This is a genomic window from Rhizobium sp. WSM4643, assembly GCF_025152745.1.
Lineage (GTDB): Bacteria > Pseudomonadota > Alphaproteobacteria > Rhizobiales > Rhizobiaceae > Rhizobium > Rhizobium leguminosarum_I.
Window position 1 is genome coordinate 3,446,048 of record NZ_CP104040.1, and the last position, 57,671, is coordinate 3,503,718.

Here is a 57,671-nt window from a genome sequence, read left to right on the forward strand (position 1 = left end):
AAGCAGATCATACCGACCGTGAATGTCGCCGATCGCATAGGTTGGGATAGCGGCAATATCCAGCGTCAGACGCGGTCTCGGCTGGCGTGCCATTTTCGAAACCTCGCTGTTGCGAGCACGAGAGTCGCTCATCATATTTCTCGATAGCCCTGGTTCACCGTAAGTAGAGTGAAGGACAACGCAATCAAGCTGGTAAGAAAATTCAAAGCTTTCGGGTTTTGTAGAAAAACCGGCCTTATCATTCGAGGGGCAATCCCTCACTCCTATATCCGTCGAGAAAAGAGTGACCGATGGGAACGGTATCGCAATTTCATCAGAGCCTGAGAGCTCCCGCGCATCGCATCGAAAGCGAAGAGGAGGCGATATCCACGGCCCGCGACCTCGCCGCCGCATTCCGGCATCACGCGAGCGAGCGCGATATCAACCGCATCCTACCCTTTGCCGAGCTTGATGCGCTGTCGGTATCGGGGCTGACTGCAATCGCGGTGCCGCCCGACCACCAAGGGCTCGACGTGTCGAACGCCTTGCTCGCCGAAATCGTTGCAATCATCGCCGAGGGCGATCCTTCGATCGGCGAGGCGCTGGAAAATCATTTTTGCATGCTGGAAACCCTCCGCACCCAGGCTGCCGAAGATTTGAAGGCATCGCTGTTTGCCCGCGTGCTGCTCGGCGACCGCTTTTCGGGCGCCGCCTTCACCGACGGAGCTGCGCTTGCGGCCGAAGGCCCGGGCTACCGCCTGAGTGGGCGCACGCGACAGGCGCCCGGTATTCTATTCGCCGACTGGATCGCCGCTGCCGCCACCGCCCCGCCCAGCCGCCCGGTGACGCTCTACCTTGCACGGGCTGACGAAGGCGTGCAGGTGGTCGACGATTGGGACGGCTTCGGCCAGCGCACCAACGGATCAGCGACGGTGATCGTCGCCACACTTCATGTCAATGCCGATGCGATTGCCCCTGCCCCCTCGTCCGGATATTCGACCGGCATCTCGCTCGGCCTGCTGCTCAAGGCCGGCGTCAGCCTGGGCATCGCGCGGGCCGCATGGAGCGACCTGATGACCGCGATTGGCGATCGCAGCGCGACCGTCCTCCCGCGAATCGGCGGCCGCGCCATCCGTATCGAAGCGACAGCGGCAGCCTTGGAACGGGCTGGGCGCAAACTCGACATTGCCCAGGTCAATCCTGTTGAGGCAGCGATGGCGGACGCGCATTTTTCCGCCTCGGCCGCCGCAATCCTTGCCGGGGAAACGGCGCTCGACACCGCAAACGCGCTGTTTGAACTTGCAGGGGAAACATCGGCCGGCATCGGGCTCAATCTCGACCGCCATTGGCGCAATGCCCGCATTCACGCGCTATCGCTGCCGCACGATAAACTGGTGCATGCCGCAGGCGAATATATGTCGAAGGTTGGCGGCGCCTAATCAGCTGGCGGCGGAGATCGGGAATTCTTCCGCCGTACCGTCGACGCGGCCACCGCCGGCGACGAATTGCTCAAGGGTCATATTGTCGAGAATGGCGGCGATCGCGTCCCGAACGTCGGTCATCGAGCGCCGCACCTGACAGGTTTCCGGATCGGCACAGTCGTCGCAGGCCTCGTAAGCCGTTCGGCTGGCGCAACGGATGGGCGCTAGGGGCCCGTCGAGCGTGCGGATGACATGGCCGATGCGGATTTCGGAGGCCGGCCGCGACAGGGAATAGCCGCCGCCCGGTCCCTTTTTCGAGCGCAGGATGCCGACATTGCGCAGTTCGAGCAGGATCGTATCGAGAAACTTCTTCGGGATATTGTTGCGGGCCGCGATGTCGTTGATGAAGGCGGTCTCACCCGGCGCCAGCCGCGCCAGGTCGACCAGCGCCTTCAGCCCGTATTTTCCCTTTTTCGTCAGCATCGTCGTCGCCTTGTAGAAATCGCAGTATTATCCTGCCAATAGCAGGCAAATAGCGTCAAAAGCGTGAACATACAACAAAATAGCTATTATTTATAGCTTGTATCGGCAACATCCACAGGCCCGCACGGCAGCCTTGACAAAGACCGGCCGCCGCGCGCTTTCCGCTCACCTCGGTCAGATCGTCTTCAGCATGCCGCCGTCGACGAAATAGGTCGAGCCGATGCAATAGCTCGCACGCTCCGAACTGAGGAAGACAAAGACGTTGGCCAGCTCCTCCGGCGTGCCGAACCGTTTGGAGGCGGCGTGCTCGTTGGCGACGCTCTGCAGATAGCCCTCCCAGTTGCCGCCGGTTTCGGCGGTCAATTGCTTGGCGGTCTTGATCCAGTCGGGCGTCAGGATCAGGCCGGCATTGACACAGTTGACACGGATATTGTCCTTGATGAGTTCGGTCGAGAGCGTCTTCGAAAACATCATCAGCGCCGACTTGCTGACGTTGTAGATCGGCTCGTACCAGAGTGGCTGGACAGCGCAGATCGAGGCGTTGTGCAGGATCACTCCGCCGCCGCGTTCCTTCATCTGCGGCGCGATGCCGCGCGCCAGCCGCACGGCGGCCATCACATGCAGGTCCCAATAGGTCTGCCACTTCTCGTCGGGCGCCTCCATCACCGTCTCGTTCGATCCGGTGCCGGCATTGTTGATGAGGATGTCGGCGCCGCCTTTTGCGGCCGCCGCCGCGATGATCGCCTCGGTTCCCGCAACCGTCGCCACATCGGCCGCGACAGCGGCGGCGCTGACGCCGTACGTCTCGGCGATACGGGCGGCTTCCGCCTCGAGCCGTTCGCCGCCGCGTGCTGCCAGCACGAGGTCGGCGCCCTCGGCCGCCAATCCCTCGGCGATCGCCAGTCCGATGCCGACCGACGCACCTGTTATGACGGCAGTCTTTCCCTTCAATCCGAGATCCATGTCTTCCTCCGCAAAACGGCCGGAGATCCCGGCCTGATGTGCTGAGTGTTCCGCCAATGAATACCGGGCGTCAAGCGCCTGCACTCCTCTTGCGGCAGACGCCGATCTGTCGCATGCCTGCATCAACGGATGGGAGGAGTTTTGATGCGACGTTATTCAGCCTGCATAGAGTGGCTGTTTGCCGAAGAGGGCGACAGCTTTCCCGATCGCATCCGCCGCGCCCATGCAGCCGGCCTGACGGCGATCGAATTCTGGCGCTGGACCGACAAGGATCTGAATGCGATCGAGGCGGCGCTGAAGGAAACCGGCCTTGCCGTCTCCAGCCTCGTCGCCGAACCGATGATCGCACTGACCGACGCCGCCAACCGGCAGGTCTGGCTCAAAGGCCTTGCCGAATCCGTGACTGCCGCGAAGCGTCTCGGCGCGCCGGTGCTAATTGCCCAGGCGGGCGACGATCTCCCGGGCTTGAGCCGCGAAGAACAGCGCCGGGCGCTCACCGAAACGCTGAGAGCCGGCGCCGATATCCTCAAAGGCAGCGGTGTGCGCCTCGGCGTCGAGCCGCTCAATATCCGCATCGACCATATCGGCTATTTCCTCGATTCGACCCGCGAAGGCCTCGACATCATCGACGACGTCGCTCGCCCCGAGATCGGCATCGTCTACGACATCTACCATTCCGCCGTGATGGACGAGCGCAGCGAAGACGTGCTGAACGGCCGTCTCGACCGTATCATCCACGTCCATGTCGCCGATCACCCCGGCCGCAACGAGCCGGGCTCCGGCAGCATCGACCTTGCTCTACGCCTCGGCTGGATCTTCGCCAACGGTTACGACGGCGCCGTCGGTCTGGAGTACCGGCCGACCAGGCCCGGCGCGGACGCAGTCAAGGCCGCGATTGCTTCGCTCGGCGGTTAAACCTCGGCGGCATCGACGCTTGCCACCGCCTTGCAGGGTCCGGCAGAGCGGCGCTCGATAATGCGCGAGGCAATCATGATGCGCCGCGCCGGCATGCCGGGGAGGCGTGGATTCTCGATGCGCTCGAGCAAGAGCCGCAGCCCGACGGCCCCGCACTCCTGCCCCTCCATCCTCACCGTCGTCAGCGCCGGTGAGATCTGCGTTGCCGGCGAGTAGTCGCCGAAACCGACGACCGAAATATCGTCGGGAATGCGGTATCCCTGACCAAGCAGCTCGGAAACCACGGTCAGTGCCAGCCCGTCATGGGCGCAGAAAAAAGCCGTTGGCCGGATGCCCCTTTGCTTCAGTGCCTGGTAGGCCGTCGCGAAGCCGTTCTGCTCGTCGAACTGCATAACATGAAGCGCAACGTCAGGATAACGTTCGGCGACTTCGCGGGCGCCGTAATGCCGCTCTTGGCGTCCCCGCAGGCCCGGCATGCCATAGACGTAAACAATGGACCGATGGCCGAGCCCAACCAGATACTCTACCACCGCCTGCCCTGCCTCATGGTCGGTGCCGCCGACATGGTCTATCTGCTCAAGCGCATCGACCCAGCCGAAACGCACGATCGGAACGCCGGTGGCACTCACCGCCGCCACAGCCTCACGAGCGTGCGGACCGACGAGCATCAGCCCGTCGCAAGTGCGCGCCAGCTCTTCCAACTGGCCGGAATCATGGGTCCAGCGTACGCGTAGCGTCATGCCGAGCCGATGAGCCTCGCGCTGCACACCGTTCTGCACCTGCATATAGAGCTCACTGTTGACGGCATCGAGATCGTGAAAGACGACCGCGACCTCGCCGGCAGTACCCTGCCCGGCAGGCTTGATATAGCCGAGGCGCTGCGCCGTCTCGCGGATCAGCGCGCGCGTTTCTTCGCTGACGCCGCTCTTGCCGGCAAGTGAGCGCGACACCGCGTATTTCGACAGGCCGACCTCCCGCGCGATCGTCTGCAATGTAACCCGGCCCCTGCTTCCCACGTGGCACCTCAGCGTTCGATTGATGCGCGCTGGCTATAGCAATCGCGCCGGTAAAGCAAATTTATACACTAACGTAAACATAACGCTTTACCTAACAATATCCAAATGTAATCTTTTCTCCATCCAAGCCCACAGCAAAAATAATGATAAGGGCACGGATTTTTGGAGGAGATCCCTATGATCAAGCTGAAACGACGTGCGTTTCTGGCCGGGACGTCGGCCGCCCTGATATTACCGGCCCTGCCGGTTTTCGCCGCTGACTTCAAGGAAGCGGATATCCTGAAAACGAAGGTGTCGAGCGGCGCCCTGCCGGGTCTGAAGGACCGGCTTCCTGAAAATCCGCTCGTCATCAAACCGGTCGAAAGCGTCGGCAAATACGGCGGCGACTGGAACATGGCGCTGGTTGGCGGCGGGTCGCTGTCGATGCTGTTTCGCTACCAGGCCTACGAACCGCTGCTGCGCTACACCCCCGACTGGTCAGGCGTGACGCTGAACGTTGCCGAGTCTTTTGAGGGTGACGCCGATTCCAGAGTCTATACGATCCGCCTGCGCAAGGGAATGAAATGGTCGGACGGTCATCCCTACACCACTGCCGACATCAAGTTCTGGTACGACACCGTCTTTACCGACAAGCGCGTCGCCTTCGTCGGCCAGGATCATTGGAAGTCCGGCGGCAAGCCGGCCAAGCTGGAGATCGTCGACGAGCAGACCTTCAAGGTCACCTTCGACAAGCCGAACGGTCTTTTCCCGCTGCAGGTCGCCTGGGCAAACAACGACCAGACGACGCGCACGCCAAAGCATTATCTCGAGCAGTTCCACATGGACTTCAATCCGAAGGCCGATGAACTCGCCAAGCAACGCGGCTTCGAAAGCTGGATCGCCTCCTTCCAGGCGGCCGCCGGTTTCCAGGACGACAACGCCTTCTTCTTGAACTCCTCGAAGAAGCCCTGCGTGCATGCCTGGATGTTCACCATAGCACCCGGCGAAAACACCGAACGCGCCGTTGCCGAGCGCAATCCCTACTATTGGAAGGTCGATACCGAGGGCAACCAGCTGCCCTATATGGACCGCATCGTCTACCAGATGGTCGCCGACCCGCAGGTTCTGCTGCTGAAGGCCATGCAGGGCGAAGTCGACCTGATGGACCAGTATATCGCCACGCCGAACAACAAATCGGTTCTCTACGATGCGCGTGAGCAGGGCGGCTATGATTTCTACACGCTGACTTCGACCGAAGCCAATGTGATGAATTTCATCTTCAACCTGAACCACAACGACGAGACCAAGCGGACGCTCTTCCGGAACAAGGATTTCCGCGCGGCACTCTCGACCGCGCTCGACCGGCAGTCGCTGATCGATGCCGTGCTCGTTGGCCAGGGCGCGCCTGCCCAGCCGTCGATCAAGAAGGAAGACCCGCTTTACAATGAGCAGCTCGCCACCCAGTTCACCGCCTATGACGTCGACAAGGCAAATGCCATGCTCGACCAGCTCGTGCCGAAGCGCGACGACCAGAACTTCCGCCTCGACGAAAAGGGCCGCCGCCTGACGATCATCTTCGAGATCGACCAGGCGCGCGCCGTCTTCCTCGATCTCTTCCAGCTGGTCATTCCGATGTTCCAGGCGGTCGGGATCGATGCGCAGATGCGCTCGATGGACCGTTCGCTCTGGGAGACGCGCGTCCGCCAGGGCCGTGATTTCGATGCGACCGCCCACCAGTTCGGCGCCAATGGCGGCGTCGCCGCCATGCTGGACCCGCGCTATTACGTGCCGACCGATGCCAACGCCATGTATGCCCCGGCCTGGCAACTCTGGTATCGCGACCGCGCCAATGCCAATGCCGAGGAACCGCCGGAAAGCACGAAGAGCCAGCTTGCGCTCTACGACAAGCTGAAGGCGACGTCCGACTCATCAGGCCAGCGCGAAGTCATGAAGCAGATCCTGCAAGGCGCCGCCGACAATTTTTATGTCTTCGGCATCTCGCTGCCGCCCGACGGCTACGGCATCGTCAAGAACAACATGAAGAACATTACCAAGATCATGCCGAACTCCTTCGGCTGGCCGACGCCCGCTCCGACGATGCCGGAGCAGTTCTATAAGGCCTGATGGCCCATTCCCCATGATGCATGCTAGGCGCCGGCCCTTCCGGTTGGCGCCGAGGTTTTTCTTTTGCCAATGATTGGATGAAGACGATGCTCGATGCCAGGAAACGGAACACCCACGCGCTGAGGACGCCGGACTGGTTCAAGACCGCGACCCGCTGGACCCAGCTGACTTTCGTGGAAGACGACCCGGAGAAATACGATCCGGCCTTCTGGATCGACGTGTTCAAGCGTACGAAGTCGAACGCGGTCTGCCTCAGCGCCGGCGGTTACATCGCCTATTATCCCAGCGACGTGCCCTACCACTATGTCAGCAAATATCTCGGCGACAAGGATATCTTCGGCTCGCTCGTCGATGCCGCCCGCAAGCTCGACATGCATGTCATGGCCCGCGTTGACCCGCATGCGATCCATGACGATGCCGCCAAAGCCCATCCGGAATGGGTGATGATCAATGCCGACGGAACCCCGCGCCGCCACTGGGCCTATCCCGATGTCTGGGTGACCAATGCCTATGGCGACTACAACAGCGTCTTCATGCCTGAGGTGGTCAAGGAGATCGTCCGCAAATACGATGTCGATGCGGTCTTCGCCAATCGCTGGCAGGGCCACGGCGTCGATTATAGCGAAGACAGCGGCCGCCGCTTCAAGGACATGTCCGGCCATGCTCTGCCGAAGAAGCCCGATGCCGAGGATCCGGCCTGGCAGGCCTGGGTGCAATGGCGCCGCCGCGTGCTGACAGACATGATCGCGCGATGGGACGATGCCGTCAAAGCGATCCGCCCGCATGCGAGCTTCATTCCGAACATGGGTGGCGCTTCGCTGATGGAATTCGATCTCTCGGTCATCGCCAGGCACTGCCCCTTCCTCGTCGTCGACCATCAGGGCCGAAAGGGCCTGGAGCTCGGCTGGTCGGCAGGCCGCAACGGCAAGCGCATCCGCGCCACCTTCCCCGACCGCCCGGTCGTGCTGATCACCTCGATCGGCCCGGAGGAGGAATATCGCTGGAAGGACGCCGTCACCTCGGGTGAGGAGATGCAGCTCTGGATCAACGACGGCACTGCCCACGGCCTCTACGCCTGGTTCACCAAATTCAACGGTGTCGTGCCCGACAAACGCTGGGTCGAGCCGGTGGCCGACGCATTCGGCCTGCAGGCAGCCGTCGAGCCCGTGCTGGAAAGCATGAAGCCGACCGCCGAAATCGCTGTCGTCGATCCCTCGACGACGCTGCGCCATTGGGCGCCGGAAGAGCGGCATTCCGCCGAAAAACACGATCTCGGTCTCTATCATGCCCTCGTCGAAGCCCGCCTGCCCTTCGAGTTGCTCTCGGACCAGGTGCTGACCGAAGAGAGCCTCGACCGCTTCAAGCTAATCATTCTCGCCAACGCCTCCTGCCTTTCGGATGCCCAGAACGCCGCAATCCGCGCCTATGTCGCTCGCGGCGGCAGCGTCATTGCCTCCTATGAGACATCGCTGCGCGACGAATTCGGCAAGAAGCGCCCCGAATTCGGCCTTGCCGACGTCCTCGGCGCCAGATACGTCTCCGGCCCGCGCGGCATCGTCAAGAACACCTATGTCGCCCTTTCTGGCGATCACCCGATCAATCGGGGTTTCGACGGCGCCGAGCGGATCATGGGCGGCACCCGCCTGATCCACGCCGAACCGTCGGTCGATGCGAAGACACCCTTCCTCTACATCCCCGACTTTCCCGATCTGCCGATGGAAGAGGTCTATCCGCGTGAGGCCCCGAAAGGTGCTGCCGTCATCGCCCGCGAGACTGGCAAGGGTGGCCGCACGGTCTACATCCCCTGGAACATCGGCGAGATCTTCTGGGAGGTCTTTGCCGTCGATCATGCGCGGCTCATCGCCAACGCCGTTCATTGGGCACTCGGCAAGACGCCGCGTGTCACCGTCAAGGGCAAGGGGGTCGTCGATCTGGCGCTGCGCGAAAACGATGGGGGCCTGGCAGTCAGCCTCTTCAACCTCACCAACCCGATGATGATGAAAGGCCCGATCCGCGACAATTACCCTCTGGCAGCGCAGACCGTTTCGGTGGAGATTCCGGAGGGCCGATCGCTGGCAAAGGCTTGGCTCGTCGTTGCCGACCGCGCCGCAAACTTCAGCTTCGGGAATGGCCGCGCGCAGGTGGAGGTGCCTGGTATCGATCGGCTGGAGGTCCTGCATCTTACCTGGAAATGAGATGACACGCGACGAAGGAGCGCTTTCGGCCTGGAGGGCCGAAGGTGGGTAAAGATCCGGGGAAGCGCGTCACGGCGTTCCCGACCGGAGGAGAAACGTTTCGATGCTTGGCTATATCTTCAAGCGCGTGCTCTACATGATCCCGACCCTGTTCGGCATGTCGCTGATCTCGTTCCTGATCATCCAGTTGCCACCAGGTGACTATCTGACGTCGATGATCGCCACCATGAGCGACAGCGGCCAGACCGTCGATCCCGCGCAGATCGAGCGGCTGAAGGAAATCTACGGCTTCGACGACCCCTTCTATGTCCAATATCTGAAATGGATCTGGGGCATCGTCAGCCGCGGCGACTTCGGCTACTCCTTCGAGTGGGGCCAGCCCGTCTCCGGGCTGATCTGGGCTCGCATGGGCTCGACGCTGGTGATCTCGCTCCTGAGCCTGCTCTTCGTCTGGATCGTCGCTTTGCCGATCGGCATCTATTCCGCTGTCCGCCGCCACTCCGTTGGCGACCATGTCTTCACCTTCCTCGGCTTCATCGGCCTTGCTGTGCCGAACTTCATCCTGGCGCTGACGCTGATGTACATCGCCTATAGATATCTCGGCCAGAGCGTCGGCGGGCTGATTTCGCCGGAATATGCCGAGGCGCCCTGGAGCCTCGCCAAGGTTGGTGATTTCCTCGCCCATCTCTGGATCCCGATCATCATCATCGGCGCATCGGGAACGGCAGCAATGATCCGCATCCTGCGCGCCAACCTGACCGACGAACTGCACAAGCCCTATGTCGTCACCGCCCGCGCCAAGGGACTGCCGGAATACAAGGTCATCTTGAAATATCCGGTCAGAATCGCGCTCAATCCCTTCGTCTCGGCGATCGGCTGGGTGCTGCCGCATCTCGTCTCCGGCGTGACGATCACCGCCATCGTGCTGAACCTGCCGACCGCCGGGCCGCTGCTTTTCCGCGCACTGATCTCGCAGGACATGTACCTCGCCGGCAGTTTCATCCTGCTTTTGAGCGCGCTGACCCTCGTCGGCATGCTGCTGTCGGATCTGTTGCTGGCGCTGCTCGATCCGCGCATCCGGTTCAATTGAGGGGAATGCGATGAGCACGCACGAAACCTTCGGAAACCACGCTGGTCCGCTTCACACTGTTGCCGATGGCCCGTCGATCAGCCCGCTGAAACAGGGCAAGACCGTCTCGACCGCCGCGATCGGCCCCTGGCGGCTGGTCGCCGGCAAACTGATCCGCCAGAAGGTGGCGATGGTGGCCGGCGCCATCATCCTCTTCCTCTATCTGGTTGGCCTCTTCGCCGAATTCCTGGCGCCGGCTTTGCCGATGACCTCGCGGCCGCAATATACCTATGCCCCGCCGCAGGGCTTCAGCTTCTTCGTCGAAAAGCCGGACGGCAGCTCGGAGTTCAATTTCCATGTGAAGGGCTACAAGGTCGAGATCGACAAGGTGGCGCTGCGCCGCACCTTCGTCGTCGACGACACCAAGGTCGTCCCGATCGGCTTCTTCGTCAAAGGCGCGGCCTACGATCTCTGGGGCCTGATCCCGATGAACCGCCACCTGATCGGCCCCCTCAACCAGAACGACCCGATGTATCTGCTCGGTGCCGACCGGCTCGGCCGCGACGTCTTCTCGCGCCTCGTCTACGGCACACGCGTATCCATGTCGATCGGCCTCGTCGGCGTCGCCATGTCGCTGATCCTGGGCGTCGTGCTCGGATCCATCTCCGGCTTCTACGGCGGCTGGGTCGATACGCTGATCCAGCGCGTCATCGAGGTCGTCAGCGCCATGCCGACCATCCCGCTATGGCTCGGCCTGGCGGCGGCGATCCCGCTGACATGGTCGCCGGTCAATGTCTATTTCGTCATCACGATCATTGTCTCGCTGCTCGGCTGGACCAGCCTGGCGCGGGAGGTGCGCGGCCGGTTCCTGGCGCTGCGCAGCGAGGATTTCGTCGTCGCCGCCCGGCTCGACGGATCGAGCGAAGCACGGCTGATCTTCCGCCACATCCTGCCGTCGCTGACGAGCCACATCCTTGCGGTCGTGACACTGGCCGTGCCGACCATGATCGTCGCCGAGACCTCGCTTTCCTTCCTCGGCATCGGTCTCAAGCCGCCGGTCGTCAGCTGGGGCGTGCTGCTGCAGGACGCCCAGAACATCCGCACCGTCGCCACCGCGCCGTGGCTCCTGATCTGGCCGTCGCTCGCGGTCGTCGTCGCCGTCCTGTCCTTCAATTTCTTCGGCGACGGCCTGCGCGATGCCGCCGACCCCTACGACAATTGAGGAGGAAACCATGACCGATCTTTCAGACGACGTCGTTCTCTCCATCGAAAACCTCTCGATCGATTTCCGGCTGCGCACCCACATCCTGCACGCCGTCGAAAATGTCAGCTTCGAGCTGAAGCGCGGTGAGACGCTCTGTCTCGTCGGCGAGAGCGGATCCGGTAAAAGCGTCACCGCCCGCTCGCTGCTGCAGATCGTCGACAGCCCCGGCAGCATCGTTTCCGGCCGCATCCTGCTCAATAACGGCGACGGGATCGCCGACATCGCCGCGCTGAAACCGTCGGATCGGGCGATGCGCGCCATCCGCGGCCGCCGCATCGGCCTGATCTTCCAGGAGCCGATGAGCTCGCTGTCACCGGTCCATACCATCGGTTCGCAGATCATCGAGGCCGTGCGCCTGCACAGCAATCTTGATCAGCATGCAGCCCGCGAAAGGACCATCGAGCTGCTGCGCCAGGTCGAAATTCCGAACCCGGACAAGATGGCCGACCGCTACACCTTCGAGTTCTCCGGCGGAATGCGCCAGCGCGCCATGATCGCCATGGCGCTTGCCGGCAATCCCGACATTCTCATCGCCGACGAACCGACGACGGCGCTCGACGTCACCACCCAGGCAGAAATCCTTGACCTGATCAAGCGGTTGCAGGTCGAACGCGGGATGGCCATGCTGCTCATCACCCATGACATGGGGATCGTCGCCGAAGTGGCCGATGATGTCGCCGTCATGCGTTTCGGCCGCATCGTCGAGCACGGCCCGGTGGATGCGATCTATCACGCCGCCGAGCATCCCTATACCCGCCAACTGCTGGCCTCGACGGTCAAGCTCACCCACCATGTCGAAGGGCGGCTGCCCGCCGTGGCGCTGTCGCCGCAGGTACCGCAGCCGATCCTGTCCGTCCGCAACCTCGGCAAGATCTACGGTTGGCACGGCAAGGCCAATACGCTGCGCGCCGTCGACGACGCCAGCTTCGATCTTTATCCGGGCGAAAACCTCGGCATTGTCGGTGAAAGCGGCTCCGGCAAGACGACGCTCGGCCGGCTCATCCTGCGCACCGTCGAGCCGACATCGGGCAGCATCAGCTATCGCGGCAGGGACGGTAGCGAGATCGACGTCACCAAGCTGACGAAACGCGAGCTTCGCACCTTCCACCGCGAGGTCCGCCTGGTTTTCCAGGATCCCTTCGCCTCACTCAATCCGCGCATGACCGTCAAGGAGGTGATCGGTGATCCGCTTGTTGTCAACGGGCTGGCCAAGGGCAAGGCGCTGGAGGACCGCGTCGCCGAACTGATGCGCCTCGTCGGCCTCGACCCGATGGGCATGGAGCGTTATCCCCATGCCTTCTCCGGCGGCCAGCGCCAGCGCATCGGCATCGCCCGCGCCCTTGCTCTCGACCCCCGCATCATCATCGCCGACGAGGCAACGTCGGCACTCGACGTCTCGATCCGCAGCCAGATCCTCGACCTGCTACTCGATATCCGTCAGCGGCTGAACCTGAGCTTCATCTTCATTTCGCACGATATTTCGGTGGTGCGTTATTTCTGCGATCGCGTCGCCGTCATGCATCGCGGCAAAATCGTCGAACTTGGCGAGGCCGAACAGATCTGCACCGCTCCCGAGGAGGCCTATACCAAGAGCCTCATATCCGCCGTTCCCAATCCCGACCCCCGCGACAAGCGCATGCTGCACCGGCATCGTTTCGTCGCGCCCGCCAATATCTAAGGACGATCCCGTGCCGAAATTTTCCGCCAACCTTTCCTTCCTCTACCAGGACCTGCCCTTTCTCGACCGCTTCACGGCAGCCGCAAAGGACGGCTTCGGCGCCCTCGAATATCTCGGCCCCTATGCCGAGCCGAAGGAGAAGGTCGCCGATGCGCTGATGGCGAGCGGCCTGAAACAGGCGCTCTTCAACGTGCCATCAGGCGACTGGGCCGGCGGCGAGCGCGGCATCGCCTGCTTACCGAAGCGCGTAGACGAGTTCCGCAACGGAGTGGCACTGGCGCTCGATTATGCCGCAGCGCTCGATTGCCGGCAGGTGAATGTCATCTCCGGTCTGGTGCCTAGGGGTGCGGACCTTCAAACGCTGGAAACGGTGCTGGTCGACAATCTGAAATATGCTGCAAAGCGTTGTGCCGACGCCGGCGTCCGGCTGCTGATCGAGCCGATCAACCTGCGCGATATTCCAGGCTTCCTCCTGTCGACGACCGCCCATGCCGAACGCATCCTCGACCGGGTCGGCTCCGACAACCTCTATATCCAGTATGATTTCTACCACATGCAGATTATGCAGGGCGACCTGATCCCGACCTTCACAAGGCTGAAGGAGAAGATCGCCCATGTGCAGATCGCCGACAATCCCGGCCGGGGCGAACCCGGGACCGGCGAGATCAATTACGGCTTCATCCTCTCCGAACTCGACCGCCTCCGCTACGACGGCTGGGTGGGCTGCGAGTACAAGCCGAAATCCGGCACCAGCGAAGGCCTCGGCTGGATGAAACCCTATCTGAAGTCAGCGAGGACAGCATGAACATCGGATTTATCGGACTGGGCGTCATGGGCCGCCCGATGGCGGAACACCTGATCGACGCCGGCCACTCGCTGCATCTGAGCCGGGTGAAGGAAATCTCGCAGCATCTTGTCGACAAGGGCGGCAAAGCCGCCGCAAGCGCCGGGGCGGTGGCGCACGCTTCCGACATCGTCATCCTGATGCTGCCGGATACACCAGATGTCGAGGCGGTTCTGTTCGGCGAAGACGGCGTCGCCGCCGGCCTTTCCCAGGGCAAGCAGGTTATCGACATGAGCTCGATCTCGCCGGTCGCCACCAAGACTTTCGGCAAACGCATCGAGGCGCTCGGCTGCGATTACCTCGATGCCCCGGTTTCCGGCGGGGAGGTCGGCGCCAAGGCCGCCTCGCTGACGATCATGGTCGGCGGCAAGGAGCAAGCTTTCGAACGCGCCAGGTCGCTTTTCGAAAATATGGGCAAGAACATCACCTATGTCGGCGGTAGCGGCGACGGCCAGACGGCGAAGGTCGCCAACCAGATCATCGTCGGCCTGACGATCGAGGCGGTTGGCGAAGCGCTGCTGTTTGCCAGGAAGGCCGGTGCTGATCCGGAAAAGGTCCGCTCCGCGCTGATGGGCGGGTTTGCCGCTTCGCGCATCCTCGAAGTGCATGGAGAGCGCATGGTCAAGGAGACCTTCGAGCCCGGATTCCGCATCCGCCTGCACCGCAAGGACATGACGCTTGCCGTCGATGCCGCCCGCGCACTTGATCTGTCGCTGCCGAACACGGCCGCCACGCAGCAGTTGATGAATGCCGCGATCGCCAATGGCGACGGCGAACGCGACCATTCCGCCCTCATCCGCACCCTGGAACTCCTCGCCGGAGGGCCGCGCTAGATCCACTCTTTTTAGAACAATCGCACGACATCTTCGATTGCCGATTGCCGGAACCTCCTCTCCGGGCGGCGGAGCCATGTCCGGACATTGATAGAAAAGGACCAGAAATGCTCAACAAAGATATCCAGCTGCCCTACGGCGCCGTCTATTTCCGCAAGTCGAATCCGCCCCGCGTGGATTGGGAACGCGACTACGCCACCGCTGGGCAAGACGGCCTCAACATCTTCCGCCACTGGTTCATGTGGAGCGCGATCGAAACCGCCCCCGGCGTCTACGACTGGGAAGAATACGACCGCCAGATGGACCTTGCCGCCGCAAACGGCATCAAGACCGTTATCGCCGAGTTGATTCATGCCGTGCCGGACTGGGCAGTGCGCAAATATGCTCATGCTTTGCAGGTCAATGCCGACGGCACCAAACTCGGTTCCTACATGGGCGTCTCGTCGGCAACCGGTGGCTTCTCCAACAATGGCGGCGGTGCCGGCGCCCTGACGCTGAACTGCGCCGAAGTGAAGGAAGCCGCCGGCAAATTCCTGACCGCACTCGCTACCCGCTACAAGGATCATCCGGCGATCTATGGCTATGACGTCTGGAACGAGTGCAACTATTCCGCCTATGTCGATTACAGCCCCTTTGCCAAATCAGCCTTTCGCAAATGGCTGGAGAAGAAGTACGGCAGCCTGAAGGTCCTGGCGAAAGCCTGGTACCGCTACAGCTATGCCGAATGGGAGGATATCGAGCCGCCGGTGCACATGGCGCCCTATCCGGAATGCATCGACTGGCTGCAGTTCAAGCGCGACAATTTCTACGACCAGATGCAGTGGCGCATCGATACGATCCGCGCCGTCGACCAGAAGAATACCATCGCTGCTCATGGCATATCCGGCGCAATTCCCAACATGGCGGCCAACGGCTGCGACGACTGGCTCGCCGCCTCCAAGGTCGAGGTTTACGGCTTCACCTGGATCCAGGCGCGCAAGGGCTCGGAAGCCTGGAAGAACTGGTATGGCGTCGATATCAACCGCGCCGCCGCCCGCGGCAAGCCCTTCTGGCATGCCGAGCGCCAGGGCGGGCCGCTCTGGCTGCAGCCGCAGGTGATCGGCCGCGACAAGGAGGATGGCCGCGTCGCCGAGCCCGAGGATATCCGCCTCTGGAGCATGACCTCGCTTGCCGGCGGCGCCCGCGGCGTGATCAATCTGCGCTGGCGCCCGCTGCTCGATGGCCCGCTCTTCGGCGCGTTCGGCTCCTACGGCATGGACGGCTCGCGCACGCCGCGCTCCGATATGGCAAGCGCCATGGCGAAATGGGCAAACGACCGGGCGCAGGCTCCCCTCTGGGAGGCAAAGCCCGTTCGCGGCGAGGTCGGCATCCTTGTCGTTCGCGAAACGCAAGAGTTTGATTACCTCCTGAACCATGACCGCAAGGAGAAACCCTATCCCGAGGCCATGTGGGGCGCCTATCGCGCCTTCCTTGAAAATGGCGTGCAGCCGGACTGGGTGCATATCGACGATATCGCGGCCTATGATTTCCTCTATTTCCCCTATCCGATCATGTTCACATCAGAACAGGCGAACCGCCTGAAAGCCTGGGTCGAAAACGGCGGCACGCTGATTGCCGAAGCATGCCCCGGCTATTTCGGCGATCGCGGCCATGTCGGCACCGTTCAGCCGAATATGGGCCTCGACGAGGTATTCGGCGCGCGAGAGGAAGAGGTCGAGTTCATGCCCGATATCGGCGACCGCATCCATTTCGATCTGGACGGCGCAGCCGTCGACGGCGGCGGCTTCCTACAGTCTTATCGGCTGACCGGCGGAACAGGACGCGGCCACTTCACCGACGGCCGTCTTGCCGTCGTCGAAAACGCCTATGGCAAGGGCCGCACGCTGTTGATCGGCACCAATCCTTCCGTGGCCTATTACCGCACGCAGGGGAAGGCGAACGGCGCTTTCTTCGCTGAGCTATTGAGATGGAGCGGGACGAAGCGCCATGTGACGCTGTCGAATGCCGCACTCTTCGCCCGTATCCACGAGGGAGAAAAGGGCAGCTTCCTCTGGCTAGTCAATCCGACGCGAACGGCGCAGAAGACTGAGGTAACGCTCGCCCAAGGGACGCTTGCCCAAAGTCAGGCCGTCTGGCCGATCGGCCATATCGGCAATAGTGGCATCGAGGTGCCGCCGCGCGACGTGCTGATCCTGCCGCTCAATAGCTGAAATTTCAGGATGCGGATGAACTGGCGCCTTCGGCAAAGCCTTCAAGCTCGGGATCGAAATCAACCTCGACGACATTGTTGAAGACGGCGGTGGCCAGCATGATGCCGGCGAAAGCGACGAGGTCGACGAGCACCTTGGTCTCATAGCGCTGTTTCAGCTTTGCCCAGTGTTCGACGGGAACGGCGTTGGAATCGGCGACGATCGCCTTGCCGAAAGCGTCGAGCAGCGCTTCCTCGTCGGAAAGCTCCAGCGCGTCGGGATCGAAACCCTTGTTCATCAGCGCCCGGCGGAAGAAGGTGATAGCGATCTTCGATCTGGCTGCCTTCGAGATCGCATGCGAGAATATCCAGATCGCCCGGTCGTTGATCGCGGGATCGAGTTCGGCGCGCAGCGTGAACCATTCGGCATAAATGCGGTGGGCGGCCGGCGAATGCAGCAGCGTACGCTTCATATTGGTCATCCGGCCGCGCCGCCTGACTTCCTCGTCATGCGCCGCACGAACCTCTTCCGAAGCGGTGTCGTAGTCGATTTGCGGGAGGTGGCTCATCGGGTCCGTTCTTTCGTTTGTGCGCAGAAGCTATCGCGGCGCCGAGATATTGTGGGCTGTACAGCGGCAAATCTGCTTGGCCGCTGCCTGCCTCACGCCTAGACTGACCAAATCGAAGCTGGAGGCAAGGCATGAGCGACGACCACGAGCAGCATCATGTCGATTGGCGTGAACATGGCGTCAAGGTCATTCCCGGCAATTCGCTCGATCCGAACACCGCGCAGACGCCGGGCATGAACCGCGCGACTGCGATCAACAACGCGCGCGCCGGGGCCGAGAAAATCTGGGCCGGCACGGTGACGATCCATGCCAACGCCAAGACCGGCGCTCATCACCATGGCGATCTCGAAAGCATCATCTACGTGGTCAGGGGCAAGGCCCGCATGCGCTGGGGCGAGCATCTGGAATATACCGCCGAGGCCGGCCCCGGCGACTTCATCTACGTTCCGCCCTATGTGCCGCATCAGGAGATCAACGCCAGCCGCGACGAGACGCTGGAATGCGTTCTCGTCCGCTCAGGCCAGGAACCGGTCGTCGTTAACCTCGACATCGAACCGGTCGAAAAGCCGGAAGACGTTGCGTGGATCGATCCGATCCACCGTTAGAGTAATTTCCGCAATGTGCGCAGACCCTTACGCCGCCAAACGCTCTGCAAGAATCATCGCAGACGCCTTCAAGCGTTGACGGCGTCTGCGCCGTTCATAACAGGGTTCTCGATAATCCGGCCGGTATCGGCGGCATAGAGGTGGATCTGGTTGTAATCGATCGCGATGCCGATCGGATCGCCCGACTTCACCTTCACGGCCTCAGTCAGCGCCACGGCAAAGGGCAGCCCGTCGAAATCGGCGTGGACGACGCGGCTTGCGCCGAGCTCCTCGATGAAATCGGCGGTAGCGATCAGGGCGCCGGGAGCATCCGGGGCGACCAGCCGGGCGGCCTCGGCGCGCATGCCGAGCACGACGCGTTTGCCTTTCAGCGGTGCGGCGCGCTCGCGCGGCAGCACGACCTTGCGGCTTTGATCGTAGACGAAGACGCCATCGTCATTGATCGTGCCCTCGAGCAGGTTCATCGCCGGCGTGCCGACGAAACCCGCGACGAAGCGCGAGACCGGATGATGATAGACCTCTTCCGGCGTGCCAACCTGCTCCACCCTGCCGCCATTCATCACCACCAGCCGGTCGGCCAGCGTCATCGCCTCGGTCTGGTCATGCGTGACGAAGATCGACGTGGCGCCAAGGCGGCGGTGCAGGCGGCGGATTTCGGCGCGCATGGCGATACGCAGCTTGGCGTCGAGGTTCGACAACGGCTCGTCGAAGAGGAATACCTTCGGTTCGCGGATCATCGCCCGCCCCATGGCGACGCGCTGGCGCTGGCCGCCGGAAAGAGCGGCGGGCCGGCGTCCGAGGAAGGGTTCGAGGCTGAGCGCCTTGGCGACCTCGCCGATGCGCCGCTGACGCTCCGCCTTCGAGACACCGGCCACCTTCAATGCGTAGCCGATATTCTCGGCAACGCTCATATGCGGATAAAGCGCATAGTTCTGGAACACCATGGCGCAGCCGCGCTCGCGCGGCTCCAGCTGGTTGACGACGCGGCCGTCAATGGCGATTTCACCGCCGCTGATTTCCTCGAGGCCGGCGATCATGCGCAGCAGCGTGGACTTGCCGCAGCCGGACGGGCCGAGGATGACGATGAACTCGCCCGACTGGATGTCGAGATCGACGCCGTGAACGACGGGGGTCTTGCCGTAGTTTTTCTTCACGCCACGAATGGAGATCGGTGCCAAGGGAATACTCCTTCACTTCTCGGTGGAGATAAGGCCGCGTACGAACCAGCGCTGCATCAGAATGACGAGGATCAATGGCGGCGACATGATGATCAGGGTTCCGGCCATGGCCACGTTCCAGTCGGGCAGGCCGAATTCGGACGGGATGAGGGTCTTGAGCTGCGTCACAGCGATACCGAATTTCGGATCGGTGGTGATCAGCAGCGGCCAGAGATACTGGTTCCAGGCCCAGACGAACATGATCGTGAACAGCGCGATCATATTTGGCCGCGAAAGCGGCAGCAGAATATCCCAGAAGAACCGGACCGGGCCCGATCCGTCCATCTTCGAAGCCTCGGCCAACTCGTCGGGAACCGTCAGGTAGAACTGCCGGTAGAGGAAGGTGCCGGTCGCGGTTGCGACCAGCGGCAGAACGAGACCGGGATAGGAATTCAGCAGGCCCCATTCGAGCTTGATCTGGAAGCCGGTGATCTGCGCAACGAGCCAGCTTATGCCGGTGACGTCGAGGATCGTCTGGAAAGGCTGCAGCGCGTTGGCCGCAATCGAATAGGTCGGCACGATGCGGACTTCCAGCGGCAGCATCAGCGTGATGAAGATGATCCAGAAAATCACATACCGGCCGCGGAAGCGGAAGTAGACGATCGAGAAGGCTGCCATGGAAGACAGCATGACCTTGCCGGCGCCGACGGTTGCGGCGAAGATGATACTGTGGAACAGCTTGTTGCCGAGATCGGCGCGAACCCAGGCGGTCTCAGCGTTTTCCCAGAAATGCGAGCCCGGCATCAGCGGCAGCGGCACGCGATTGACCGTCTCCAGATCAAGCGTCGAGGCGATGATGACGATGGCGAAAGGCAGAAGCGCGATCACCATGCCGAGCGCGAGAAGGCTATAGCAGATGAAGTTGAATATCGGCGTGCGTTCGATCATGTCCGCGACCTCACTTGTAGTGCACGCGCCGCTCGATGAAGCGGAACTGGAAGATGGTGAGAAGAACAACGAGCACCATCAGGATGATGGACTGCGCTGCGGCGCCCGAATAGTCGAGACCTCTGAAGCCGTCGAAATAGATCTTGTAGACCATGAGCTCGGTGGCGCGCGCCGGGCCACCCTGCGTCATCACGTCGACGATACCGAAGGAATCCTGGAAGCTCTCGGTGATGTTGATGACGAGCAGGAAGAACAGCGTCGGCGTCAGCAGGGGCAGCTGGATATCCCAGATCCGGCGCATCGGCCCCGAACCATCCATCGCGGCGGCCTCGATCAGCGAGCGCGGAATGCCTTGCAAAGCCGAGAGGAAGAAGATGAAGTTGTAGCCGATATACTTCCAGGAGAAGGCGACGATGACGGCGATCATAGCATCCTTGCCGTCGAGCGCGGGATTCCAGAGGCCGGGCCAGACGTGGTTGATGACTGACAGAAGGCCGGCCTCCGGCGCCAGGATGAACCGGAAGGCGAGGCCGAGAGCGGGAGCGGCAATCGCGTAAGGCCAGATGAAGACCGACCGGTAGACTTTGTGGCCGCGCAGTTCACGATCCGTCAAAAGCGCCAGGATCAGCGCCAGTCCCATGGCAATGGCCGTCGAGCTGAAGCCGAAAATCATGCTGCGAGTGATCGAGTCCCAATAGATCGGGTCGGTGAGCAGCTGTTTGAAATTGTCGAAACCGACCCAGGCATTACCGCCGCCCCATGGCTGCTCGAGCGTGAACGCCCAATAGAGCGCCTGCGCGCTCGGCCAATAGAAGAAGACGAAGATCAGCAACAGCATCGGAAATGCGAAGAGCAGCCCGATCGTCGTTGAGGAGAAAGTGACGCGCTTTTCCATGAGTGGTCGTTTTCGTCCTGGTTCGATTTAAAACATGTCGCGCAAAACTGTGCAGCGGTTTTGCGGTAACGACATGCGTCAAAATAAAGGTCTAAAGCGCGAGGAGCGAATCTGAAAGATTGCGGCGCGCTTCAGGCGCGGGCGGCGAGTTCGCATCCGCGGCCGAGTACGCACCCGGCGCGCGAAACGCGGACCGGGTGCGGCTCATATTAAACGATCAGGGGAGCTGAACGTTCTTGTAGGTCTGCTGGAAGCGACGCAGCAGCGTGTTGCCGCGTTCGGCAGCGCTATCGAGCGAAGCCTGGACATCGGCATTGTTGACGAAGATTGCCTGCAGACCATTGGCGATTTCGGTGCGGACCTGCAGCAGGCCACCGAGGCGGATGCCGTGCGGAGCCGCGTCACCAGCCGGCGAGGCGGTCAGGCTCTGAATGGCGAGTTCGCGGCCGGCATAAGGAGCCTTGTCGTAGAAGCCCTGCTTCTTCAGATATTCGAAGCCGGAGTTACGAACCGGGATGTAGCCGGTAACGGTCGACCAGGTAAGAGCTTCTTCCGGCTTTGCGATGAAGTTGAAGAAGGCAGCGGCAGCCTTGTATTCGGCGTCCGAGTGACCCTTCAGAACCCAGAGCGAAGCGCCGCCGACGAAAGAGCTGTGGCGGGTTGCGTCGCCGTAGGTCGGGAGCATGGCAACGCCCCAGTTCATGCCCTGTTTGGCGGTGCGGCCGACATTGCCGTGGTCGCCGACCGAGGTCAGGATGACCTGGCAATCGCCAGCGGCAAAGGCTTCGACGAAGGTCTGGCCGACAGCCTTGTTCTTGATGACGGCAAGCTTGTTGTCGTACCAGGACTTGAGGTCCTTGACGTAGCTGACGAGAAGCGGGTTCTTGTTGAACGCCAGCTCGGCGTCGAGACCTTCAAAACCGTTCTTCTTCGTGGCGATCGCTTCGCCGTTGACCGCTTCGAACTGCTCGATGTACTGCCAGACTTCGTTGTTGGAGATGTCAAAGCCGAGCGGGCAAGCATAGCCTGCATCCTTCAGAGCCTTGAGGTCCTCGCCTGCTTCCTTCCAGGTCGCCGGAGCATGATCCTTGCCGATCTTGGCGAAGGCGTCCTTGTTCCAGTAGAGAAGAGCGGTCGAGGAGTTGAAGGGGAAGGAGTACATCTCGCCCTTCGATGTCGCGTAGTAGCCGGAGATACCGGAGAAGTAGTCCTTCCAGTCGACGGTATAGCCCATGTCGGTCATCAGCTTGTTGGCCGGGTAGTAGGCGCCGGAGAGCATGATGTCGAGGGTGCCGGCGTCGGAGACCTGGGCGATGGTCGGCTGCTTGCCGGCGCGGAACGCAGCAATGGTGTTCTGCAGGGACGCGTCGTAGCTGCCCTGGCTGGTGCAGACGACTTCGTAGTCGGCCTGCGACTGGTTGAAGCGATCGCACTGCTCCTGGACACGCTTTGCGATGTCACCGGAATTGCCGAACCAGAAGTCAATCTTGGTCTTATCGGCGGCGGCAGCGGGACCAGCAAGAAACGCTGTAGCGAGAAGGGCGCCAACGGCGCCGAGAAGCTTGGCTTGCATGAGAACCTCGAACGTAAAAGGGACGCGCACTTTCAGCGCACGCCCTATTAGCTGGTTCAAATTGCCGCGGCCAATGAATATTACATGACATGAAATTATCTAAATACAGTTGTCATAAAACCTTCATACAACCATTATTCGCAAATCCTAGGGAAATATTTAGAGAAATTTCAAAGCTTGCTTCAGCATATTGCCAATAATTTACAGCTATATTCAAAACAATGGAATTTTAGGGGATATTTAATATTTATTTATACTGAAAGAGTGCCTTTATTCGGCTACTCCGCCGCAACGAAACTTGCAAAAACGCTGGCATTTTCGCCATTGCACTGGTGTGCAACCTCAGGATTTAGGCCTCAGGATTGAAGGGAATCCTTCAGGATCGCCGCAAAACGCGGATCGAATGCACGGCTGATCGGTCCGGCGGCAGCGCCAAGCGCCACCGACCAGGGATCGGCCATGCCGGGCTGCAGGCGCGGCAGCGTCCGGCCGCGACGTTCGGCGATCGACGGCAGCAACGGGCCGATTGCCGCAATCAACCTGTTCACCAGCGCTTCCGGCGCGCTGCCGCAGAGGATCACCGTCTGCGGATCGAACAGCGTCTCGATGAGATGGATGCTCCAGCGCAGGTCCACTGCCGCTGCTTCGACCCAGGTGTGGATGCTTTGATCGCCTCTCAAGGCAAGATCGTTGATACGTGCGTGCAGATGAGGATCGGCGGGATCGACCGATAGATGCTGATAGAGCGAGGCGAGCGAGGCGCGATGTTCGAGCGGCGTCGATTTGCCGTCGGCAAACAGCAGCGCCATGCCGATCTCGCCGGCATTGCCGTTGGTGCCGCGGTAGAGTTCGCCGTTCAGAATGAGGCCGGCGCCGATGCCATAGCCGACAAAGAGGCAGACGGCGTGGTCGAGGCCATGGGCAGCTCCCACCATGCGTTCGGCAGTCGCCGCCGCCGCCGCATCGTTTTGCAGGCCGACATCGAGCCCGGTGCCGGCGGTCAGCGTTTCCAACAACGGAAATTTCTGCCAGGCCTCCATCATCCAAGGATCATCGCCGCTGCCAGCAACCCCGAAAGGCCCGGGCATGGCGGCGCCGAGACCAACCAGCCGCTTTTCCGACTGCTGGACGATCCCGGCAAGCTTTGACCGTATGCCGGCGACGAGGTCGAGGATGACCTTCGTCCCGTTCGACGGACCTCCAGGTGGGAGGCCGGCCTCGTCCCGCACGAGAACGCTGCCGACGAGATCGACCGCGACCGCCCGCGTCACATGCCGGTCGATCTGCAGGCCGATCGCAAAGGCGCCCTCGGGAACCAGGCCGTAGGGTGTTGACGGCTGGCCTCTGCCCCTCCTCACCGTCTCCTGCGAACTGACGAGACCGTCGCGCTCAAGTTCCTCGATGATATTCGACACCGTCTGCTTGGTCAGCCGCGTCGCCCGCGCCAGATCGGCGCGTGAAAGCGCACCATTGATCCGGAGGGCATCGATCATCACGCGCCGGTTATGCGCGCTGGTGCCTTCGTGATTGGTGCCGCTCTTGGCCCGGATCGGGCGGCTGTCATTCATGTGCAATTCCCTCTTGACTCCAATAGAATGTTGAAGAAGTAATAAGTCAAGACACTTGACTTAATAAGGGACCGGAGAGTTCCAGGGAACGCAGGAGGCCGGCAAGGGCTCCGACGACGCTCCGAGACGACGAACCGGCACGCATTCCGCGCGTGCCTTCTCGAACACCGATGGCGGAGGACCGCCCTCGGTAATGCGTAAATGTCAAAAACTGGAGGCTGCAATGCTGAAATCCTTTAACAAGACGCTTCTGGGTGCGGCCTTGATCGGCGCATCCCTTGCGCCGCATGCTTTCGCCGAAACGACGCTGAACGCGCTCTTCATGGCGCAGGCCGCCTATAGCGAGGCCGATGTACGCGCCATGACCGACGCCTTCGCCAAGGCGAACCCCGATATCAAGGTAAATCTCGAATTCGTTCCCTATGAAGGCCTGCACGACAAGACGGTGCTGGCGCAGGGTTCCGGCGGTGGTTATGACGTCGTCCTCTTCGACGTCATCTGGCCGGCTGAATATGCCACCAACAAGGTGCTGGTCGACGTCTCCTCTCGCGTCACCGACGAGATGAGGAAAGGCGTGCTGCCGGGTGCCTGGACTACTGTGCAATATGATAGCAAATATTACGGCATGCCGTGGATCCTCGACACCAAATACCTGTTCTACAACAAGGAAATCCTCGAAAAGGCCGGCATCAAGACCCCGCCCAAGACCTGGGACGAACTGACCGAACAGGCGAAGACGATCAAGGACAAGGGCTTGCTTGCCACGCCGATCGCCTGGAGCTGGTCGCAGGCCGAAGCCGCGATCTGCGACTACACCACGCTCGTCAGCGCCTATGGCGGCGACTTCCTCAAGGACGGCAAGCCGGCCTTCCAGACCGGCGGCGGCCTCGATGCCCTGAAGTACATGGTCTCCAGCTATTCCTCCGGCCTGACCAATCCGAATTCCAAGGAATTCCTGGAAGAGGACGTCCGCAAGGTCTTCGAAAACGGCGATGCCGCCTTCGCGCTGAATTGGACCTACATGTACAACATGGCCAACGATCCGAAGGACAGCAAGGTCGCAGGCAAGGTCGGCGTCGTGCCGGCGCCCGGTGTTGCCGGCAAGAGCGAGGCTTCCGCCGTCAACGGCTCGATGGGCCTCGGCATCACCTCGGCCAGCAAGCATCCTGATGAAGCCTGGAAATACATCACCTTCATGACCTCGCAGGCGACGCAGAATGCCTATGCCAAGCTCAGCCTGCCGATCTGGGCGTCCTCCTATGAGGACCCAGCCGTCACCAAGGGCCAGGAAGAGCTGATTTCCGCCGCCAAGATCGGCCTGGCCGCGATGTATCCGCGTCCGACGACGCCGAAATATCAGGAACTCTCGACCGCGCTGCAGCAGGCGATCCAGGAATCGCTGCTCGGCCAGTCCTCTCCCGAGGACGCGCTGAAGTCGGCCGCAGACAATAGCGGCCTCTGATCAAGCCATGAAAACCCGGGCGGCGCCTGCCGTCGCCCGGTCTCCAAAACCTGTAATGAAGAAGGGTCGCCTTGATGTCGGGCACTTGGCTGACAACCCGCGCATGGCTTTTGATGCTGCCGCTTCTCGTGGTCATGATATCAGTCATTGGCTGGCCTCTGATCGATACCGTCGGCCTCTCCTTCACCGATGCCAAGCTCGTCGGCACGGAAGGAAACTTCGTCGGCATCGACAACTACGTGAAGATGATCTCCGGCTCGAATTTCCAGCGCACGCTCATCACCACAGCATGGTTCGCGATCGTTTCGGTCGCCGCCGAAATGGTAATCGGCGTTCTGGCAGCCTTGCTGCTGAACCAGCAGTTTCGCGGCCGCACCGCACTTCGCGCCCTGATGATCCTGCCTTGGGCGCTGCCGACCGTCGTCAACGCCACGCTCTGGCGGCTGATCTACAATCCGGAATACGGCGCACTGAACGCCGCGCTGACCCAACTCGGCCTGCTGGAGGCCTACCGCTCCTGGCTCGGCGAACCGGGCACGGCGCTGGCAGCCCTCATCGTCGCCGACTGCTGGAAGAATTTTCCGCTGGTGGCGCTGATCGCGCTGGCCGCACTCCAGGCCGTGCCGCGCGACATCACTGCCGCCTCGCTGGTCGACGGCGCCGGCGCTTTCGCCCGCTTCCGCTTCGTCGTTCTGCCCTATCTCGCCGGGCCCTTGATGGTGGCCCTGGTGCTGCGCACGATCGAGGCCTTCAAAGTGTTCGACATCATCTGGGTCATGACCCGCGGCGGCCCGGCCAACAGCACGCGCACGCTGTCGATCCTCGTCTATCAGGAAGCCTTCTCCTTCCAGCGGGCAGGCTCCGGCGCCTCGCTGGCATTGATCGTCACGCTGCTGGTGACGCTGCTTGCTGCCGGCTACGCCGCTCTGGTGCGCAGGACGGCGGGGAGTGCGGCCTGATGGAACGCCAGAGCCCGCTCTTTTCCGCCTTCATTTACCTCTGTGCATTGCTGCTTGCCGCCGTCATTCTGGCGCCGATCCTGTGGTTGTTCATCATGAGCATCTCGCCGGCCGCCGACCTTGCAGCAAAGCCGCTGCGCTGGTGGCCGCAGACAGCGGATTTCTCTCGCTACGGCGTGCTGCTCTCGACGCTCGAAAACAGCGCCGGCGCCGCCTTCACCTCGTCGCTGCGAAACAGCATCGAAGTGGCGGGCATGGCGACGATCGCCGCCATCGCACTCGCCATTCCGGCCGGCTGGGCTGTGTCGCGTACGCCTTCGGTCGGCTGGTCGCTGTCGATGGTGATCGCCACCTATATGTTGCCGCCGGTGGCGCTCGCCGTGCCGCTCTATATGGGCCTGTCCCATCTCGGATTGCTGAACAACGTCTTCGGCCTCGCTCTCGTCTATCTCACCATCCTTGCGCCTTTCACCACCTGGCTGATGAAATCGGGTTTCGATTCCATCCCGCGCGAGATCGAATCCGCCGCGATGATCGACGGCGCCGGCCTGTTCCAGACGCTGCGGATCATCACGCTGCCGCTGGCGGCCCCCGTGGTCGCGACGTCAAGCCTCTTTGCCTTCCTGCTTGCCTGGGATGAATTCTTCTATGCGCTGCTCTTCACCTCGGACCAGCGCGCCAAGACGCTGACTGTCGCCATTGCCGATCTCGCCGGCGGCCGCGTTTCCGATTACGGACTGATTGCGACGGCAGGCGTGCTCGCCGCCCTGCCCCCGGTGCTGATCGGTCTTGTCATGCAACGCGCCCTGATTTCGGGGCTCACCAGCGGCGGCGTCAAGGGATGAACATGACAGCAGAAAGAACCCGGCCGGCCGGACTTGCCGCGATCGATCGCGAAATGGCGCGCCAGCATGCCGATGCGATCGCCTCCTATGAAGCCGCCCAGCCGATGGCGGCAAGGGCCGCCGCCTCGCTGAAAAAGACCGGCAGGCTGCTGCTCATCGGCATGGGCGGCTCACATGCCGTCAACCGCGCCGTCGAGCCGCTCTATCGGGCCTACGGCATCGATGCCGTGGCCCTGCCGCTGTCCGAGCAGCTTGGCCAGCCGCTGCCGATCGCCGGCAGGACGATCTTCGTCACCTCGCAATCCGGCGAAAGCGCCGAGGTCGTGCGCTGGTTCGACGAGACCGGCGGCACGGAAGAGACTTTCGGCCTGACACTCGAAGGCGGCTCCTTCCTCGCAAGAACCGCCCCGTCGCTGGTCGGCAGCGGCGGCACCGAGCTAGCCTTCGCTGCCACCCGCAGCCTGACGGTGACCTTCGCTCTGCATCTGGCTATCCTCGCCGCCCTCGGCGAAAATCCCGACGCCGCACTTGCCGTCCTCAAGGCGCCTGAAGACCATGACATCACCGCCGCCCTCTCGGCACTCGAAAACGTCGTGACGATCGTCACGTCGGGACGCCGGCTGCAGGGTGTCGCCGAGGCGCTGGCGCTCGGATTGACGGAGCTGTCACGCCGTCCCTGCTTTTCGCTCGAAGGCGGCCAGCTGCGCCACGGACCGATGGAGATGCTGGGATCGGACATCGGTGTCGTGCTCTTCCGCGGCATGGACGAAACGGCCGGCCTGGTCACCGCAATGGCGGCATCCGCTGTCGAGACCGGCGCCCCGATCATCTTGTTCGACGCCTCGGGCGAAGCGCCGGTCGCCGGCGCGGTGACGATCCGCTTTGCGCCTGCAACCGGTCTTGCCGCGATCTTCGCCATGCTGCCGGTCGCCCAGCGGCTGATGATCGCCTTTGCAGATGCCCGCCTGGAGAATGCCGGAACGCCAGTCCGCTCCACGAAGATCACCCGGAGCGAATGAATGCGGCCGCTTGCAGTCATCGGCAACGTCAACATCGACCTGATCCTTGGACCGGCCGCCCCCTGGCCGAAGGCCGGGACGGAAATCATCGTCGATCATGACGAATTGCGGGTCGGCGGAGCCGCCGGCAACAGCGCGCTCGCCTGGCAAGCGCTTGGCGTCGAATTCGGGATCGCCGCCAATATCGGCAGCGACCAGTTCGGCCGCTGGCTGAGCGAAGCCTTCGGCCACCGTTCCGACAAGTGGCAGGTCCGTCCTGAGAAAACGACGCTCTCCGTCGGCATTACCCATCCGGACGGCGAGCGCACCTTCTTCACGACGAGGGGCCATCTGCCGCGCTTCAGTCTGGCAGACGTCTTTGCGGCCCTCGACGGCACTCGCCTCAGCGGCGGTTACGCCCTTCTCTGCGGCTCGTTCCTGACCGACGACCTGACAGCGGATTATGACGCCCTCTTCGACTGGGCCGACAGCCATGGCATCACCGTCGCGCTCGATACCGGCTGGCCGCTCGACGGCTGGACAAACGAGAATTGCGCGGCGACACGTGCCTGGCTCTCCCGCAGCGGTATCGCGCTGCTGAATGAGGTCGAATCGACGACGCTTGCCGGCATCGCCGATCCGATCGAGGCGGCCCGTCACATCAGGTCGCATATGCCGGAGGGCGCGATCATCGTCGTCAAGCAGGGCCCGGACGGCGCTCTCGCGATCGGGCCGGACGGCCTGTTGGTTTCGGTGGCGGCACCCGCTGTCGAGGTCGTCGATACGATCGGCGCCGGCGATGTCTTCAACGCCGCCTTCCTCGCCGCGCTCGCAAGCGATGAGCCGCTGATGTCCTGCCTGGAGGCGGGAACCGCAGTCGCCTCGCGCGCCATCTCCACCCTTCCCCGCAATTATGGCGGCCCGTCATCTCCTGAGGAGCCCGTGCGATGAGCGCGCTCGAAATTCAGAACATCCGCAAGACCTACGGCGACGTCGAGACGCTGAAAGGCATCGACATCTCATTGGAAAGCGGCGAGTTCCTGGTGCTGCTCGGCTCCTCCGGCTGCGGCAAGTCCACGCTGCTGAACATCATCGCCGGCCTTGCCGAGGCGACGAGCGGCGATGTCAGGATCGGCGGCCGCTCGGTGCTTAGCGTACATCCGAAGGACCGCGATATTGCCATGGTCTTTCAATCCTACGCGCTCTATCCCAATCTGACGGTGCACCGGAACATCGGCTTCGGCCTGGAAATGCGCAAGGTGCCGACGCCGGAGCGCGACAGGGCCGTACACGATGCCGCAAAGCTCCTGCAAATCGAAAACCTCCTCGACCGCAAGCCGAGCCAGCTTTCCGGCGGCCAGCGCCAGCGCGTCGCGATCGGCCGCGCGCTGGTGCGCAAGCCGGAGGTATTCCTTTTCGACGAACCTCTCTCCAACCTCGACGCCAAGCTGCGCATGGAGATGCGCACCGAAATCAAGCGGCTGCATCAGATGCTGAAAACCACGGTCGTCTATGTCACCCATGACCAGATCGAGGCAATGACCCTTGCAAGCCGCATCGCCGTCATGCGCGACGGCCGCATCGAGCAGCTGGGCACGCCGGAGGAGATCTACAACCGTCCGGCGACGCTCTATGTCGCCACCTTCGTCGGCGCGCCGCCGATGAACCTGCTGAAGGCGACGGCGCGTGACGGTCGCCTGGCGCTTTCAGGCTCCGATGCGATCCTGCCCCTGCACGCCCGTTTCCGAGAAGCGGCCGGCAATGGCGGCGAGCTTATCCTCGGCATCCGTCCCGAGGCGCTTCGCACGGACGGCACCGGCCCATCGATCGAGGCAACCCTTGAGGTCGCAGAGCTGACCGGCCCGGAACTCGTCGTCACTGCCCTTGCCGGAAATCAGCGCCTGATGGCCTGCCTGCCGCCGCGAACGCCAATCCGCGACAACGAAAAGCTCACTCTCTCTTTCGACGAGGAGGCAATGCACCTCTTCGACCCGGAAACCGGTCTCAGTTGCGGCCGTTAGTACAGGATGATTTTAGGCCGGATCGGCCTAAAATCTGAATCCTGTTATACATTATATAGTTAGAGCATGATGTCGTCCGAAAAGTGTGAGCGGTTTTACGATAACGACATGCGTAAAAACTAGGACCTAAAGCGCGAGGAGCGACTCTGAAAGATCGCAACGCGCTTTAGCGACCGAACGGTTTTCCAGTCAGTTGTTCAATTCGCTGCGTCAGTCGGCTTCCGCTGGTAGACGTGAATATAGTCGACGAGCAGGATGGAAGGGTTCGGCGTTTCATCGATCGGCCAACCCGAGCCGAGCGCCAGGTTCACCAGCGGATAGAACGGCATGTGGAACTCCTTCGGCGTATCGAAGCTCCAGATGAACTGACGGTCAAAGTAGAAGCTCGTCTTGTCAGCTTGGATATCGACGCCGTAAGTGTGGTATTCGTTGTTTAAAATTCCGTCCTGAACGGTTTGCCAATGGCCGCCGGTCGTGTTCTGGCCGCCCTGGCTCTGACGCCAGATATGAAAGCCCATGCTGAATTCGTAGGGCGCGCGTCCATAATATTCCAGGACGTCGATCTCGGAGGTGTATTTCGACCGGTCAAGCCCGATGAGCCAGAAGGCCGGCCAGACACCCTTGCCCGGCGGCAGCTTCATCCGTGCTTCGAAATAACCAAATTGCTGCGAGAAGCCTTCGCCTTTCGGGTTCACCGACGACAACAGGCCCGAGCGCCAAGTTCCATCGGCCTCCTTGCGCGCTTCGATCTTCAGAATTCCCTGATCGGTGGTAAACGGAAAGCCCGGCGCCGGGTCTGTGAACCTGGCGTCACCGAAATCGCCGTTCCAGGGCGTATGGGCGATCCAGCGGGAGCTTCTCTCCCCCCAGGCCGAGACGTCCAGACTGTCGAAACTTTCCTCGAACGTTAGCTGGTACGCATTGATATTGAGTAGTTGCTGAGCCTCGCTGGGCTGCCCGGGCAACGCCCCCAGGCCGAGAACAATGAGCAAACCCAGAGCCTTAGAAGATATCCCGTAACGCATCCTGCTCCTCCGAAAACGCCAAACCAATCGTTGGACTACACTTGTCTCGATCAAAAGGTGAGAACCCCGTTTCGTCGCGGCATGAGCCTTTGGACGACGATGGTCTCGATGCCGTCTGGCCTTCCGACAACCTGCCACAGCAACAGCGCGAAGGCCCAGAAGATCGCGACTGCTGCCCCGCCGCAAAGCGCCAGGCCGACGACAAGGTTTAGGCCGACAGGCATGGCGGCGAGCATCGGCGCCATCCACAGCAGGAAAGCGATCATCGGCAAGCTCGCGGACAGAGGCCGCAAAAAAGCGTTCAACTGAGCGGCAAACGTCGCGCCGATCAGCCGCCGCGTGATGATAAGCGATGCGGCATAGGCGACAAGCACCGCCACGATCCGCGCGCCCAATGCTCCTGCCACCTGAAAATAGACGATGCCCAGGACGGTGACCGGAACCCTGACGGCGAACTCGGCAAACATCCGGAGAGCGAGATAACGGGTCTTATTCAGGACCATGGCCAATGGCGGCATCATATTCGTCGGAAGACCGAGCAGACTGACGATGCACAGCCATTGCAGAATCGGCGCGGCGGATGCCCATTTCTCGCCAACGATGATCCGTACGGCCGGCTCGGCAAGAAGCGCCAGCGTGATGAGGATGGGCGCGGCCACGAAGGTGATCGCGTTCGTCGCCTTCAGATAGGCAGTGATCAGATTACGACGGTCATCGACGGTCGAGAATGCCGCCATCAGCGGGCGCAACAATGGCCCAACAAAGGTCTGGTATGGAATACCGGCAATATTGTCGGCGACGCTGAAGGCGCCGAAGGTCGACAAGCCGGTAAAGCGTGGCAAAAGCAGCCGGTCCAGTTGCCAGTTGATCGAACTCAGCACCTGCGACACGGTGTTCCAGCTGATCATGTCCTGAAAGTGCTTCCACTCGGAAAGGCTGAACCTCGGTCGCATCGGCGCAAAGACATAGGAGGTGATCGCCGCGGCGGTCGGGCCTGCAACCGCGCCGATCGCCAGTCCCCAATAGCTGCCGGTCGCGACCGCCACCCCGACACCGAACAGCAGTGTCGAACCCTTGGTGATGAGATCGAGTGCGAACTCGCGTTTGAAATCGAACCGTTGCATGAACAGAACCATGCGTGGGCTGATCACACTGCGCATCGCAGGCGCGATGGAGAGCACGGCGACAAGCGAGAAAAGCCGGGAATCGTCGTAGATCAGAGCCATTGGCCAGGAAATGATCATCATCAGTATGCTGATGGCCACGCCTCGAAGCAGGCTGAGGGTAAGGGCCGTGGCAAACATATCGTCAGAAGGCGACGGCTGGCGCATCAGGGCCTGCGTCAGCGGCAGGTCCAGGATTGTCTCGACGATGACCAGAACCGAGGTCGCGATAGCGACAAGGCCAAAATCTGCTGGGCTCAAAAGCCTTGCGAGGACCAGGAGGCTGACGAAATCGAGCAGTCGCGCCAGGAATTTTCCGCCGATTGTCCAGATACTCGCCGTCGCCGTCTTCTGAGATACGCTTGACATGATCTATCTTCTATTCCTCGTCGACGGATTGAGACGGTTTCGGTGGCAGCGGCAAACAGGCAGCTCCGTCCTTTTCCGTCAGCCCGGCCGTCTTCTGAAGACCTCGGCGGATCGGTCGCCATGGGTGGACAGTTGTTGTTCGATCAGGTTGGACAGACGGTCGCGGAACACGGTGGAAGAGAATTTCAGCGAGTGCGCGCGGATGGCATGCGGATCGATATCGTCCTCCACCTCTTCGAACGCCGCCATCGTTTCCAACAGAGCTTCCGTGGTCTGCTGCGCAAAGCGAAAACCGACCTGCGGCGAGGAAACGGTTTCTCTGGCACCGCCGGCGTCGAAAGCCAGGACCGGCCGCCCGGATGCCATGGCTTCCACCGGAAGGATGCCGAAATCCTCCGTGCCCGGAAACAACAGCGCGCGGCATCGCGACAGGTGGTCGCGCAGAATGTTGAAGGGCTGGTGGCCGAGAAACTCAACGGTCGGTCCGGCGATCGACTTCAGATAAGCCAATTGTTCTCCCTCGCCGATCACGACCAGCTTCCGCCCGGCCTCGGTGCAGGCGCGAACGGCGATATCCGGCCGCTTATAGGTGGTCAGCTGACCCGCATAGAGATAGAATTCGCCTTTTCCCTTCCCCACCGCAAAATCGTCCGTCGCAACGGGCGGATGGATGACGATGGATTCCCGGTCGTAGAAGCGGCGGATGCGGCTTGCGACATAATCGGAATTGGCGACGAACACATCGACTCGCGAGGACGTCGTCACGTCCCAGGCGCGCAGCATGGGCGCGGTGATCGACATCAAAGCGCGCCCAACCCAGGGCAGGCCATGACGGTAGACATGGAACTGATCCCAAATGTAGCGCATCGGCGAGTGGCAGTAGCAGACATGCAGCGCGTCGGCGCGCGTGATGATGCCCTTGGCGGGTCCGGATTCACTCGACAGCACGAGATCGTAGTCCTGCAGATCGAACTGCTCGAGCGCGAAGGGCATCAGCGGCAGCATCTTGGTATAATGCCGTTGCGCGCCGGGGATCTTCTGCAGGAAGGACGTGCGGATGTTCCGCGTCTTCAGGAAATCGCTGATGCGATCCCGGTTGCAGACGAGGGTGAAGATGTCGGCCTGCGGAAACATGCGGCACAGCTCTTCGACGACTTTCTCGCCGCCGCGCATCGAAACGAGCCAATAATGCACGATGGCGACACGAAGCTGCTTTGTGTCGCTCGCGCCTCCGGCATCAGTGACACGTCTTTTCGCCATGACAGGGGCATCGCCGAGAAATGCCCTCGCGTCGGGAAGAGAGGTTGTTGCTTTAAGAGTCAACTCAATACTCCTTGTATCACCACACCGTCTGTCAGCTCGGGAACCGCATTCGCCGAAATCAGGCTCTGGTATTCGGCAAGAAGCGCGTCGCGCCATTCCTCGTGTGTCGAGGCGAGATCCGGCGACAGCCGGAAAGCCCGCTCGCTCATGGCGCGGACCTCATGTCTCGGCATTTGGCTGAATCTCGTCAAAGTATCGGCAAAGGCGATTTCGTCAGCCGTATCGCAGGCAAGCGCCATGCCGGCTCTTTGCATTTCCTCGGCGAGAAAGGCGCTGCGCGACATGATGACCGGCAGACCGCTCCTGGCCGCTTCGATAGCGACGAGACCGAACGGCTCGGGATAGCGCGACGGCATCAACAGTGCGCGCGCCTTGCGGATGATCGGGCCGATCTCCGCATGCGACTGCCAGCCGACGGCCCTGACGTGATTTCCTGAAGCTGCGACCAGCGGCATCAGCGGCCCGTCCCCGATCACGCAGAGCCGGACGCCGGCTTTGCGCGTGGCGGCCACGGCGTCCTCTATGCCCTTCTCCTCATCCAGCCTCCCGATGAACACGAATTCGTCGTTGGCCTCCGCCTCGATGCGATTGATGGATAGCGGAGCAACGGGATTGCGGATCGTCGTCAGGCGTTCGGGCCGATATCCGGCGCCGACGAGAAAACCAGCCATCTTCTCGTGCAGCAGGATGATTCGGCCGAAATCGGCCTGATCCTTCAGCAGCCGTAGGATATTGGAGCCGCGGGCGACCCGCCATAATTTGTGGGAATAACTTCTCTTGTCGCAAGCCGTCGCAATGCAGCTTCCGCCGAGCGGGCGTCGAAGGCAGATTTCCTGTGCCTGATAGTCGAAGAAGGCGCCGTTGGGGCAGGCGGTAAAGAAATCATGCGCGTGAACCACGCATCGTCCGGCGACCGGCGCCAGTGCTCTGAAAATCGCCGGAGACAGGATCTGGTGCCAGCCATGGACATGGTAGACGGTATTGGCGGTGTCGTTTGCGGCAATCCAGTTCGCCACCATACGGACGGCGGCGCCGTTGTGAATGCCGGTCACGAAAGCCTTCGCACGCTCGGCGCTGAGCAGGTCGCGGCTGTTCAGACCGACCATCGAAACCCCGAGCGCGACAAGCTCCACATTGGCGGCGTCATCCCCGCAAATGTAGGTCACGGGGATGTCGAGCCCCCGAAAAAGCTTGGCGGACAGCACCGCCAGCGCCGTCGCGCCGCCTCTGGCCACCGAATAGTCGTCGATGATGACCACGCGATCGATCTTTGTCGTGCCTGGGCCGGGAAAACGGCCGACGCTTGCTGCGGATCGGAGAGCCTCGGGAAGCGATGGGCGCATCACTTCACCGAAACCGCGCCGTTGGCACACGCCTCCAGCGCCTTGCGGTTGAGAATGCGGATCTTGCCCTGCCCGCCGTCGATGATCTTGTTTTCCCGCAGGCGCCGCAGGCATTGATTGACCTTCTCGCGGGACGCCGGCAGCGTCGCGGCCAGGTCATTTTGCGAGATGATTAGTTCGTCGCCGCTATTTGCCGCATCTTTTCCATAAACAGCGGAGAGCCGCAGCAGCGTGCTGGCCAGCCTCGACTGCAGGCTCGATGCCGCATTGGCAATGATCCGGAGTTCAAGCTCTGAAATACGCGCCAGCGCCCTGGAGAAAACCTTTTCGCGAAAGCTTGGATCGCTGGCGTACATATCGCGCAGCAGCCGGCCTTCGAAGAAATGCAGTTCGCAGTTGGAACCGGCGCGGTATTCGAGACTCAACGTCTGCCTACGCAGGACCTCGAGCTCGCCGATGAGGCCGGATTTCGGAATAATCTCGACGATGAATTCCCTGCCGTCGGGCAGCATCGTACTGGCGCTGACCACCCCCGAATGGACGCGCGCGAAGGTATCGACGAGGACGCCGGCCCCGGCGATGACTTCGCCGCGCCGGAACCGCCGGACGCTCGACCGGCAGGAAAGAAATTCGTCGTCGATGACGATGCGGCTGTTGAGATGAATGCTGCCGTTAGCCGATATCGCCGGCTTGCCGATGCCGGCCCTGCGATCTGATGTGTGTGTCGCCCCATCCATGCGCATAACTCCGAATACTCGAATAACCATAGAAAATGCTGCACTGCATCATTTATATTGCCTTAATATGAGAGTCAAATAACATCAGCGAAATTTTACGTAAAGATAAAGCATCTATTTAGATTCAAAACAAAATATACATCACGAACTGAATTCAAAATCTCAGTTGAGCCAAAAAACCGCCGTTTGATCGAATATGACTGCCTATTAAAATGGCTTACTGAATTAAAAACAGCAATAATCGAAATGGTGATATCAAAACTGATAAATAAGTATCAGAAGATAATCGTCCCGAATTAGCTTAGATTGTCGTTTGAAATGAAAAGAAGGCCGTCATGGTGTAATCCAAACTCTCGATTGCCCGTTAGTAGCATAAACAATTTATTAAGGATTATGACCTTGGTAACAGACAACCAGAGTGCGGCGCAGCAAACTTTGAACGGTTCTTAATCGGAATGTTTTGGAGACCATCGATGACATGGGAAGCACATAGTTTCGAGGCCTGGTCGCGTGTCGGACGGTCCGCGAAAGACGGCGATCTCCATTCGTCCCGGCCTCGTGCCGCAGGCAGATCGTCGAAGCGAGCGATAGACCTTTTCATCGCAATCACGGCGCTGATCCTCCTTTCCCCGCTTCTGTTGATCGTCGCAATAATCGTGAAGATGAGCGACCGCGGCCCGGTCTTCTATTCCCATACGCGTATCGGCGTCGGCGGAGCGCCGTTCGGGTGCCTCAAGTTTCGCACGATGAAGACCGATGCGAGCGCTCAGCTTGCCGAATTGCTGCAAAACAACCCGGCTGCGCGAAGCGAATGGGAAGAGACACGCAAGCTGAAGGACGATCCGAGGGTTACAGCCGTCGGCGAGATCCTGAGGCGGTCGAGCATCGACGAACTCCCCCAGCTGATCAATATCGTGCGTGGCGACATGAGCCTTGTCGGCCCCCGGCCGATCACGGCCGAGGAATTGCCGCGCTACGGCGAGCATATTTGGGCCTACATGGCCGTCCGCCCGGGCCTGACCGGTCACTGGCAGACCAGCGGGCGCAACGATGTCAGTTATGAGTACCGGGTTTCCCTCGACGTTCACTATCTCGCCAACTGGTCGCTCGGCCGGGACTTCGTCATCATTGCCAAGACCATTCCCGCTCTGTTTTCGCAGCGCGGCTCTTACTGAGCATTCAGGGGAAGCTGCCGACCATGCGTGAAATCGGAAGACACGCTGCCCCCGTCCCTCCAAGCTGCCACTCCCTGGTTGCTCCGTGATCTCGCCATTTTGGATTAGGACGACATGACCTCAAGCACGATCTTCAGCGGTGTTTCTCCGATATCTCTGCCCGCCGCAGCCACTGGCGGGAATTCGCCGCTGACCTTGCGAGATATGCTCTTCTTTCTCAGGATGCGCTGGCGATGGATTGTGGCGACGACGCTCGTTTTCCTCGCAATGGCGGGGATCTATGTGCTGAGCGCCGAGCCGACTTTCGTTGCCAGCACGCAACTTGTGATCTTCCCTCAGGTGAGCGGCACCGAAGCACAAAGGTCTTTCGCCGAAGACGCATTCATAGAGGGACAGCTGGAGATCGCCAGATCCAGCGATGTCATCGGCGAAACGGTAAGGGCACTTGGTCTCGATACCGATCCTGGCTTTGTCGATCAGGCGCCTTCGCTGCAGGATAGAGCAAAGAACTGGTTGATGGGGATTTCCTCTGAATCAGATCCGGAATCGCAGGAAGCAGTAGGCACAGGGCCGCGCCAGGCACAGCCGCAGGCGGAGGACGATCGGATCCAGGATCGGGCCATCGCTACTCTGCTGAACATGATAGGAATACGCCGGGTCGGGAGCTCGACGATCATCGAGATCTCGGCTGCTGCGTCGACCCCTCAGAGGGCCGTCGACATCGCCGATATGCTCGCCAGGCAATATATCCAGAAGAATATCGCGATGAAGGCCAATGCCTCCCGGCAATACAGCGAATGGCTGGCAAGATTCGTAAGCGAGCAGCAGCGTGGACTGGCCGAAGCTGCCAGCGCCCTGGCCAGCTTTACAAGCAACCCGCGCGATCAGTTCAAGCTTGCGGAGCTGCAGAGTGCAACGGACGCCCGCCGCACCCTCTACGAAAATACCTTGAACCAGTTGACGGAAGCCCGACAGCGCATCACCTACCCGGTGTCCGATGCCACGATCGTCTCGCAGGCCACACTGCCGCTTTCGAAGGCCAGACCACGCAGCGCGCTCATTATCGCCTTTGCGTCGGCGGTTGGTCTTGGCGTCGGGCTGGCACTCGCCATGATCAGGCACGCCGGCGATCGCCGGATCATCCGTCCCCATCAGATCGCGGAATCCGGCGGACTGCCCTTTGTCACTTTGCTAGCGACATCGAGGCGGATCCGCAATGGTCATCCTGCACGTTTCCTTGCTGCCGGTACCGGCAGCAGCACAGCCGCCTATCCTGTCATCCCGGGCATGGCGGAACTGAGCGCGACAGTCGTCGGTCTTCGGCGCAAACGCCGGGTCGTCATTGGAATCGTCGCCGTCAATCCCGGCGGCGGGGCGTCGACCATAGCATGCGAACTTGCGGTGCTGTCCTCGATATCAGGCGCTCACACGCTGCTGATCGATGCAGCCGCACAGAAATCGTCGCTCAGCAAATCGATCGCCCCGCATAGTTCCACAGGTCTCGTCGACGTTCTCGAAAATGGCGAACTGATCCAGACGGCGGCATTGGCCCTCACCCCGACGCTGAAATTTCTTCCCCTCGGCAAAGTCGAAGCGGTGACGCCAGCCATACGCCTCAGTTCGCGCCGCACGCAGTTGAGTTTCGCCGAACTGAAAAAGGAGTTCGACGCCATATTCGTCGACATTTCCGCATTCTCCGCGTCGCCGGATGCCAATGCGATCGCGCCGGAACTGGACGGTGTCCTCGTGGTCACGTCGCACGGGCGCACCTCGATCGACGACACCATGCGCGTCATCGACACCCTGCGGAATGTCGGCGCGGAGATCCTCGGCGCGATCATCAATCATGCACCGAAAAGAATAGAGTCATGACCTCACCTTCGGCAGAAGCAACCAGGCAGGACAGCCCGATCGGACCGGCGCCTGTTCCTTGCGGCGCTGAAGCCATAGCCGGGCACGCGAAGCGCCCGTTGCGAATGGCCGTCGGGATCGCTTCGGCCGGCCGGCCCTCGATACTGCGGGAGACGGTGGATTATCTCACGGCCCTGCAGGATCAGGCCAACCGGCTGATCGTCTGCGTGCCCGTGATCGACGACGCAGCCGGGCTCGCCGACCGGCGCGACGTGGAAGTCACCGTCGGCAGCCGCGGCTTGACCTCTCAGCGCAACAGGATCATCCAGGCGGCCGCTGCCGATACGGATGTTCTGATCTTCCTGGATGACGACTTCATTCCCGCCGCGACCTTCCTGTCGCGGATGGCGGCCGTCTTTGCGGCAAACCCCGACGTGGCGATCGCCACCGGCGAAGTTCTGGCCGATGGCATCCTCGACGGCGGCCTCAGCATGTCAAACGCTCTGCAGGTTCTTGAAACTGCGGCCGAAGGAGCCGTGCAGGTGACGGATGTCTATAACGCCTACGGATGCAATATGGCGGTTCGCCTTTCACCCATTCTCGAGCACGCGCTGGCCTTCGATGAACAATTGCCGCTCTACGGCTGGCTCGAGGATGTCGATTTCAGTCGGTCCATCGCCCGCTATGGCAGGTCCGTCCGTGTCGAAGGTGCCCGCGGGGTGCACCTCGGCGTCAGATCCGGGCGCCAGCCCGGCCGAAGACTCGGCTATTCGCAGGTTGCCAATCCTGTCTACCTGACCCGCAAGGGCACGATGTCGAAGGGCCGTGCCGTTGCACAGATCGGCCGTAACATCCTGGCGAATACGCGGGGCCTGTTGTTCAATGATCGCTTGGTCGACCGTTGGGGACGTTTGAACGGCAATTTGCTGGCCCTGTCCGATCTTCTTATCGGCCGCGCCTCTCCGTCCCGCATTCTCGAATTCGGCAATCCCTCGTCGCGCGAGCTGCCTTCGCCGCCGATCGCAACGAAAAGGAGATAGCAGACATGCAGCGCACATCCTTGTCCGATCGCCTCATCTCCGCCGCCCTTGCCTTGCTGGTATCTTCCTGCGTAACCGGCTGGAGCGTCGCTCATGCGGAAAACTATACGCTCGTGCCGGAAGATCAGGTGCGACTGCGTGTCGTCGAATGGCGATCTTCGGATGCCCGGTATGCCAGCTGGGAGGCACTCGGCGGGACATATACGGTCGATGATACCGGCAATCTGGCGATCCCGATCGCTGGCCAGGTGCAGGCGATCGGCAAGACGACGGAACAGGTTTCCGATGCGATCGCCACTGCGCTCTCCGAAAAGGCCGAACTGCCGGGAAAACCGTTCATCGCGGTGGAGATCGCTCAACATGCACCGATCTTCGTAACCGGAACCGTGCAGACCCCTGGGCGCTATGCTTTTGAGGCCGATATGACGGTTATGAAGGCCGTCAGCATCGCCGGCGGCTTCCTTCGGGAGCGCGAGGAAAATACCGTCTTCGAGCGCGACCGGATCCAGGCCGCCGGCGCCTATCGAACCGCCATTCTCAACCGGCGCGATCTTCTGATGCGCCAGGCGCGGTTGCGCGCCGAGATTGCCGGCGAACAGAGTTTCGAGATCCCTGCCGAGCTCGCCGGAACGCCCGATGTGGACAAGCTGAAGGCGCAGGAATTGAACCTGATGCGGCTGCGACGCGTCGATATCGAAAGCCAGATCGAAGCGGCAAGCGACCTCAGCCGTCTCTACGGCCAGCAGGTCCAGTCTCTCGAGGCCAAGATCAATTCGCAAAAACGGCAGATCGACCTCGCGCAGAAGGAACTGGACAATGTCAACAGCCTGGTGAGCAAGGGCTTGGTCAGCAATTCCCGTCAGGTCTCGGTCGACCGCGGGGTCGCTGATGCGCAAGGCACCCTGATCGATCTCGAAGTCGCCCTGACCACGGCTCGCCAGGGGCTCAGCGAAGCCGACCGCTCGAAGATCAATATCGTCAATCGGCAGAACAGCGAAAACCAGGAACTGCTGAACCAGGTCAATCTGGCGATCGGCAGAGCGGCGATCGATATCCAGGTGGCCCAGCTTCTGGGCGAGCAGGCTGGCTACAGCGCGCAACTCGCCCAGATGAATACGGAAACGCCGGGTCTTGGCAGAGCGCAGAAGAACTACAGGATCGTGCGTCGCAACGAAGACGGGACTTATCGCAATATCGAGGCGGACGAGACGACCACCTTGCGGCCGCATGATGTCGTCGAAATCGGCATCGACACCGACCTTCAGACGCCGTCGCCTCCGCTGCAGCTGCAGTCCGCACCGCAGCAAAGCTCGACCGTCCCGCTGTCGAATGTGGCAGGCGATAATCAAGCGGCTGCCGGCTGGATATCCCAGACGGGATCGAATTAGGGGGCGGTTGTGAGCATCGACGACAGCTGGCGGCTTCCGCCTCAAGCATCGCGCCGAAAGGTGGAAGCCGGTCTTCGGCAAAACCGATGCCTCCGCCGCTCGCCGTCCGGATCGGGGTCTGAAGCATGTCGATAGAACCGATCGGTTTCATCGTTCTGCTGCTTGGCCTGCTCGGCATGGTCAACGGCGCGCGTTTTGCGGTCGCGACCCTTTGCCTGTCGACGCTGCTGGGGGCCGCAGCGGCTCTCCAATTGCCCGCGCTCGGCGGCAGCAGCATCCAGCCAAGCCATCTACTGGTACTTTTTCTCGTGGCCGCCGCCCTGTTACGCCCGGCTCAAACACAGGCCATGCTGACCAGTCTCGCCTATCCGGGTCCTGGTTTCTGGTTTGCCTGCTACATCCTGTTTTCCGTAGCATCCTCTTTCTTCTTGCCCCGCATCTTTGCGGGCGCGACCTTGGTCTACTCCTCTGCACGAGACGCCACGGGCATGATGTCGACGGTGGCCGCTCCCTTGTCGCCGGGTTCGTCCAATCTCAGCCAGTCCGTCTATCTGCTCGGCGATCTGGCCTGCTTTGCTGCGATCTCGGGGCTTACCAGGCTCGGATATGCCCGTTTCATCGCACTGCAGTTGATCGTGGCCTCGATCGCATGTTTTGCCCTGGCGTTGGTCGATATCGGAACGTTCCTGACCGACCAGTCCTACCTGCTCGATGTCATCAGAAATGCGAATTATACGATGCATACGGCCGAGACCATCAGCGGCTTCAAACGCATCGTCGGTCCGTTTCCCGAAGCAAGCACTTATGGCGCGGTCGCATTGACCTATTTTTCCTTCACGCTCATGCTTTGGCTGGAGCGCGTCCAAAGCCGCATGGCGGGACTTGCAACGCTTTTTATCGGCCCGACGATCGTCCTTTGCACCTCAACAACCGCCTATATCGCCGGCATCTTCGTTGTCTGCATGTTCGTGCTCTATTGCTTGAAACGACTGATCGGCGGCCCGGCCACGACCCCGCACGTGGCACTCCTGGTGATCACGCTGTTCTTGATTCCCTGCGCCATCGTCGCGCTCAGCCTTGTCCCCGATGCGTGGGATTCCATTGCCGGCCTGGTGAACACCACCTTGTCGGACAAGCTTCAATCGCAATCCGGCGAAGAGCGCACTGCCTGGAACACGCTGGCATTGATCGCATTCGTCGATACTGCCACCTTCGGCGCCGGGCTCGGCACGGTTCGAGCCTCGAGTTTCATCGCTGCATTGCTCTCCAATGTCGGATTGACCGGCACTCTTCTCTTCGCCGCCTTCCTGTACAGCCTCGTGAGAGCCTCCGGCCGGCATAGGTCAGGCAATCGGGAGATGCACGCGATCGGAAACGCGGCGGTGATGGCATCCATCGCCCAGGTCGCCTCGGCGGCGATATCGGGAAGCGGCACCGATCTCGGTTTGCTGTTCAGCACCACGGCCGGCCTGGCGGCCGGCTGCCTGGCGGCAACCAATACCTCGCCACGCCGCGCGACCCGATCGCTTGCCAACCGGACTCCACTGGGGACATCGACATCTCTGATGAGAGCGCCGATGTTTTCAACACGATGACGCCCGCTGTGGAGCTCCGCCATGGCGTAGCATGGCAATCTCATCAAGCCGTTGGCGTGCCGGCACGGGGCCGAAGCCAGCCGGCCACGCCGCATCTTTCAAGAATCTCCTGTAGAAACAAACTGGCGAACGAACGCCGTCCTGCAAGGCCATCCGCAGAAGGCTATGCGGCGGATTCCATGTCGATATTAGCCTTGCGGGCGCTCACGGGTGGTCGCGACGCTATCTGCAGCGGAATTGTTTTCCCGCAGCCTGGCACTGCGTCGCAAAAACCCCGAGAGGAACACGCCCGCCAGATAGCCGATTTCCATGAGCGAGAGAATGGCGACACCGAAGAGGATTGCCGCAATCACCGAAGACCCGTCGACGAAAGCCACACTGCCGAAGCCGATTGCGACGAGAAACGCAAAAATTGCGAAAGCCCAGGCGCGGATGGAAGCCCCGGCAGCGATCGAAATGACGGCTGCCACAAGTATGGTGATCAACATGACAATCCCCCTCCCCTCCGCATTCCACCAAACGTCCCGGCACCAATCGTCGTACCGCGAAACGATATGTCGAAACACAGCCTTATGACAGACAAGGCATTCCTCAATGAATACCTCAACAATGAAACACGCAAAAGCCGCCGTCAGCCAGATACCGATTCAGCACCATTGGACTGGATGTCGGCAATATATACTGAACAGGGCCTTCATATGACAGACCTGTCGGCTCAATTCACAACTGTTCCCTCGCCTCGCAAAGACAATGCCGATTCAATCGTATTGCGCACAATCGGAAGGGTGATGACATGAATAATCAGTGCGTCGTCTACGTCACGGATGTCGAATATTCATTTCCGACCATTCTCTCGGCGCTTCAGGCTCGCAAATTCGCAAGCCCCGTGACCGATGTCTGCGTCCTCATGTCGGAACATCTCGACAATTTCGAAGAGTTGAAAGCCCTGCTCGCAACGAGCAGGGTCATATTGATCGATGCGACTGAGGCGCTGCAGGACTCGCTCGGCAAGCTCGACAGTTCGCATTTCCAGGGGCGCATCAGCGTCAGCACGATGGCCAAGCTGGTCCTTTGCGAGATCCTGCCTGCCCATTATACCCAGATCATCTACCTCGATGGGGATACCCAGATCGTCAGCGATCTGGGTGCTTTCGAAAGTGCAACAGTGCCCGAAGGCAGGTTTTTCGCGGCACGCGATTACACGGCGATCCATGACTTCCTCGACACGGGAAAGGACAGCCACTATTTCAATGCAGGGGTCCTGAAATTCCATCGCAACGGCTGGATCGGACAGGAGGCGCTTGAGCTTTTTGCTAAAAATCCCGAGGCCTGCGAGGGCAAACATGATCAGGGCGCATTGAATTATGTCTGCGGTTCATCGCTCATCCTCGTATCGAACCGGTGGAACTTTCCCAAACAGTTCCTTCATCTGGTGACCATGTCCTCCTTGTCGATCGTCCATTATATGGCGCATCCGAAGCCATGGCACGGAACCTTCTTTCCATGGACCGATAAAGAAAGCCAAGTGTACGTCGACTTGCGCAAAGCACATCCGATTTACAACTCTCTGTATCGCGGAATAAGCTTCGACCGTAAGATGCTGTATAAATATCGATCGATACGGGCGCGCATCGAACACGCGATTGAGAAAAACGAATTCAATCCTCGGGTTCAGAGCCTGCTGGTTGGCGATTACGCTGTATGATGATGTATTGCTGGTCCGTCCTGAATGTTCGCGAAACTGAACTCAGCGTCGCCGGTCGAGCCGTGGACTTGCAGACGGAAGCGCAAGTATTCATCCATTCATTCCAGGAATGGATAATGTTCAGGACAGAATATGAGTTATAGCGCTTCCGCCGCCAGTATCTCGCATTATCTGAAAGCCCGCCTGCGCCGGTCGCTCAAGGCTCGGCAGGTTCGCTATGACCTGCTGCGCAGCGGGCTCGAGCAGGCGCGCCACGTCGTCATCTGCGTCATCCGCGACGAAGGGCACCGGCTGGCCTTCTTCCTGCAGTATTATCGTGATCTCGGCTTCGAGCACTTCATCTGCATCGATAACGGCTCGACCGACGGCACAGCCGAGTTGCTGTCCAGCTTCGACGACGTCTCCCTTCTTTCCGCTCATGGGTCCTACAAGGCGGCGAGATTCGGAAACGACTGGATCAACGAAGTTATCAACCGGCACTGCCGGGAGAAGTGGGTCCTGTACGTTGATGCAGATGAATTTCTGGTCTATCCCCATTGCGACACTCGGCCGATCGATCAATTGACCGCCTATATCGAATCCATGGGCGGCCACTCGCTCCGCTCGGTCATGATCGACATGTATAGCCCGCATCCCGTTCTCGAGAACATCTGCGAACCCGGTCGCAACCCGCTCGAGGTCTGCAATCTCTTCGACCGATCCGGCTATATCGCGCATTTCGACAAACGCAACCGGACAATATGGATCAAGGGTGGCGTTCGCGGGCGGGTCTACTTCCACGACCGGCTGTGGGACGGCCCCGCGCTCAACAAGATACCTCTCGTCTATGTGGCGGGTGAACGTCTGTTTCTCAAATCATCACACCAGGTCTGGCCGCTCTCGCTGAATTTGGGCGACATGCGAGGAGCGCTCGGCGTATCCGGCGCCCTTCTGCATTTCAAGTTTCTGTCGACCTTCGTGCACAAGGTTGCCGATGCGGCACACCGGTCCCAACATACGGAAGAATACACCGTATACTCCTCAGGCAAGGACATGGATGACTTCGTCCATGACGATACGGGGACCTACAGAAGCTGGAAGGACCTGTCCGATCACGGGCTCATACAGGGTGAAGGCTGGAAATACTGGAGGAATGCCTCCGAGACCGAAGTCTAATGCAAGTCGTCCAAAAATGCGCAGCGGTTTTGGGACGACGCGCATGAAGACAAGAGCCAACACGTCAACCCGAGCTTTCAACCTGCATCATCTCACTATCGACTCCCCATCAAACACAAAGCCCGCCGGCGGCGGGTTCTGTTGAGGCTTCTGCCGTTCCGTTTTATTTTATCGAGGCGCCGCCTCAAACGAGAGACGTCACACCCTCGGCATAAGCCTCAAGCGCCTTGCGATTGAGAATGCGGATTTTGCCCTGTGTCCCGTCGACCACTTTGTTCTCGCGCAAACGCCGCAGGCATTGGTTGACCTTCTCACGCGACGCCGGCAGCGTTGCGGCTAGATCATTTTGGGAGATGATCAACTCATCGCCACTATTCTCCGCATCCATTCTGTACAGGGCGGAAAGACGCAGCAGCGTCCGGGCCACTCTCTGCCTTAGACTCGATCCGGCATTGGCAATGATCCGCAGTTCGAGTTCGGAAACACGCGCCAGCGCCTTTGACAGGATCTTCACCTGAAATTGCGGATCGTTCGCACACAAGTCCCGCAGTAATCGACCGTCGAAGTAATGGAGTTCGCAGTCCGAGGAGGCCCGATATTCCAGGTTGAGAGACTGCTTGCGCAGCACTTCCAATTCGCCGATCAAGCCACCTTTAGGAATGATTTCGACGATGAACTCTCGTCCATCGGCAAGCGGGGTGCTTGCACTCACCATTCCGCGCTGCACGCGGGCGAACATGTCGATGAGGACACCGGCGCTGGCAATAAGCTCACCGCGACGAAACTTGCGAACACTCGAGCGGCAAAACGGGAACTCGTGATCCAAATCCCCCCGATCACCGTAAACAATACCTACAGTTCCGAAAGTAATCGCTTCGCCTATTCGCGCCGCGTCTCCTCTAGTTCTGTCGTCTCTGATGCTAATCACCCCATCCATAAGTGCAACTCCACGCAGACTAATTGGCTTACTAGCTCGAGAGACATTCGTAATAATTTGAATTAGAAAGTCAAACAGTAATAAAATAAAAATATCGTGTTGAAACTATACATAATAATGACGGATCCTCACATTTATATATCATAAAATTCATATTGAATTCTGTCTTAAGCAACGCTTTGAAGCTGTAGGACGATTTTTATACGATTTATGACAATTGCCAATCCGCAGAATATGTTAACTATCATAATAATAATGTCATTTATTAAAATAAAGATAAATAATATTTTTGCTACATCGCCAAAAGCGAAGGTAATATTTAATATATTCACAGGAATTTCTTCAGAGAATAAAGAATTTATTCACGATTATGACCTCGGTCACAGACATAGAACTTGCAATAAAACAAGCTTTGGCTGTGATTTCTGGGGTTTGTCTAACGGAGACGCGGATGGCGGGAAAAAATCAGGGCATAAACCCGATCAAACCTTGGCGGGATTTCGCCAGGGCACGACGGGAAAGGCGTCCATTCAATTCGTTACAATCCCATACGATCAGCAGAATTCTGAAGCGCGCGTTGGACCTCATCATTGCAGCAGGGCTCTTAGTCCTTTTGTCGCCGCTCCTTGTATCGGTAGCAGCCATCACAACGCTAAGTGATTGGGGGCCAATTTTCAATTCCCATCGCCGGATCGGTTATAAGGGAAAAGAGTTTGGTTGCCTCAAGTTTCGTACGATAACAGTCGATGCAACGGCCAACGCGCCTGTCACAGTCGTCGGCGATATTTTGAAACGATCGAGCCTCGACAAGCTTCCGCAATTGATCAACGTGTTGCTGGGTCAAATGAGCCTCGTCGGGCCCCGCCCCATTACCAAAGAAGAGCTGTCACATTACGGTGAACATGCTTACGCCTACATGGCCGTCCGTCCCGGCCTGACTGGCCATTGGCAGACCAGCGGGCGCAACGACGTCAGCTACCGGAATAGGATTTCCCTCGACGTCGAGTATTTGTCCAAATGGACGCTGGCGTTGGATTTCGTGATCGTGGCAAAGACGCTCTCCGCCCTGCTTTCCCGGCACGCCTTACTGCCCAGGGTGGATTCCTGAAGCGCGTCGCAATCTTTCAGCTTCGCGCCCAGCTTAGCCGACCATCCGGCCGGCCTCGGTCATGTCATTACCCATGAGGGCGTTTGCCTGTGACATGGGAGCGCTCAGTGATGGCGTTCTTTTTCCGGCGCTTTTGAATATGCCACAAGGAGAAGGCAAATAGGCCCACCAGATAGCATATCTCCATTAATACAAGCACTTCGAAACAAGAAACGACCGCCTCCGTCAAGGAGGTACCTTTCAGCAGGATCACGCCGCCCAAGGCCATGACAACTAGAAATGCAAATATTGCAAAGGCCGAGGCGCGGATGGTGGCTCCGGCAGCGATGGAGACGGCAACCACGACGAGCGTGCTCTTCAGCATTATTCTGATCCTCTCTTCACACCTCCTCCAAGCCACCGCCAGCCCACGACGACATGACAAAACCCAAAGTCGAAACGAAGTTCGATCAAAGTATTTTATCTATTACGGTTAAAATATTGCTAACATCCGCCCAGCAAGTCGTTGAACCCCATCGGATAATATTCGACTATTCATCCAGAAGGCCTGTTCTACCCATTAAACCCAAGGAATCCTTGGATATTGCAGTCAGAAAGATTTTAGGCATCGAAGGCTTATACAGCAGCCGGCAATGCAACTCCGGCCTCCTCTCGCCGAACTGAACGTTCACGTGTTTTTCCTGAAAAGATGAATTTGGCAATAGGCTTACGCTCGAGCGTATGTGCGCTGGCAACGATCGGGCTTACGCTCGTCCGGCAAGCGCGACGGCCTCAGTGTTGCGCAACAGCCTACGCAAGACTCGGCTCCTGCGATGGACCCGGATTGTTCATCTGAGGTGATCGGGCGCGCAACAACGAAAACAGAGCCCGCCGCCATGGCGAGCTCTGCTGATGTCCTTGCCGGTTGAACACCTGCGATGGAATTGCCGGCATCGAGGCCGTATCGGCAAGCCTATTTCGAGACAGCGCCGGCCAATTGCCGTTTTGCGACGCGTTGGAGACTGAGGTTTTCCAGCCAGGTGACTTGTTTCCTCAATTTCAACGCCGGCTTTTCGATGAATCTCCACGAGAAGGCGGCAAAGCAAGCGGCAATGATGCTGCAGACAATGCCGTTCAGCCACCAGTTATGCGCCCAAGGTCCGAGCGCTACGAACGCCTGTTGGATCGGATAGCCATAGAGGAAGACGCCGTAGGAGTAATCAGCTCCACGCAGGACGCCGAGCTTGCGGGGCGAGGTGAGGCCAAGGAAGACCGTGACATATCCCATGGCCGGAATGGCAACAAAGTCCCCAAAGGAGGTGAACCAATAGGCCCATAGGATGAACGCCACCGAGGCGAGGAAAATGCGGATATCCCAAAGAACCTTGTCCTTGTAGAGATAGAAGGTCACCCCCACAAGAAAAGCACAAATGAGCAGATTGCCCGACGCAGTCGTCGGCATATTCGCCCAATCACTTTCATGTTTCCAATATCTTGCGATACCGAAGCTTATGATCAAGGCCGGCGTTGCGATAAGGGCAATCACCCGCCGCCTGACGACGCCGAGCAAGAAGAGGACGGCAATCACCCCATAGCACTCAAGCTCGAAGGGCACAGTCCAGAGCTGCCCGTTCACCATCGCGGCATCAGGATTATCCAGGAATACCCCGGGAAGATTGAAGTGAATGTGCCCTGTGACATTCATCAGATATGTAAAGAACTGAGGATCGGTGAAATAGTCACGCAGGTCATACTCTGTATAGATCGCACCGAGTATAAAGGCAGCCAACAATACCTCTACCGCAAGAGCAGGGTAGATCCGGATAAATCGGTTACCGAGAAAGGAAATCAATGTCTTCGATCGTTCAAGACTGCCAGCCACCAGGAACCCGCTCAGGACAAAGAACATGGGCAGCACAGACTTGATAACAGGGCGGAAGGATGACTCCCAGAGAAAGAGGTCATCGCCGTACGTGACGCGGGCCGTATGTATCCAAAGCACTGAAAAGGCTAACAGTAATCGCATATAATCGAATCCTGTCGGTCGCCCGTTCGCTTGATCAAGCTTTTCGCCGAGAAACATCTGTGCCCCTTTCAGAAGTATTGACTCGATTTGGAATGGCAACCGTTGCCGCAGAGCGGCGCCGGCATCATTGCCGGGTCGGGGCCGCGTGTCAGTGACCACAGGTACATCAGTTAAAAATTGAACGAGAGAGCAGCCCTCTCCCGAAGACGCGTCTCTGACCATCAACCCATGGCCCTGTGCTCCCGAGGTGCCCTGCGATGGTCGGAGTCGGTATCCAGGTGATCGGGCAGCGGATTGGATGAGGAGACTATGAAATTTCTGGCCACCCTGTTTTGTCTTGTTCTCGCCTCTATCGGATTGGGGCTGATCGCAGGCGGCGCTTGGCTGCTGCTCCTCGGCGGTTCGCCCTATTACGCGATCACCGGACTTGCCTATCTGGTTGGCGCATTTCTGCTGTGGCGCCGGAAGATATCAGGCAGCCTCATCGTCCTGCTTGTCGCCGTTCTCACCCTTCCCTGGGCGTTATGGGAGTCGGGTCTTAATTTTTGGGCGCTTTTTGCCCGCTTGATGTCCCCCATCGCGCTGGCAAGCTTTGCGCTTCTCTTTGCTCCGTCGCTTTCCCTGACCGCCAACCGGAAGCTCTTATATGGCGGTGCCTCGGTTACGGCGATCCTGTTCGTCGCGGGTTTCGGCCTGAGCTTTGTGCCGCACGGCATTATCCGCCCCTCCGCCGACATCACCGCCTACAAGACCGCCAAGGGCGACAACGCTCCCTCCGATTGGACATCCTATGGCCGCACCACCGCAGGAGATCGTTATTCGCCATTCGATCAGATCAACCGCGGCAATGTGTCCAAGCTCGATCTTGCCTGGACATATCGCACCGGAAAAAGCGATGGCGCCGATCAGAACACCCCGCTGCAGATCGGCGATACGGTCTACACCTGCACGCCGACAGACGTGATCGCAGCGCTCGATGCAGATACCGGCAAACCCCGCTGGACCTTTGACCCCAAGGCGATGGCGCCTTACTGGCAACGCTGCCGCGGCCTCGGTTACTACAAGATGCCAAAGGCGACCCAGTCAGCCGATGGTCTCTGTAACGAGCGTTTGGTGCAGACGACGATCGATGCCCGTCTCCTGGAAATCGATAGCAAGACCGGCACCCTCTGCAAGGACTTCGGAGACAATGGCACCGTCCAGCTTTCCCAGGGCATGGGCGAAGTCAAGTCAGGCTATTATTTCCAGACATCGGCGCCGCTGATTGCCCGCAATCTGATCGTCGTCGGGGGTTGGGTCACGGACAACCAGGAGGTCGGCGAACCCTCCGGCGTTATCCGCGCGTTCAACGTGGTCACCGGCGAGCTCGAATGGGCATGGGATCTCGGCAACCCCGAGATCACCAAGCTCCCGCCGGACGGCCAGACCTATACGCGGGCCACGCCCAACATGTGGACGATGGCCGCTTTCGACGACAAGCTTGGCCTCATCTATGCACCGCTCGGCAATACCACGCCGGATTATTACGGCGTCAATCGCCCTGGTTTCGCCGATCAATACAACGCGACATTGGTGGCGCTCGATGTAACGACGGGTCGGGAGAAATGGAAATTCCAGACCGTGCATCACGATATCTGGGACTATGATCTGCCGGCCCAACCCCTCCTGATCGATCTGCCCGACGGCAATGGCGCCACCGTGCCCGCTCTGCTGCAGACCACCAAACGCGGGCAGCTTTTTCTCCTCGACCGTCAAACCGGCACACCACTTGCCGAAGTTCAGGAGAAACCGGTGCCGCAGCAAGGCGGCGCGCCGGAAGAAAAACTGTCCCCGACGCAGCCCTACTCCGTCGGCATGCCGACAATCGGTGCGGAGCGCGTAACCGAGCAGACGGCCTGGGGCCTCACCATGTTCGATCAGCTGGCATGCCGCATCGCATTCCGCAAGATGCGCTACGACGGCGATTTCACCCCGATCGGCACACAGTATGCGATCCAGCAGCCGGGCAATCTGGGTGGTCTCAACTGGGGAAGCGTATCGGTCGACCTGCCGAACAACAGGGTCTTCATGAACGATATTCGCGTCCCCAGTCTCTTCTCACTCATTCCGCGCGCCGAATACGTCGATTTTGCCCTGACCACAACCGCGCACGGCCCCTCCGCCCCCCAGCGTGGTACGCCTTACGCCATGGCCACCGAGATGTGGACATCGAGGCTTCGCGTTCCTTGCACGCAACCGCCCTTCGGCACCGTCACCGCAGTGGATCTGAAGACGCGCAAGATCGCATGGCAGGTTCCTGCCGGCACAGCCGAAGAACTCGGGCCGTTCAAGATCAAAACCAAGCTGCCTATGCAGATGGGCCTTCCGAGCTACGCCGGCACGTCGGCCACCGCCGGTGGAATCGTCTTCTTCGCTGGCTTCCAGGACTATTATATCCGCGGCTATGATGCCGAGAACGGTACCGAACTCTGGAAATATCCTCTCCCGGTCGGTTCGAGCGCGACGCCTATGACCTATGTCTCGCCGAAAACAGGCAAGCAATATGTCCTGATATCGGTTGGTGGAGCGCCATACTCGAAAGATGTTGGCGACTATGTGCTGGCGTTTTCTCTAAAGAACGGAGATTAACCCCTCAAGTCCAGTGAACCGGCTGCGCTCAGGCTGAATCTCACGCCTGGCGACCAGAGTCGATTGGTTAGGGGGCTCCGGATCAATCCTGATTTCTCCATAGAACGACGCCGACGCGTCCTTCCATTCGAAACCCCGAGGACTTCAACGGCTGCGTGAAAGGAACCCGTAAGTAATGATTTACTATACCAGATCTTGCTCAATACTGAGGGCAACAGCCGTCGAACCGATATCACGGACTACCCCGTGCTATGACGGCATATGCACGCGGGACTGGCAACCGCTTCCTCAACCGGACAGAATGCGAACGTCTATCGTGACCACCGGGCTATGATGTCGTCGGTATTTGCCAGCGCCTTGCGGACTGCGTTGCGCGCCAAGTTCGGCCGCTGCAGTCGAATGCTTTTCTCAATATTTTCGTGAAGTTTCAGCGCATATCGCAAGTTGTCTTCCTCCCGCGTGACATGGGCGAAGAGGTGATTCAGCGCCGATTCGATCAATACGCCGAGCGGTACCAACAGATCATTTCCGGAGGCGCGCAAGATCGCGATGTGAAATCGCGCATCGGATTCTGTTCGCTGCTGGAGCGATGTCGCCTGGTCCATGTCATGCAAGGCCTGACTGATCGCGTTCATCTGCTCCTCAGTTCGTCGCTCCGCAGCAAGCGCAGTCGCTTCCGGCTCGATCATATGCCTGAGTTCTTGCACGGCTCTCAGAAAGGATTCGCGATCGGGAGATGCGGCATACCAGCCCAAGACATCTCGATCCAGCAGGTTCCAACGTTCCCTAGGTTCGACCCAGCTGCCGATTTTCGGGCGGGAAGAAAGCAGGCCCTTGGCCTTCAACATCTTGATCGCTTCGCGCACCGCCGAGCGGCTGACGTCAAAGACTTCCGACCATTTTGCCTCATTTGGCAGGATCGTGCCCGGAGGATAGTCCCCGCGCACGATTCGCAGACCGATCTCGCCGGCCAATGACACATGAACGCTCGCCCCAGTCATGCGGGGAGAATTTGGGCGCCTTGTGGTTATCGAGCGGTCAACCGTCACCACCTCGACCGCAGCCGTTGGCTTTCCTGATTTTTTGTCAGGCATTTATTTCTACTGCCTCAGCATTCTTTCGACTGTCTGCACGTATGATCAAAACAATCGTAATAACGAGGAAGTCGCCTGCGATTGACGCCGGCACAAAGCGCGGAATTCAAGGCGCGTCAACCCTGCGGATCTCTCGATCCGTCTCGTGAGGACAGTCGGCGCACCCTTCAACCGGGTGCGCCAAACCGTGAACCTACTTTTGAATGCAGGTGTCGACTGTATCCTTTGTGCACTCATCGAGCCCGGTGAAGACCGGATCTTTAACCGGCTTGCCGGCAATCAGATCCATCATCACCGAAGGTGCTTTGTAGCCCATCTCGAATGGCCGCTGGCCGACGAGCGCAGTCACTAGGCCTTCCTTCGCAATGGCAACCTCGTCGCCGATCGTGTCGGCCGCACCAATGACGAAATCGTTGCTGGCGATCTTCTCGGCCATTGGCTTGAACAGGTCGCGATAGGGTTGCGGTGCGCCGAACAACGGCCAGCCACCCATAATGCCGAATGCGTCCATGCCGGGATTGGCCGCGAGAATATCGGTCATTGCCTGAACACCCTTGGCACCGTCGTCATTGGTGAACACCGGGCAGCCGGCGACCTCAGTCCAGCCACCCTCACCTTTCAGCGCGGGCAAGCCTTTCTGACCAGTGAGCGTGTCGCGCATCCCTTGTGCGCGGCGTAGAATATTGTCTGCGCCCGGATTGCCTTCGATCGTGCAGATCTTGCCGCCCTTCGGCTTGGCCTTCTTGATGTACTCGCCGATGCGGGCGCCCATCAGATAGTTGTCGGTGCCAAGATAGGTCTTGCGCAAGGCTGCATCCTCGGCGGCAAGATCGGCATCGAGCGTCATCACCGGAACCGTTGGATTGGCGGTCTTCAGGGTCTGGGCGATGAGCTTTGCATTTGACGGCGAGATTGCGATTGCAGCCGTGTCTGCCTTGCCCAACATATCCTGAACGATCTGCGCTTCGCCGGCTTCATCTGATGTCGATGCCGGACCGGTGTAGAAGCATTCGTATTCGGCCGTGGGGTTCTCCTTGTTCCATTTCTGGCAACCTTGATTGATTGCTTCGAAGAACGGATTGTCGAGGCCTTTGACGACGATGACGAGTTGCTTCTTGGCCAAGGCTTGCCCGGCGGTCATTGCTAAAACTGCGGCTGTAAGTAGTAATGCCTTCCTCATAGTTTCCTCCCTTGAAACAGACGGACACCGCGTGCCCGCCACACGAAATCAACCCGGATACCAGACGATGCGAGGCTCCTCCTTTGAGCGCTCGTATTGCCATGCCGAGTCGATAAGCATTTCGAGATCGTAGTCTGGCCGCCAATCCAGCAGGTATTTCGCTTTGCTGTTGTCCATCCAATTGGAATGGAATCGGCTTGGTATGTCGATTGAGCCGAGATTGCGGGTACTGAGGAGATAGGCGGCGACTTCAGCATAGTCGACCGGTCGATCCATGCAGATATTGAAGAGTTGCCGCTCCGCCCGGGGGTTATCGATCGCTGCCAGTATTGCCGATACAAGGTCATCGACATGCACGAAGTTGCGTTTCAGCGGACGACTGTCAGCATCGAGCAGCAGCGGCACCGTATCCATCGCCGCATAGCGCCGTGCCGCGTCTTCCGGGACGAGCGTCTTCCAGTCCGGACCGCCAAAGACGTCGTCTCCAAAAGACAGCGAATACTTGAAGTCGTCCTTTTCCATGATCCAGGGCGCGCGCAGACAACAGCCATTAAGGCCGTACTGAATGCCAAACTGCTCCAGCATGACCTCTTCCAGGACTTTGGAGAGCGCATAGCTTCCCGGATAGGCACAATGGCGGGTGTTCTCGGTGATCGGGCCGTTGTGGCGATAGTGGAAATGTCCCACACCCGCATCACCACCAATCAGGATGAACTGGCGTGCGGTGACGCTCGTACGGAACTCCTCGAGCAGCCAAAAGAGACCTTTGACCGTGACATCCATGATGTCTTCAGGCGTTTCCTTGCATGTGGCGAGATGCACGACATGGGTAACGTCATCCAGCGCCGCTGCCACGACATCGCGATCGGCGATCGAGCCTTGGAAGACATCGACACGGTCGGTCGCCTCGTACAAACGATTATGACAAAGCGCACGAATACGGGCTTTGGAAAATCTCGGATCGTCAAGCAGCCCAGCAATGAAGCGCCGCCCGACCTTGCCCGTCGAACCGGTAACAAGGATCAGCATGCTCATTCTCCCCCATGAGTAGCTAATATCCGGGCACCACTCTCGTCAAATGATATTTGTCTGACAAAACAGATTTTTGCGACAATAGGAGCAACGGCCGGGACAATGAGTTGACGCTGTCGCAGGGTTTTGCGTAAATGCTCCCATTCGCTTTTCCTGGGAGGACACTGGAGAAGCGGACACGCTCGAGCCTTGCGTCGGAGACAGGCAGGGTTCGGAGCGATGGATGGCCCGCAGGTTTTGGGAGGCGAGGAGGCTGGTGGCGGTTCTTGAACTCAGCAATATTTCCAAACATTTCGGCGCCATCCAGGCAGTCAACGATGTTTCGTTTTCACTCGAAGCGGGGCAAGTGGTCGGCCTCATGGGCGATAACGGCGCTGGCAAGTCCACACTGGTGAAGATGATTGCCGGCAACTTTCGGCCGAGCCATGGAACCATGCGGCTCGACGGCGCCGATCTCGTGCTTCATCGGCCGAAGGAAGCACGCCAGCATGGCATTGAGATCGTTCACCAGGATTTGGCGCTCTGCAACAATCTGACGGCGGCAGCGAACGTGTTCCTCGGACGAGAACTGCGCCGCGGCCTTTGGCCTCTTCGCATCCTCGACCACAAGAGCATGTACAAGCGCGCCGGCGAGATATTTCGCGAACTCAAATCCGAGACGCGGGCGCGCGACCTCGTCAAGCAAATGTCAGGTGGCCAGCGGCAAGCGGTCGCGATCGGCCGCACGATGCTGTCTGAAGCGAAAATCGTATTGATGGACGAGCCGACGGCAGCCATTTCCGTGCGCCAGGTGGCTGAGGTTCTGAATCTGATCCGCCAGTTGCGGGACCGGGGCATTGTCGTTGTCCTGATCAGCCACCGCATGCCCGACGTCTTTTCGGTCGCCGACCGCGTGATCGTGATGCGGCGAGGCAGAAAAGTAGCCGACAAGCAGATCGCGGCAAGTTCGCCGGAGGAAGTGACGGGACTGATCACCGGCGCCATCGAACAGGTGTGATCGATGCTATCCGTTGCAACGAGAAGGAAGAAGGTCGACGATGGCGATTACACTTGACCAAACGATCGGACAGAAGCAACGGAGCTGGCTTGCGACGATCATGGGCGGCCAGACATTCTGGGTGCTGATTGCAGTCATTCTCGCCTGCATTTTTCTGTCGATGGCGACGGACTCCTTTGCGACGGCGAAGAACATCTACAACATCACCCGCAACGTCACCTTCGTCGCCATTATCGCGCTGGGCATGACGCTGGTCATCATCACCGGCGG

Annotated in this window: 50 protein-coding genes (2 of these 50 running past the window's edge); 28 read left to right on the forward strand and 22 right to left on the reverse strand. The window is 60.0% G+C overall.

Annotated features, from left to right (window positions below):
• On the reverse strand, positions 1-132 hold the beginning of the coding sequence (locus N1937_RS17255) for a metallophosphoesterase family protein (protein ID WP_017965874.1). It extends 645 nt beyond the left edge of the window; the window shows 132 of its 777 coding nt (coding positions 1-132); it begins with the start codon at positions 130-132; its stop codon lies off the left edge, out of view.
• A 158-nt stretch (positions 133-290) separates the two neighbouring features.
• Between N1937_RS17255 and N1937_RS17260 the strand changes: the two genes are divergently transcribed.
• The gene (locus N1937_RS17260) at positions 291-1,418 is read left to right on the forward strand and encodes a monooxygenase (protein WP_017965875.1); all 1,128 of its coding nucleotides are present in this window, start codon (positions 291-293) and stop codon (positions 1,416-1,418) included.
• Here N1937_RS17260 and N1937_RS17265 read toward each other — a convergent pair whose 3' ends face one another.
• Positions 1,419-1,883 carry an RrF2 family transcriptional regulator gene (locus tag N1937_RS17265; RefSeq protein ID WP_017965876.1) on the reverse strand — a complete coding sequence of 155 codons (465 nt, stop codon included), beginning with the start codon at positions 1,881-1,883 and terminating at the stop codon, positions 1,419-1,421. It lies immediately after the preceding gene.
• 174 nt (positions 1,884-2,057) lie between these two features.
• Positions 2,058-2,846, reverse strand: coding sequence for an SDR family NAD(P)-dependent oxidoreductase (locus N1937_RS17270; RefSeq protein ID WP_017965877.1), 789 nt, complete (start codon positions 2,844-2,846; stop codon positions 2,058-2,060).
• A gap of 144 nt (positions 2,847-2,990) precedes the next feature.
• On the opposite strand from N1937_RS17270, the gene N1937_RS17275 reads away from it, so the two are divergent.
• On the forward strand, positions 2,991-3,761 hold the full coding sequence (locus N1937_RS17275) for a TIM barrel protein (RefSeq protein WP_017965878.1): 771 nt from the start codon (positions 2,991-2,993) through the stop codon (positions 3,759-3,761).
• Here N1937_RS17275 and N1937_RS17280 read toward each other — a convergent pair.
• Entirely contained in the window at positions 3,758-4,777 is a 1,020-nt protein-coding gene (locus N1937_RS17280) for a LacI family DNA-binding transcriptional regulator (RefSeq protein WP_017965879.1), read from the reverse strand. The two genes, N1937_RS17275 and N1937_RS17280, sit on opposite strands and share 4 nt — an antisense overlap.
• A gap of 177 nt (positions 4,778-4,954) precedes the next feature.
• Between N1937_RS17280 and N1937_RS17285 the strand changes: the two genes are divergently transcribed.
• From N1937_RS17285 to N1937_RS17320, 8 genes are all read left to right on the forward strand, one after another.
• Entirely contained in the window at positions 4,955-6,880 is a 1,926-nt protein-coding gene (locus N1937_RS17285) for an ABC transporter substrate-binding protein (protein WP_260056609.1), read from the forward strand.
• 86 nt (positions 6,881-6,966) lie between these two features.
• Positions 6,967-9,075: an alpha-amylase family protein gene (locus tag N1937_RS17290; protein ID WP_170257938.1), complete on the forward strand. Its 2,109-nt coding sequence runs from the start codon at positions 6,967-6,969 to the stop codon at positions 9,073-9,075.
• Positions 9,076-9,178: 103 nt separating this feature from the next.
• Complete coding sequence (locus N1937_RS17295; RefSeq protein WP_222386808.1) at positions 9,179-10,165, forward strand: ABC transporter permease; 987 nt, start codon at positions 9,179-9,181, stop codon at positions 10,163-10,165.
• Positions 10,166-10,175: 10 nt separating this feature from the next.
• The gene (locus tag N1937_RS17300) at positions 10,176-11,366 is read left to right on the forward strand and encodes an ABC transporter permease (RefSeq protein WP_017961798.1); all 1,191 of its coding nucleotides are present in this window, start codon (positions 10,176-10,178) and stop codon (positions 11,364-11,366) included.
• 10 nt (positions 11,367-11,376) lie between these two features.
• The gene (locus tag N1937_RS17305; protein ID WP_222295752.1) at positions 11,377-13,086 is read left to right on the forward strand and encodes an ABC transporter ATP-binding protein; all 1,710 of its coding nucleotides are present in this window, start codon (positions 11,377-11,379) and stop codon (positions 13,084-13,086) included.
• Between the two features lie 10 nt (positions 13,087-13,096).
• Entirely contained in the window at positions 13,097-13,891 is a 795-nt protein-coding gene (gene otnI / locus N1937_RS17310) for a 2-oxo-tetronate isomerase (RefSeq protein ID WP_162117923.1), read from the forward strand.
• On the forward strand, positions 13,888-14,763 hold the full coding sequence (locus tag N1937_RS17315) for a 2-hydroxy-3-oxopropionate reductase (RefSeq protein WP_260056610.1): 876 nt from the start codon (positions 13,888-13,890) through the stop codon (positions 14,761-14,763). Before otnI ends, N1937_RS17315 begins: the two co-directional genes overlap by 4 nt.
• 107 nt (positions 14,764-14,870) lie before the next feature.
• Positions 14,871-16,973 carry a beta-galactosidase gene (locus tag N1937_RS17320; protein WP_162117921.1) on the forward strand — a complete coding sequence of 701 codons (2,103 nt, stop codon included), beginning with the start codon at positions 14,871-14,873 and terminating at the stop codon, positions 16,971-16,973.
• Between the two features lie 4 nt (positions 16,974-16,977).
• Here the strand turns inward: N1937_RS17320 and N1937_RS17325 are convergent, their stop codons facing one another.
• Complete coding sequence (locus N1937_RS17325; RefSeq protein ID WP_170261649.1) at positions 16,978-17,520, reverse strand: hypothetical protein; 543 nt, start codon at positions 17,518-17,520, stop codon at positions 16,978-16,980.
• A 131-nt stretch (positions 17,521-17,651) separates the two neighbouring features.
• Between N1937_RS17325 and N1937_RS17330 the strand changes: the two genes are divergently transcribed.
• On the forward strand, positions 17,652-18,125 hold the full coding sequence (locus N1937_RS17330) for a cupin domain-containing protein (RefSeq protein ID WP_260056611.1): 474 nt from the start codon (positions 17,652-17,654) through the stop codon (positions 18,123-18,125).
• A 68-nt stretch (positions 18,126-18,193) separates the two neighbouring features.
• Here the strand turns inward: N1937_RS17330 and N1937_RS17335 are convergent, their stop codons facing one another.
• From N1937_RS17335 to N1937_RS17355, 5 genes are all read right to left on the reverse strand, one after another.
• Entirely contained in the window at positions 18,194-19,303 is a 1,110-nt protein-coding gene (locus N1937_RS17335) for a sn-glycerol-3-phosphate import ATP-binding protein UgpC (RefSeq protein WP_260056612.1), read from the reverse strand.
• 12 nt (positions 19,304-19,315) lie between these two features.
• Positions 19,316-20,230, reverse strand: coding sequence for an ABC transporter permease subunit (locus N1937_RS17340; RefSeq protein ID WP_260056613.1), 915 nt, complete (start codon positions 20,228-20,230; stop codon positions 19,316-19,318).
• Positions 20,231-20,240: 10 nt separating this feature from the next.
• Positions 20,241-21,125, reverse strand: coding sequence for a carbohydrate ABC transporter permease (locus tag N1937_RS17345; protein WP_017965892.1), 885 nt, complete (start codon positions 21,123-21,125; stop codon positions 20,241-20,243).
• A gap of 217 nt (positions 21,126-21,342) precedes the next feature.
• Positions 21,343-22,698, reverse strand: coding sequence for an extracellular solute-binding protein (locus N1937_RS17350; RefSeq protein WP_260056614.1), 1,356 nt, complete (start codon positions 22,696-22,698; stop codon positions 21,343-21,345).
• 356 nt (positions 22,699-23,054) lie between these two features.
• A complete protein-coding gene (locus tag N1937_RS17355; RefSeq protein ID WP_017965894.1) occupies positions 23,055-24,266 on the reverse strand; it encodes an ROK family transcriptional regulator in 1,212 nt (403 codons plus the stop codon).
• A 223-nt stretch (positions 24,267-24,489) separates the two neighbouring features.
• On the opposite strand from N1937_RS17355, the gene N1937_RS17360 reads away from it, so the two are divergent.
• The 6 genes from N1937_RS17360 to N1937_RS17385 all read left to right on the forward strand — a co-directional run bounded on the left by N1937_RS17360 (position 24,490) and on the right by N1937_RS17385 (position 30,551).
• Positions 24,490-25,728 carry an extracellular solute-binding protein gene (locus N1937_RS17360; protein WP_260056615.1) on the forward strand — a complete coding sequence of 413 codons (1,239 nt, stop codon included), beginning with the start codon at positions 24,490-24,492 and terminating at the stop codon, positions 25,726-25,728.
• A gap of 74 nt (positions 25,729-25,802) precedes the next feature.
• Complete coding sequence (locus N1937_RS17365; RefSeq protein ID WP_170257927.1) at positions 25,803-26,687, forward strand: carbohydrate ABC transporter permease; 885 nt, start codon at positions 25,803-25,805, stop codon at positions 26,685-26,687.
• On the forward strand, positions 26,687-27,532 hold the full coding sequence (locus N1937_RS17370) for a carbohydrate ABC transporter permease (RefSeq protein WP_260056616.1): 846 nt from the start codon (positions 26,687-26,689) through the stop codon (positions 27,530-27,532). The genes N1937_RS17365 and N1937_RS17370 overlap by 1 nt, the downstream gene beginning before the upstream one ends.
• Positions 27,529-28,551, forward strand: a complete 1,023-nt coding sequence (locus tag N1937_RS17375) for an SIS domain-containing protein (RefSeq protein WP_260056617.1) — start codon at positions 27,529-27,531, stop codon at positions 28,549-28,551. Before N1937_RS17370 ends, N1937_RS17375 begins: the two co-directional genes overlap by 4 nt.
• Entirely contained in the window at positions 28,552-29,481 is a 930-nt protein-coding gene (locus N1937_RS17380) for a PfkB family carbohydrate kinase (RefSeq protein ID WP_260056618.1), read from the forward strand.
• Positions 29,478-30,551, forward strand: a complete 1,074-nt coding sequence (locus N1937_RS17385; RefSeq protein ID WP_260056619.1) for an ABC transporter ATP-binding protein — start codon at positions 29,478-29,480, stop codon at positions 30,549-30,551. Before N1937_RS17380 ends, N1937_RS17385 begins: the two co-directional genes overlap by 4 nt.
• A 197-nt stretch (positions 30,552-30,748) precedes the next feature.
• On the opposite strand, the gene N1937_RS17390 is transcribed toward N1937_RS17385, so the two are convergent.
• The 5 genes from N1937_RS17390 to N1937_RS17410 form a co-directional block, all read right to left on the reverse strand.
• Positions 30,749-31,576: a glycoside hydrolase family 16 protein gene (locus tag N1937_RS17390; protein WP_260056620.1), complete on the reverse strand. Its 828-nt coding sequence runs from the start codon at positions 31,574-31,576 to the stop codon at positions 30,749-30,751.
• A gap of 50 nt (positions 31,577-31,626) precedes the next feature.
• A complete protein-coding gene (locus N1937_RS17395) occupies positions 31,627-33,108 on the reverse strand; it encodes a lipopolysaccharide biosynthesis protein (RefSeq protein WP_260056621.1) in 1,482 nt (493 codons plus the stop codon).
• Positions 33,109-33,186: 78 nt separating this feature from the next.
• Positions 33,187-34,431: a glycosyltransferase family 4 protein gene (locus N1937_RS17400; RefSeq protein WP_017965903.1), complete on the reverse strand. Its 1,245-nt coding sequence runs from the start codon at positions 34,429-34,431 to the stop codon at positions 33,187-33,189.
• Positions 34,428-35,774, reverse strand: coding sequence for a glycosyltransferase family 4 protein (locus N1937_RS17405; protein ID WP_026154329.1), 1,347 nt, complete (start codon positions 35,772-35,774; stop codon positions 34,428-34,430). The genes N1937_RS17400 and N1937_RS17405 overlap by 4 nt, the downstream gene beginning before the upstream one ends.
• The gene (locus N1937_RS17410) at positions 35,774-36,511 is read right to left on the reverse strand and encodes a Crp/Fnr family transcriptional regulator (protein WP_026154330.1); all 738 of its coding nucleotides are present in this window, start codon (positions 36,509-36,511) and stop codon (positions 35,774-35,776) included. Before N1937_RS17410 ends, N1937_RS17405 begins: the two co-directional genes overlap by 1 nt.
• Positions 36,512-36,984: 473 nt before the next feature.
• On the opposite strand from N1937_RS17410, the gene N1937_RS17415 reads away from it, so the two are divergent.
• The 5 genes from N1937_RS17415 (at position 36,985) to N1937_RS17435 (ending at position 43,560) form a co-directional block, all read left to right on the forward strand.
• Entirely contained in the window at positions 36,985-37,686 is a 702-nt protein-coding gene (locus tag N1937_RS17415) for a sugar transferase (RefSeq protein WP_017965906.1), read from the forward strand.
• Between the two features lie 114 nt (positions 37,687-37,800).
• A complete protein-coding gene (locus N1937_RS17420) occupies positions 37,801-39,558 on the forward strand; it encodes a GumC family protein (RefSeq protein WP_260056622.1) in 1,758 nt (585 codons plus the stop codon).
• A complete protein-coding gene (locus N1937_RS17425; protein ID WP_260056623.1) occupies positions 39,555-40,577 on the forward strand; it encodes a glycosyltransferase family 2 protein in 1,023 nt (340 codons plus the stop codon). The genes N1937_RS17420 and N1937_RS17425 overlap by 4 nt, the downstream gene beginning before the upstream one ends.
• A 5-nt stretch (positions 40,578-40,582) precedes the next feature.
• The gene (locus tag N1937_RS17430; RefSeq protein ID WP_162117904.1) at positions 40,583-41,965 is read left to right on the forward strand and encodes a polysaccharide biosynthesis/export family protein; all 1,383 of its coding nucleotides are present in this window, start codon (positions 40,583-40,585) and stop codon (positions 41,963-41,965) included.
• Between the two features lie 125 nt (positions 41,966-42,090).
• Positions 42,091-43,560, forward strand: a complete 1,470-nt coding sequence (locus N1937_RS17435; RefSeq protein WP_260056624.1) for a hypothetical protein — start codon at positions 42,091-42,093, stop codon at positions 43,558-43,560.
• A 188-nt stretch (positions 43,561-43,748) separates the two neighbouring features.
• Here the strand turns inward: N1937_RS17435 and N1937_RS17440 are convergent, their stop codons facing one another.
• Positions 43,749-44,048 (reverse strand): hypothetical protein, encoded by a 300-nt coding sequence (locus tag N1937_RS17440; RefSeq protein ID WP_026154331.1) that lies wholly within the window; start codon positions 44,046-44,048, stop codon positions 43,749-43,751.
• A 305-nt stretch (positions 44,049-44,353) separates the two neighbouring features.
• Between N1937_RS17440 and N1937_RS17445 the strand changes: the two genes are divergently transcribed.
• Both N1937_RS17445 and N1937_RS17450 read left to right on the forward strand, forming a co-directional pair.
• Positions 44,354-45,265 (forward strand): glycosyltransferase family 8 protein, encoded by a 912-nt coding sequence (locus N1937_RS17445; protein ID WP_170257918.1) that lies wholly within the window; start codon positions 44,354-44,356, stop codon positions 45,263-45,265.
• A 132-nt stretch (positions 45,266-45,397) separates the two neighbouring features.
• Positions 45,398-46,420, forward strand: coding sequence for a glycosyltransferase family 2 protein (locus N1937_RS17450; protein WP_017965914.1), 1,023 nt, complete (start codon positions 45,398-45,400; stop codon positions 46,418-46,420).
• A 184-nt stretch (positions 46,421-46,604) separates the two neighbouring features.
• Here the strand turns inward: N1937_RS17450 and N1937_RS17455 are convergent, their stop codons facing one another.
• Positions 46,605-47,357: a Crp/Fnr family transcriptional regulator gene (locus N1937_RS17455; protein WP_222295761.1), complete on the reverse strand. Its 753-nt coding sequence runs from the start codon at positions 47,355-47,357 to the stop codon at positions 46,605-46,607.
• Positions 47,358-47,808: 451 nt separating this feature from the next.
• On the opposite strand from N1937_RS17455, the gene N1937_RS17460 reads away from it, so the two are divergent.
• A complete protein-coding gene (locus N1937_RS17460; RefSeq protein WP_170261629.1) occupies positions 47,809-48,465 on the forward strand; it encodes a sugar transferase in 657 nt (218 codons plus the stop codon).
• 67 nt (positions 48,466-48,532) lie between these two features.
• On the opposite strand, the gene N1937_RS17465 is transcribed toward N1937_RS17460, so the two are convergent.
• A complete protein-coding gene (locus N1937_RS17465) occupies positions 48,533-48,829 on the reverse strand; it encodes a hypothetical protein (protein ID WP_162117898.1) in 297 nt (98 codons plus the stop codon).
• Between the two features lie 588 nt (positions 48,830-49,417).
• Complete coding sequence (locus tag N1937_RS17470; protein WP_032985372.1) at positions 49,418-50,527, reverse strand: acyltransferase family protein; 1,110 nt, start codon at positions 50,525-50,527, stop codon at positions 49,418-49,420.
• Positions 50,528-50,779: 252 nt separating this feature from the next.
• Between N1937_RS17470 and N1937_RS17475 the strand changes: the two genes are divergently transcribed.
• Positions 50,780-53,098, forward strand: coding sequence for a membrane-bound PQQ-dependent dehydrogenase, glucose/quinate/shikimate family (locus tag N1937_RS17475; protein WP_017965920.1), 2,319 nt, complete (start codon positions 50,780-50,782; stop codon positions 53,096-53,098).
• A gap of 311 nt (positions 53,099-53,409) precedes the next feature.
• Here the strand turns inward: N1937_RS17475 and N1937_RS17480 are convergent, their stop codons facing one another.
• From N1937_RS17480 to N1937_RS17490, 3 genes are all read right to left on the reverse strand, one after another.
• Positions 53,410-54,192: a FadR/GntR family transcriptional regulator gene (locus tag N1937_RS17480; RefSeq protein ID WP_260056625.1), complete on the reverse strand. Its 783-nt coding sequence runs from the start codon at positions 54,190-54,192 to the stop codon at positions 53,410-53,412.
• Positions 54,193-54,385: 193 nt separating this feature from the next.
• Positions 54,386-55,372 carry a substrate-binding domain-containing protein gene (locus N1937_RS17485; protein WP_017965922.1) on the reverse strand — a complete coding sequence of 329 codons (987 nt, stop codon included), beginning with the start codon at positions 55,370-55,372 and terminating at the stop codon, positions 54,386-54,388.
• Between the two features lie 48 nt (positions 55,373-55,420).
• A complete protein-coding gene (locus tag N1937_RS17490) occupies positions 55,421-56,401 on the reverse strand; it encodes an NAD-dependent epimerase/dehydratase family protein (protein ID WP_222295763.1) in 981 nt (326 codons plus the stop codon).
• A 259-nt stretch (positions 56,402-56,660) separates the two neighbouring features.
• On the opposite strand from N1937_RS17490, the gene N1937_RS17495 reads away from it, so the two are divergent.
• Positions 56,661-57,401 carry an ATP-binding cassette domain-containing protein gene (locus N1937_RS17495; RefSeq protein ID WP_017965924.1) on the forward strand — a complete coding sequence of 247 codons (741 nt, stop codon included), beginning with the start codon at positions 56,661-56,663 and terminating at the stop codon, positions 57,399-57,401.
• 40 nt (positions 57,402-57,441) lie between these two features.
• A protein-coding gene (locus tag N1937_RS17500) for an ABC transporter permease (protein WP_222295764.1) crosses the window boundary here: on the forward strand, positions 57,442-57,671 show its 5' end (the start). Its footprint extends 769 nt past the window's final position; 230 of the gene's 999 nt are visible here — the first part of the coding sequence; its start codon is at positions 57,442-57,444; its stop codon lies off the right edge, out of view.

Excerpts from the sequence above, each read along its gene's own strand:
- N1937_RS17325 (WP_170261649.1), bottom strand. The coding sequence starts at position 17,520 with ATGAGCCACCTCCCGCAAATCGACTACGACACCGCTTCGGAAGAGGTT.
- N1937_RS17375 (WP_260056617.1), top strand. The coding sequence starts at position 27,529 with ATGAACATGACAGCAGAAAGAACCCGGCCGGCCGGACTTGCCGCGATC.
- N1937_RS17330 (WP_260056611.1), top strand. The coding sequence starts at position 17,652 with ATGAGCGACGACCACGAGCAGCATCATGTCGATTGGCGTGAACATGGC.
- N1937_RS17385 (WP_260056619.1), top strand. The coding sequence starts at position 29,478 with ATGAGCGCGCTCGAAATTCAGAACATCCGCAAGACCTACGGCGACGTC.
- N1937_RS17365 (WP_170257927.1), top strand. The coding sequence starts at position 25,803 with ATGTCGGGCACTTGGCTGACAACCCGCGCATGGCTTTTGATGCTGCCG.
- N1937_RS17315 (WP_260056610.1), top strand. The coding sequence starts at position 13,888 with ATGAACATCGGATTTATCGGACTGGGCGTCATGGGCCGCCCGATGGCG.
- N1937_RS17425 (WP_260056623.1), top strand. The coding sequence starts at position 39,555 with ATGACCTCACCTTCGGCAGAAGCAACCAGGCAGGACAGCCCGATCGGA.
- N1937_RS17485 (WP_017965922.1), bottom strand. The coding sequence starts at position 55,372 with ATGAGGAAGGCATTACTACTTACAGCCGCAGTTTTAGCAATGACCGCC.
- N1937_RS17455 (WP_222295761.1), bottom strand. The coding sequence starts at position 47,357 with ATGGATGGGGTGATTAGCATCAGAGACGACAGAACTAGAGGAGACGCG.
- N1937_RS17370 (WP_260056616.1), top strand. The coding sequence starts at position 26,687 with ATGGAACGCCAGAGCCCGCTCTTTTCCGCCTTCATTTACCTCTGTGCA.
- N1937_RS17490 (WP_222295763.1), bottom strand. The coding sequence starts at position 56,401 with ATGCTGATCCTTGTTACCGGTTCGACGGGCAAGGTCGGGCGGCGCTTC.
- N1937_RS17270 (WP_017965877.1), bottom strand. The coding sequence starts at position 2,846 with ATGGATCTCGGATTGAAGGGAAAGACTGCCGTCATAACAGGTGCGTCG.
- N1937_RS17420 (WP_260056622.1), top strand. The coding sequence starts at position 37,801 with ATGACCTCAAGCACGATCTTCAGCGGTGTTTCTCCGATATCTCTGCCC.
- N1937_RS17285 (WP_260056609.1), top strand. The coding sequence starts at position 4,955 with ATGATCAAGCTGAAACGACGTGCGTTTCTGGCCGGGACGTCGGCCGCC.
- N1937_RS17475 (WP_017965920.1), top strand. The coding sequence starts at position 50,780 with ATGAAATTTCTGGCCACCCTGTTTTGTCTTGTTCTCGCCTCTATCGGA.
- N1937_RS17360 (WP_260056615.1), top strand. The coding sequence starts at position 24,490 with ATGCTGAAATCCTTTAACAAGACGCTTCTGGGTGCGGCCTTGATCGGC.
- N1937_RS17350 (WP_260056614.1), bottom strand. The coding sequence starts at position 22,698 with ATGCAAGCCAAGCTTCTCGGCGCCGTTGGCGCCCTTCTCGCTACAGCG.
- N1937_RS17275 (WP_017965878.1), top strand. The coding sequence starts at position 2,991 with ATGCGACGTTATTCAGCCTGCATAGAGTGGCTGTTTGCCGAAGAGGGC.
- N1937_RS17440 (WP_026154331.1), bottom strand. The coding sequence starts at position 44,048 with ATGTTGATCACCATACTTGTGGCAGCCGTCATTTCGATCGCTGCCGGG.
- N1937_RS17445 (WP_170257918.1), top strand. The coding sequence starts at position 44,354 with ATGAATAATCAGTGCGTCGTCTACGTCACGGATGTCGAATATTCATTT.
- N1937_RS17345 (WP_017965892.1), bottom strand. The coding sequence starts at position 21,125 with ATGGAAAAGCGCGTCACTTTCTCCTCAACGACGATCGGGCTGCTCTTC.
- N1937_RS17290 (WP_170257938.1), top strand. The coding sequence starts at position 6,967 with ATGCTCGATGCCAGGAAACGGAACACCCACGCGCTGAGGACGCCGGAC.
- N1937_RS17450 (WP_017965914.1), top strand. The coding sequence starts at position 45,398 with ATGAGTTATAGCGCTTCCGCCGCCAGTATCTCGCATTATCTGAAAGCC.
- N1937_RS17405 (WP_026154329.1), bottom strand. The coding sequence starts at position 35,774 with ATGCGCCCATCGCTTCCCGAGGCTCTCCGATCCGCAGCAAGCGTCGGC.
- N1937_RS17260 (WP_017965875.1), top strand. The coding sequence starts at position 291 with ATGGGAACGGTATCGCAATTTCATCAGAGCCTGAGAGCTCCCGCGCAT.
- N1937_RS17390 (WP_260056620.1), bottom strand. The coding sequence starts at position 31,576 with ATGCGTTACGGGATATCTTCTAAGGCTCTGGGTTTGCTCATTGTTCTC.
- N1937_RS17380 (WP_260056618.1), top strand. The coding sequence starts at position 28,552 with ATGCGGCCGCTTGCAGTCATCGGCAACGTCAACATCGACCTGATCCTT.
- N1937_RS17320 (WP_162117921.1), top strand. The coding sequence starts at position 14,871 with ATGCTCAACAAAGATATCCAGCTGCCCTACGGCGCCGTCTATTTCCGC.
- N1937_RS17465 (WP_162117898.1), bottom strand. The coding sequence starts at position 48,829 with ATGCTGAAGAGCACGCTCGTCGTGGTTGCCGTCTCCATCGCTGCCGGA.
- N1937_RS17355 (WP_017965894.1), bottom strand. The coding sequence starts at position 24,266 with ATGAATGACAGCCGCCCGATCCGGGCCAAGAGCGGCACCAATCACGAA.
- N1937_RS17395 (WP_260056621.1), bottom strand. The coding sequence starts at position 33,108 with ATGTCAAGCGTATCTCAGAAGACGGCGACGGCGAGTATCTGGACAATC.
- N1937_RS17480 (WP_260056625.1), bottom strand. The coding sequence starts at position 54,192 with ATGCCTGACAAAAAATCAGGAAAGCCAACGGCTGCGGTCGAGGTGGTG.
- N1937_RS17470 (WP_032985372.1), bottom strand. The coding sequence starts at position 50,527 with ATGTTTCTCGGCGAAAAGCTTGATCAAGCGAACGGGCGACCGACAGGA.
- N1937_RS17415 (WP_017965906.1), top strand. The coding sequence starts at position 36,985 with ATGACATGGGAAGCACATAGTTTCGAGGCCTGGTCGCGTGTCGGACGG.
- N1937_RS17265 (WP_017965876.1), bottom strand. The coding sequence starts at position 1,883 with ATGCTGACGAAAAAGGGAAAATACGGGCTGAAGGCGCTGGTCGACCTG.
- N1937_RS17410 (WP_026154330.1), bottom strand. The coding sequence starts at position 36,511 with ATGGATGGGGCGACACACACATCAGATCGCAGGGCCGGCATCGGCAAG.
- N1937_RS17305 (WP_222295752.1), top strand. The coding sequence starts at position 11,377 with ATGACCGATCTTTCAGACGACGTCGTTCTCTCCATCGAAAACCTCTCG.
- N1937_RS17340 (WP_260056613.1), bottom strand. The coding sequence starts at position 20,230 with ATGATCGAACGCACGCCGATATTCAACTTCATCTGCTATAGCCTTCTC.
- N1937_RS17295 (WP_222386808.1), top strand. The coding sequence starts at position 9,179 with ATGCTTGGCTATATCTTCAAGCGCGTGCTCTACATGATCCCGACCCTG.
- N1937_RS17300 (WP_017961798.1), top strand. The coding sequence starts at position 10,176 with ATGAGCACGCACGAAACCTTCGGAAACCACGCTGGTCCGCTTCACACT.
- N1937_RS17460 (WP_170261629.1), top strand. The coding sequence starts at position 47,809 with ATGGCGGGAAAAAATCAGGGCATAAACCCGATCAAACCTTGGCGGGAT.
- N1937_RS17430 (WP_162117904.1), top strand. The coding sequence starts at position 40,583 with ATGCAGCGCACATCCTTGTCCGATCGCCTCATCTCCGCCGCCCTTGCC.
- N1937_RS17435 (WP_260056624.1), top strand. The coding sequence starts at position 42,091 with ATGTCGATAGAACCGATCGGTTTCATCGTTCTGCTGCTTGGCCTGCTC.